Source organism: Jeotgalicoccus sp. S0W5 (assembly GCF_011634875.1).
GTDB classification, from domain to species: Bacteria; Bacillota; Bacilli; order Staphylococcales; family Salinicoccaceae; genus Jeotgalicoccus; species Jeotgalicoccus marinus.
Genome location: NZ_SIRQ01000002.1, coordinates 192,689 through 250,359, shown reverse-complemented (window position 1 = coordinate 250,359; position 57,671 = coordinate 192,689). Strand labels below are relative to the sequence as shown.

General features: G+C 37.5%; 59 protein-coding genes, 2 tRNA genes and 1 other annotated feature (2 of these 62 running past the window's edge). Of the genes, 27 read left to right on the top strand and 34 right to left on the bottom strand.

From position 1 onward, the window contains the following. Positions 1-527, top strand: the final stretch of a protein-coding gene (locus tag EYB29_RS02060; RefSeq protein ID WP_166626413.1) for an ABC transporter permease. It extends 676 nt beyond the left edge of the window; the window shows 527 of its 1,203 coding nt (coding positions 677-1,203); its start codon lies off the left edge, out of view; its stop codon occupies positions 525-527. Between the two features lie 30 nt (positions 528-557). On the opposite strand, the gene EYB29_RS02055 is transcribed toward EYB29_RS02060, so the two are convergent. After that, positions 558-1,475 (bottom strand): DMT family transporter, encoded by a 918-nt coding sequence (locus tag EYB29_RS02055; protein WP_166626412.1) that lies wholly within the window; start codon positions 1,473-1,475, stop codon positions 558-560. 152 nt (positions 1,476-1,627) lie between these two features. Here EYB29_RS02055 and EYB29_RS02050 point away from each other — a divergent pair, with 152 nt between their 5' ends. Then, positions 1,628-2,140: a CHAP domain-containing protein gene (locus tag EYB29_RS02050; RefSeq protein WP_240921815.1), complete on the top strand. Its 513-nt coding sequence runs from the start codon at positions 1,628-1,630 to the stop codon at positions 2,138-2,140. Positions 2,141-2,260: 120 nt separating this feature from the next. Next, positions 2,261-2,935, top strand: a complete 675-nt coding sequence (locus EYB29_RS02045) for a hypothetical protein (protein ID WP_051220521.1) — start codon at positions 2,261-2,263, stop codon at positions 2,933-2,935. A gap of 57 nt (positions 2,936-2,992) precedes the next feature. On the opposite strand, the gene EYB29_RS02040 is transcribed toward EYB29_RS02045, so the two are convergent. From EYB29_RS02040 to EYB29_RS11560, 6 genes are all read right to left on the bottom strand, one after another. Next, on the bottom strand, positions 2,993-4,165 hold the full coding sequence (locus EYB29_RS02040; protein WP_026866995.1) for a hypothetical protein: 1,173 nt from the start codon (positions 4,163-4,165) through the stop codon (positions 2,993-2,995). 16 nt (positions 4,166-4,181) lie between these two features. Next, positions 4,182-4,535: a DoxX family protein gene (locus EYB29_RS02035; RefSeq protein ID WP_026866994.1), complete on the bottom strand. Its 354-nt coding sequence runs from the start codon at positions 4,533-4,535 to the stop codon at positions 4,182-4,184. 117 nt (positions 4,536-4,652) lie between these two features. After that, complete coding sequence (locus tag EYB29_RS02030) at positions 4,653-5,723, bottom strand: ABC transporter ATP-binding protein (RefSeq protein ID WP_026866993.1); 1,071 nt, start codon at positions 5,721-5,723, stop codon at positions 4,653-4,655. Next, positions 5,698-7,449 carry an ABC transporter permease gene (locus tag EYB29_RS02025; protein ID WP_035856381.1) on the bottom strand — a complete coding sequence of 584 codons (1,752 nt, stop codon included), beginning with the start codon at positions 7,447-7,449 and terminating at the stop codon, positions 5,698-5,700. The genes EYB29_RS02030 and EYB29_RS02025 overlap by 26 nt, the downstream gene beginning before the upstream one ends. 12 nt (positions 7,450-7,461) lie before the next feature. Then, positions 7,462-8,271: an extracellular solute-binding protein gene (locus EYB29_RS02020; protein WP_240921819.1), complete on the bottom strand. Its 810-nt coding sequence runs from the start codon at positions 8,269-8,271 to the stop codon at positions 7,462-7,464. A gap of 38 nt (positions 8,272-8,309) precedes the next feature. Further along, positions 8,310-8,537, bottom strand: a complete 228-nt coding sequence (locus EYB29_RS11560) for a hypothetical protein (protein ID WP_240921814.1) — start codon at positions 8,535-8,537, stop codon at positions 8,310-8,312. A gap of 160 nt (positions 8,538-8,697) precedes the next feature. Here EYB29_RS11560 and EYB29_RS02015 point away from each other — a divergent pair, with 160 nt between their 5' ends. Together EYB29_RS02015 and EYB29_RS02010 are read left to right on the top strand one after the other, a co-directional pair. Beyond that, positions 8,698-9,585, top strand: a complete 888-nt coding sequence (locus EYB29_RS02015; protein ID WP_026866991.1) for a LysR family transcriptional regulator — start codon at positions 8,698-8,700, stop codon at positions 9,583-9,585. 43 nt (positions 9,586-9,628) lie between these two features. Then, positions 9,629-10,516: an acetamidase/formamidase family protein gene (locus EYB29_RS02010; RefSeq protein ID WP_026866990.1), complete on the top strand. Its 888-nt coding sequence runs from the start codon at positions 9,629-9,631 to the stop codon at positions 10,514-10,516. Positions 10,517-10,581: 65 nt separating this feature from the next. On the opposite strand, the gene EYB29_RS02005 is transcribed toward EYB29_RS02010, so the two are convergent. Further along, the gene (locus EYB29_RS02005) at positions 10,582-11,034 is read right to left on the bottom strand and encodes a CNNM domain-containing protein (RefSeq protein ID WP_026866989.1); all 453 of its coding nucleotides are present in this window, start codon (positions 11,032-11,034) and stop codon (positions 10,582-10,584) included. Between the two features lie 207 nt (positions 11,035-11,241). After that, positions 11,242-11,496 (bottom strand): hypothetical protein, encoded by a 255-nt coding sequence (locus EYB29_RS02000; protein ID WP_166626411.1) that lies wholly within the window; start codon positions 11,494-11,496, stop codon positions 11,242-11,244. Between the two features lie 34 nt (positions 11,497-11,530). Here EYB29_RS02000 and EYB29_RS01995 point away from each other — a divergent pair, with 34 nt between their 5' ends. Further along, on the top strand, positions 11,531-12,205 hold the full coding sequence (locus EYB29_RS01995) for an IS6-like element IS257 family transposase (RefSeq protein ID WP_012896694.1): 675 nt from the start codon (positions 11,531-11,533) through the stop codon (positions 12,203-12,205). A gap of 178 nt (positions 12,206-12,383) precedes the next feature. On the opposite strand, the gene guaA is transcribed toward EYB29_RS01995, so the two are convergent. Beyond that, on the bottom strand, positions 12,384-13,928 hold the full coding sequence (guaA, locus tag EYB29_RS01990) for a glutamine-hydrolyzing GMP synthase (protein WP_166626410.1): 1,545 nt from the start codon (positions 13,926-13,928) through the stop codon (positions 12,384-12,386). Between the two features lie 18 nt (positions 13,929-13,946). Beyond that, positions 13,947-15,416: an IMP dehydrogenase gene (gene guaB / locus EYB29_RS01985; protein ID WP_026867114.1), complete on the bottom strand. Its 1,470-nt coding sequence runs from the start codon at positions 15,414-15,416 to the stop codon at positions 13,947-13,949. A gap of 256 nt (positions 15,417-15,672) precedes the next feature. Here guaB and EYB29_RS01980 point away from each other — a divergent pair, with 256 nt between their 5' ends. After that, the gene (locus EYB29_RS01980) at positions 15,673-16,053 is read left to right on the top strand and encodes a general stress protein (protein ID WP_166626409.1); all 381 of its coding nucleotides are present in this window, start codon (positions 15,673-15,675) and stop codon (positions 16,051-16,053) included. 62 nt (positions 16,054-16,115) lie between these two features. On the opposite strand, the gene EYB29_RS01975 is transcribed toward EYB29_RS01980, so the two are convergent. Both EYB29_RS01975 and EYB29_RS01970 read right to left on the bottom strand, forming a co-directional pair. Beyond that, positions 16,116-16,787 (bottom strand): YfbU family protein, encoded by a 672-nt coding sequence (locus EYB29_RS01975; protein ID WP_166626408.1) that lies wholly within the window; start codon positions 16,785-16,787, stop codon positions 16,116-16,118. 97 nt (positions 16,788-16,884) lie between these two features. Beyond that, positions 16,885-17,631: a helix-turn-helix domain-containing protein gene (locus tag EYB29_RS01970; RefSeq protein WP_035856580.1), complete on the bottom strand. Its 747-nt coding sequence runs from the start codon at positions 17,629-17,631 to the stop codon at positions 16,885-16,887. Positions 17,632-17,754: 123 nt separating this feature from the next. On the opposite strand from EYB29_RS01970, the gene EYB29_RS01965 reads away from it, so the two are divergent. Continuing rightward, on the top strand, positions 17,755-18,426 hold the full coding sequence (locus EYB29_RS01965) for a general stress protein (protein WP_166626407.1): 672 nt from the start codon (positions 17,755-17,757) through the stop codon (positions 18,424-18,426). A 77-nt stretch (positions 18,427-18,503) separates the two neighbouring features. Here EYB29_RS01965 and EYB29_RS01960 read toward each other — a convergent pair whose 3' ends face one another. Next, on the bottom strand, positions 18,504-19,403 hold the full coding sequence (locus tag EYB29_RS01960; RefSeq protein WP_026867110.1) for a VOC family protein: 900 nt from the start codon (positions 19,401-19,403) through the stop codon (positions 18,504-18,506). A gap of 162 nt (positions 19,404-19,565) precedes the next feature. On the opposite strand from EYB29_RS01960, the gene EYB29_RS01955 reads away from it, so the two are divergent. Next, positions 19,566-19,991, top strand: a complete 426-nt coding sequence (locus EYB29_RS01955) for a DUF2188 domain-containing protein (RefSeq protein ID WP_026867109.1) — start codon at positions 19,566-19,568, stop codon at positions 19,989-19,991. A 53-nt stretch (positions 19,992-20,044) separates the two neighbouring features. On the opposite strand, the gene rpsR is transcribed toward EYB29_RS01955, so the two are convergent. The 19 genes from rpsR to rpmH all read right to left on the bottom strand — a co-directional run bounded on the left by rpsR (position 20,045) and on the right by rpmH (position 34,824). Continuing rightward, positions 20,045-20,284: a 30S ribosomal protein S18 gene (gene rpsR, locus EYB29_RS01950; RefSeq protein WP_017547433.1), complete on the bottom strand. Its 240-nt coding sequence runs from the start codon at positions 20,282-20,284 to the stop codon at positions 20,045-20,047. A gap of 139 nt (positions 20,285-20,423) precedes the next feature. Next, complete coding sequence (locus tag EYB29_RS01945; protein WP_026867108.1) at positions 20,424-21,197, bottom strand: hypothetical protein; 774 nt, start codon at positions 21,195-21,197, stop codon at positions 20,424-20,426. Between the two features lies 1 nt (position 21,198). Beyond that, on the bottom strand, positions 21,199-21,525 hold the full coding sequence (locus tag EYB29_RS01940; RefSeq protein WP_026867107.1) for a PadR family transcriptional regulator: 327 nt from the start codon (positions 21,523-21,525) through the stop codon (positions 21,199-21,201). A 169-nt stretch (positions 21,526-21,694) separates the two neighbouring features. Next, entirely contained in the window at positions 21,695-22,384 is a 690-nt protein-coding gene (gene modB / locus EYB29_RS01935) for a molybdate ABC transporter permease subunit (RefSeq protein ID WP_026867106.1), read from the bottom strand. Continuing rightward, entirely contained in the window at positions 22,365-23,159 is a 795-nt protein-coding gene (gene modA, locus EYB29_RS01930) for a molybdate ABC transporter substrate-binding protein (protein ID WP_051220541.1), read from the bottom strand. Before modA (EYB29_RS01930) ends, modB begins: the two co-directional genes overlap by 20 nt. A 95-nt stretch (positions 23,160-23,254) precedes the next feature. After that, complete coding sequence (gene modA / locus EYB29_RS01925) at positions 23,255-24,184, bottom strand: molybdate ABC transporter substrate-binding protein (RefSeq protein WP_026867104.1); 930 nt, start codon at positions 24,182-24,184, stop codon at positions 23,255-23,257. A gap of 220 nt (positions 24,185-24,404) precedes the next feature. Beyond that, positions 24,405-24,905: a single-stranded DNA-binding protein gene (gene ssb / locus EYB29_RS01920; RefSeq protein ID WP_026867103.1), complete on the bottom strand. Its 501-nt coding sequence runs from the start codon at positions 24,903-24,905 to the stop codon at positions 24,405-24,407. Positions 24,906-24,931: 26 nt separating this feature from the next. Next, positions 24,932-25,234: a 30S ribosomal protein S6 gene (rpsF, locus tag EYB29_RS01915; protein WP_026867102.1), complete on the bottom strand. Its 303-nt coding sequence runs from the start codon at positions 25,232-25,234 to the stop codon at positions 24,932-24,934. Between the two features lie 168 nt (positions 25,235-25,402). Continuing rightward, positions 25,403-26,503 carry a redox-regulated ATPase YchF gene (ychF, locus tag EYB29_RS01910; RefSeq protein WP_026867101.1) on the bottom strand — a complete coding sequence of 367 codons (1,101 nt, stop codon included), beginning with the start codon at positions 26,501-26,503 and terminating at the stop codon, positions 25,403-25,405. A gap of 18 nt (positions 26,504-26,521) precedes the next feature. Then, positions 26,522-26,701 carry a DUF951 domain-containing protein gene (locus tag EYB29_RS01905; protein ID WP_026867100.1) on the bottom strand — a complete coding sequence of 60 codons (180 nt, stop codon included), beginning with the start codon at positions 26,699-26,701 and terminating at the stop codon, positions 26,522-26,524. A 3-nt stretch (positions 26,702-26,704) separates the two neighbouring features. Beyond that, positions 26,705-27,637, bottom strand: coding sequence for a mechanosensitive ion channel family protein (locus tag EYB29_RS01900; RefSeq protein ID WP_235678847.1), 933 nt, complete (start codon positions 27,635-27,637; stop codon positions 26,705-26,707). 21 nt (positions 27,638-27,658) lie between these two features. Beyond that, complete coding sequence (locus tag EYB29_RS01895) at positions 27,659-28,432, bottom strand: ParB/RepB/Spo0J family partition protein (RefSeq protein ID WP_051220540.1); 774 nt, start codon at positions 28,430-28,432, stop codon at positions 27,659-27,661. 100 nt (positions 28,433-28,532) lie between these two features. Continuing rightward, positions 28,533-29,345 (bottom strand): ParB/RepB/Spo0J family partition protein, encoded by an 813-nt coding sequence (locus EYB29_RS01890; protein WP_026867098.1) that lies wholly within the window; start codon positions 29,343-29,345, stop codon positions 28,533-28,535. Between the two features lie 15 nt (positions 29,346-29,360). Continuing rightward, entirely contained in the window at positions 29,361-30,074 is a 714-nt protein-coding gene (gene rsmG, locus EYB29_RS01885) for a 16S rRNA (guanine(527)-N(7))-methyltransferase RsmG (protein ID WP_026867097.1), read from the bottom strand. Continuing rightward, the gene (mnmG, locus tag EYB29_RS01880) at positions 30,071-31,954 is read right to left on the bottom strand and encodes a tRNA uridine-5-carboxymethylaminomethyl(34) synthesis enzyme MnmG (RefSeq protein WP_166626406.1); all 1,884 of its coding nucleotides are present in this window, start codon (positions 31,952-31,954) and stop codon (positions 30,071-30,073) included. Before mnmG ends, rsmG begins: the two co-directional genes overlap by 4 nt. 21 nt (positions 31,955-31,975) lie before the next feature. After that, positions 31,976-33,352, bottom strand: coding sequence for a tRNA uridine-5-carboxymethylaminomethyl(34) synthesis GTPase MnmE (gene mnmE / locus EYB29_RS01875; protein ID WP_026867095.1), 1,377 nt, complete (start codon positions 33,350-33,352; stop codon positions 31,976-31,978). Between the two features lie 13 nt (positions 33,353-33,365). After that, positions 33,366-34,220: an RNA-binding cell elongation regulator Jag/EloR gene (gene jag / locus EYB29_RS01870; protein WP_166626405.1), complete on the bottom strand. Its 855-nt coding sequence runs from the start codon at positions 34,218-34,220 to the stop codon at positions 33,366-33,368. Between the two features lie 15 nt (positions 34,221-34,235). Next, positions 34,236-34,571, bottom strand: coding sequence for a ribonuclease P protein component (rnpA, locus tag EYB29_RS01865; protein WP_026867093.1), 336 nt, complete (start codon positions 34,569-34,571; stop codon positions 34,236-34,238). A 115-nt stretch (positions 34,572-34,686) separates the two neighbouring features. Beyond that, entirely contained in the window at positions 34,687-34,824 is a 138-nt protein-coding gene (gene rpmH, locus EYB29_RS01860; protein ID WP_026867092.1) for a 50S ribosomal protein L34, read from the bottom strand. Between the two features lie 435 nt (positions 34,825-35,259). Here rpmH and dnaA point away from each other — a divergent pair, with 435 nt between their 5' ends. From dnaA to gyrA, 6 genes are all read left to right on the top strand, one after another. Further along, complete coding sequence (dnaA, locus tag EYB29_RS01855; protein ID WP_166626404.1) at positions 35,260-36,600, top strand: chromosomal replication initiator protein DnaA; 1,341 nt, start codon at positions 35,260-35,262, stop codon at positions 36,598-36,600. Between the two features lie 167 nt (positions 36,601-36,767). After that, positions 36,768-37,901, top strand: a complete 1,134-nt coding sequence (dnaN, locus tag EYB29_RS01850; protein ID WP_166626403.1) for a DNA polymerase III subunit beta — start codon at positions 36,768-36,770, stop codon at positions 37,899-37,901. Between the two features lie 193 nt (positions 37,902-38,094). Then, positions 38,095-38,313 (top strand): S4 domain-containing protein YaaA, encoded by a 219-nt coding sequence (gene yaaA / locus EYB29_RS01845; RefSeq protein ID WP_370545354.1) that lies wholly within the window; start codon positions 38,095-38,097, stop codon positions 38,311-38,313. Further along, positions 38,310-39,413 carry a DNA replication/repair protein RecF gene (gene recF / locus EYB29_RS01840; protein ID WP_166626402.1) on the top strand — a complete coding sequence of 368 codons (1,104 nt, stop codon included), beginning with the start codon at positions 38,310-38,312 and terminating at the stop codon, positions 39,411-39,413. Before yaaA ends, recF begins: the two co-directional genes overlap by 4 nt. Positions 39,414-39,427: 14 nt before the next feature. Continuing rightward, positions 39,428-41,347: a DNA topoisomerase (ATP-hydrolyzing) subunit B gene (gyrB, locus tag EYB29_RS01835; RefSeq protein ID WP_026867087.1), complete on the top strand. Its 1,920-nt coding sequence runs from the start codon at positions 39,428-39,430 to the stop codon at positions 41,345-41,347. 16 nt (positions 41,348-41,363) lie between these two features. Then, complete coding sequence (gene gyrA / locus EYB29_RS01830) at positions 41,364-43,907, top strand: DNA gyrase subunit A (RefSeq protein WP_166626401.1); 2,544 nt, start codon at positions 41,364-41,366, stop codon at positions 43,905-43,907. Between the two features lie 107 nt (positions 43,908-44,014). Here gyrA and EYB29_RS01825 read toward each other — a convergent pair whose 3' ends face one another. Further along, positions 44,015-44,470, bottom strand: a complete 456-nt coding sequence (locus tag EYB29_RS01825) for a DUF2975 domain-containing protein (RefSeq protein ID WP_026867085.1) — start codon at positions 44,468-44,470, stop codon at positions 44,015-44,017. Between the two features lie 135 nt (positions 44,471-44,605). On the opposite strand from EYB29_RS01825, the gene hutP reads away from it, so the two are divergent. From hutP to EYB29_RS01765, 12 genes are all read left to right on the top strand, one after another. Then, complete coding sequence (gene hutP, locus EYB29_RS01820; RefSeq protein ID WP_026867084.1) at positions 44,606-45,049, top strand: histidine utilization transcription antiterminator HutP; 444 nt, start codon at positions 44,606-44,608, stop codon at positions 45,047-45,049. 93 nt (positions 45,050-45,142) lie between these two features. Then, entirely contained in the window at positions 45,143-46,633 is a 1,491-nt protein-coding gene (gene hutH / locus EYB29_RS01815) for a histidine ammonia-lyase (protein ID WP_166626400.1), read from the top strand. Positions 46,634-46,654: 21 nt separating this feature from the next. Beyond that, a complete protein-coding gene (hutU, locus tag EYB29_RS01810; protein WP_166626399.1) occupies positions 46,655-48,313 on the top strand; it encodes a urocanate hydratase in 1,659 nt (552 codons plus the stop codon). Continuing rightward, complete coding sequence (hutI, locus tag EYB29_RS01805) at positions 48,313-49,545, top strand: imidazolonepropionase (protein ID WP_166626398.1); 1,233 nt, start codon at positions 48,313-48,315, stop codon at positions 49,543-49,545. Before hutU ends, hutI begins: the two co-directional genes overlap by 1 nt. 46 nt (positions 49,546-49,591) lie before the next feature. Next, positions 49,592-49,783: a binding site (T-box leader), on the top strand. A gap of 66 nt (positions 49,784-49,849) precedes the next feature. Beyond that, the gene (gene serS / locus EYB29_RS01800) at positions 49,850-51,127 is read left to right on the top strand and encodes a serine--tRNA ligase (protein ID WP_166626397.1); all 1,278 of its coding nucleotides are present in this window, start codon (positions 49,850-49,852) and stop codon (positions 51,125-51,127) included. A gap of 66 nt (positions 51,128-51,193) precedes the next feature. Further along, positions 51,194-52,114 carry a DUF2232 domain-containing protein gene (locus EYB29_RS01795; RefSeq protein ID WP_026867079.1) on the top strand — a complete coding sequence of 307 codons (921 nt, stop codon included), beginning with the start codon at positions 51,194-51,196 and terminating at the stop codon, positions 52,112-52,114. 2 nt (positions 52,115-52,116) lie between these two features. Next, positions 52,117-54,093 carry a DHH family phosphoesterase gene (locus EYB29_RS01790; protein WP_166626396.1) on the top strand — a complete coding sequence of 659 codons (1,977 nt, stop codon included), beginning with the start codon at positions 52,117-52,119 and terminating at the stop codon, positions 54,091-54,093. Further along, complete coding sequence (rplI, locus tag EYB29_RS01785; RefSeq protein WP_166626395.1) at positions 54,090-54,536, top strand: 50S ribosomal protein L9; 447 nt, start codon at positions 54,090-54,092, stop codon at positions 54,534-54,536. Before EYB29_RS01790 ends, rplI begins: the two co-directional genes overlap by 4 nt. 23 nt (positions 54,537-54,559) lie before the next feature. Continuing rightward, positions 54,560-55,948, top strand: a complete 1,389-nt coding sequence (gene dnaB, locus EYB29_RS01780; protein ID WP_240921813.1) for a replicative DNA helicase — start codon at positions 54,560-54,562, stop codon at positions 55,946-55,948. A 114-nt stretch (positions 55,949-56,062) separates the two neighbouring features. Further along, positions 56,063-57,349 (top strand): adenylosuccinate synthase, encoded by a 1,287-nt coding sequence (locus EYB29_RS01775; RefSeq protein ID WP_026867075.1) that lies wholly within the window; start codon positions 56,063-56,065, stop codon positions 57,347-57,349. Between the two features lie 217 nt (positions 57,350-57,566). Further along, positions 57,567-57,638, top strand: a tRNA-Glu gene (locus EYB29_RS01770). A gap of 27 nt (positions 57,639-57,665) precedes the next feature. Further along, a tRNA-OTHER gene (locus tag EYB29_RS01765) sits at positions 57,666-57,671 on the top strand; it runs 67 nt beyond the window's last position.

Genomic DNA, 57,671 nt, shown 5'->3' with positions numbered 1-57,671 from the left:
TTATTTCTATTGTTGGTGCAGTCATGCTGTACTTCTCAGATAATGGCAAAAGGTTTAATAGTCTTGGACAAAAGTACAGCTTTAACTTAGTTCAATCTATAGCACCATTTGTTTATGCACTAACAGCAGGATACTTCGCAACTTGGTTTTCAACATTAATTATGGATATTCAGTATCAGTCATTTAATACAATGGCCTTGTACTTATCACTAGTAATTGCAGCCTTTATGTTGATGATTTTTGCAGTGCTCAAATGGCTGAAACTTCCGAGTATAGTACTATTTGTTCTCTTGATGTTCTTTAGTATGGCGGCAATTCAATTACCACCGGAAATGTTACCTGATTTCTATAGGGATTATATCTATCCTTGGGTACCTTTAAGAATATATGCAGATGGATTAAAAGAAATTCTTTTCTTCAGTAAAGAATTAAATAATGGTTACAGCATGACATTCGTGTGGATCATTATCATTTCCCTTATAGTCATCTGGCTGAAGAACTTCATCGAGAAAAAGAAAACAGCATAAAGTAAGAGGCTAGAGAATCTGAATGATTCTCTAGCCTCTTTTCAATTTACGCTTCATCCATAGTCGTTCTAAATAACCTGTACCAAAGAGTACACCGGCGACAATAAACACAAAGCCAATCAATTGGGTGGCAGCTATTTTTTCTTTTAAGAAAATAACAGAGAATACGACACCAAAGAATGGGACAAAGTTATTAAATATTGCAGTTTTAGAAGCACCAATTTTTTGAATAGCTGAGTTAAAGACCATATGACCAAAACCTGTCGCTACAACACCGGATAAGAGTAATATTCCGCATACACCAATTGTCGAATCAGTCATCTCAGACAATCCAGATGGTTCAGTAATCAAACTAATACCCAATAGTCCAAATGATCCAGCAAGATTCATAATCGCTGTAACCTGTTTAGAATCCAAAGTTGCCGTCGCCTTTTTAATAAAGACAAAACTAATGGCTTGTGCAAACATTGATATAAACAAGACAAATTCGCCTTGTGATAATTGTAACCCTGAAAATGAACCGCCTTGTATAAAGAAGACACCGATTAAAGCTAAAACAAATCCAACCGATCGCATCTTAGTTAGTCTTTCATTTAAAAATATCATGCCTAGTATTGCTGTGGCTAATGGCACTAAAGATAATATGAGTGAACCTGTTGATGCTGGCGTCGTCATCAAACCTATCGCTAAAAACAGGTGGTGCATCATGACCCCAAAAATCATACCAAAAGCAGTAAACACCCACTCTTTTATAGTTAAAGCTCTCAATGACCTTCCAAAAATAACGATAAGCATAGCAGTTACACCAGCAATCATTATCCTAAATGCTGTCATGGTATGTGGAGGAAGGTTCTCTACTAATACCTTTAGAAATACAACGTTAAGTCCCCAAATTGCAGTAATTAGAAAAACAAGACCATAAGTAAATATAAGACTTTGCTGCTTCAAGACCACACCACCCTGTTGTTTTCTATTGCTTCATTTTCTCATAAGCACTTTAAATATACGATATTAAATGCTTGGGTCATCCTTTTATTTGACCTAGGACGTGTATTCTTTAAAATTATAACCAGAAAATATAATCATAATGAGTTGATAAATTGAAGCACATAATTAATACAAAGAATATTGTACTTGTTACTTTAATAATATTGTTAGGCCTATTCGGTTTCTATCTATATAATGCCTATCATGCAGAAGATCCTCCAACTTGGATGGCAAATATTAAAGAAGATATAAGACAAATGAGAGATCCAATGCATCACAACACTTATGACAAAGGTGAATGTACCTATTATGTATTCGATAAAGTCAAAGCTGATGGCAACATGATTGAAAAATCATGGCGTGATGCTGAACACTGGGCGAATAAGGCTGAAGAAGATGGCTATATAGTAAATAACACACCAAAAGAAGGTGCGCTTTTACAGACTGACACAGGCCCAATTGGTCATGTGGCTTATATTGAGCATATAAATGATGATGGTTCAGTCCATATATCTGAAATGAACTTACATGAAGCTTATGAGATTACAGAGCGAACAATCGATTCAGAGCAGTTGGAAGCTTATCAAGTCATACATCCTAAAGAAAATCCACATGCACCAAAATAGAGCGATAATAAAGTTGAAAGTGTAATTCATGTAATATTTTTGTAATATAATTGCAATATTTATTTTACCGTGTTATTTTGTCCGTATAGATAAAGTTAGATATTCAGGAAGGGGATTTCTATGAAGAAAGTAACTTTATTGAGTTCATTATTGGTCGCGGGTGCGTTAGCATTCACTGGCATCGGTAACAATGCAGAAGCGGATGAAATTGAATTTGACGCTGCGAAAACCGTTTGGGGTACCTTACAACCAGCAGAATCTGATATAGATGGTGATGGTTGGTCAGATGGTGGATATGATTTCGACTGGCTACCCAAAGCACAACAAGACAAAGTTGAACAACTTGCAGATCAACAAGAGGCAGGAGAAATTACTCAAGTAGAATACAATGAGGCAGTTTCTGATATATTTGACGAAGAACACGCCTTACTCAATGGTCCCTATGGTGGGTTTTTCACATCAGAAAATGAGAACCTTGCAAGCTACGCGTTTTATGCACCTAAAACATTAGATGCTGCGCCACTAAAAGATGGTGCTTATCACTATAACTTTATCTATGATGGTTATGAGTTTGACTTTAAGTCTAACGGTGAAGAATGGACTTGGTCATATGACGAAGCTCAAAATGAATATACGGATGAGGAACTAATTGATTTAGTGCATAACAACCCGGAAGTATTAGATGAAAAGCCAGTTAAATCTGGTGCATATGACTTTAAGATTGAAGATGACAAATACGTTTACCACTTTGCTTCTGATGGGGAACAGTGGACTTGGTCGTATGAGTCAAAATAATATAAGTTAACAGACGAACGCCCCAGAGCAAAGCTCTGGGGCGTTCGTTTTTGTATATCAATCATTCTCTGCTTCTTGTTCAATTTCTTTAGTTGTTTGTTGTCTTTGTTGCTGCCTATATCCATAGGTACTATTTAAAAGTACATCCTCATTATTAACGGAAGACCCTAGTGCACCAATAATTGTAGACAGACTCGTTGCAATCCATGTTGTATATGCATAGGAACTAATATTTACAGCACTCACTGTCATATTTTCTTCAGCCTGACTTGGTGGAATTAATAATGAGGTGAGAACCATAAACATTACAAATAACAGTACATAGTACATCACTACTGTTAACAATAATGTGAAAAACGTTGTTGCATTGTATAGTTTACCTAGAAAAGCATGTTCATCCTTTACTTTACTCTCCCATAAATTATTAGAGGTAATAATCCAAGCAACTAAGGATAATATCGCAACAAACATCAGTACGATTGCTCTAATTGTACTGAAATGTGTGCTTAAGCCCCAAATAGTGGGAAAGACTAAGGCATAAGCACCAGTTGTGAAAGCAATGATAACTATATTTAAAAAGGCTTTAAATAACTTCATTGGTCTGTTGGCATTAATCATACCTGAAATGATCCTAAGTAAGCCTTTTTTCTCTGATTGAACAGTAAATCTTGCATGTGTACTATTTTTTGTATTTGAAGTTTCACGTTCTAATGGAGAGAGTTTTTCAAAAAATCTCTGCCCAATTAAACTTTTTGAACTTTGATATTGAATATCATCATTCGATTTTTCGTTACATTCCTGAGTTTGCTCTGATTCTTTTCTCTCTCTTTCAGAACTACCATAATAGATTTCATTCATCATTTGAAGAATAGACTCCCTGACACGCTTTTTCATTGGGGCAAAGCCAAAACCAGGTAAGCTAATAAATGCGACATGCTCATCACTATGAACTTCAGCAATGATCGGTTTTTTACCATCAAATAAAGGAAGGTCTGTTAAAGTAATCGCGTAATCCCATCCCTTGTTCGACATCTCCGCTTTCGTCCATTCTATTGCCCTATCCGCCCGGTTCGTACCACCCGTCCAACTATCAACATGACACTCGATTTCCCATGTCACATCATTATTAACGTAATGTTTTAGGTGTCTAGGAAGGTCATCTATTAAATCATCGATAATCTCTTCAGCATAATCCGGCGCTGTAATTAAGCCCAGGGTTCTTTTCTGCATGGAATCCACCCTTTCTCTATATTCTCTTAACCATACCCATTAATACAAACTGTAGTGGTAATCTTAAGTAAAGGAGCCGCTTAGGTAGTTCGATCGTACCAAGTGGGAGTTTCTTTCTAGCCATATAAATATTTGCTGGAAAGACAGCAAGTAGGAAAGCATTGATTAAATTTTTAAGAGTCTTGCCCGGTCGTTTGAAGAAAAGTAACAATCCAAATACGATTTCAACCACTCCAGACGCATGAACAATGAAGCGTTTAAAAGGTAAATAATCTGGGACAACTTTTTCAAAACCCTCTTCTCTTTTGAAATGTAGAAAACCTGCAACACTAAATACTATTGCGAGTGAAAATCTATATATGTGGCGCATAAATCAGTCTCCTTTTTTAATTTACTTGGTTCAGTTTAACATAGTTGTTTATAAATATTGTTCGATAAATTAAGAAACATACCTACTACGTTAGTATTAGGTATATTTCTTAACAATTTATACTTTATAAAATTTTGTTCTCTCTTCATTGAACTTTATCTTTACGTAGGATTCTTCATCTAGTTGACTATTGTGAAGCAGCTCTACATTTATACCATTTTTTGTTTGTAATCTAATTCTCCAATGATGACCCTCATAAATACAGTGAGTTACTTTTACTTCCATGACATTGTTCTCTATTTCTGAACCATTATATAGCGATACTTCTTCTATTTGAGACATAATGATTATCTCATCATCCATCAATAAATCAGCTCTGCTATCACTGATAAATTGATATCCTTCGACTTCCACAATACACTTGTCGTGATCAATATAAGTTATTTTTCCTCTCATGGTATTTTGGAAACCTAATAATTCTGCGACAGCCTTTGTAGCCGGGTTATCGAATATTTGTTGAGGTGTATCAAATTGAGCAATTTTTCCATCATCTAAGACAATGATACGATCTGCTAGTGAAAATGCTTCTAAAATATCATGTGTGACATAGATTGTTGTGACTGATAATTCCTTTAATATCTTAGAAAGCTCTGCTCTCATTTCAGTTCTTAATTTAACATCCAAATTAGAAAGTGGTTCATCCATTAATAACACTTTAGGATTTGTTGCTAAAGCCCTTGCTATCCCTACTCTTTGTTGCTGTCCACCGGAAAGTTCAGATGGGGTTTGAGAAAGTAAACCGTTAAGCTGAAGCATTTTAATGTATTTCTCTATACGTTTTTCTCTGTCTAAAGCCTTCATTTTTTGTCTTTTCAATCCATACTCGATATTTTCTTTAGCTGTCATATGTGGCCAAAGTGCATAGTTTTGGAATACCATATTTAAATTTCTTTTCTCTGGTGACACGCTTTTTTTATCGTTAAAGATAGTTTCATTTTCTATAGTGAGTACTCCAGAATCTGATGAGAGGAGTCCTGAAATTATTTGTAATAGGGTAGATTTTCCACTACCTGAATGGCCCAATAGGCATACGCACTCTCCTTCATTTACGGAGAAAGAAATATTCTTAAGGACTTCTTTAGAATCAAAAGCCTTAGTGACATTATCCACGGTTAATATTTGATTCATAAAGCATTATCTTCCTTTTTTTATTATTTTCCATCAATCTACTCAAGATACTATTAATTATCTGAACCGCTATAATAATCAAAACAACTACAGCTGCTCCCAGTACTGAAGCTGCCGTCGCATAGCCATAATCGCCTACTTCAAATGCACGATCAATCACTATAGGCAGTAAGGTATAGTTAGGAGGCTGAAGCATTGATGCGATAGCTAAGTCAAATACACTAGAACCAAATGATGCTAATGTAGCAATGAGCAAGGTATTTCTCACAATCGGTAGCAATATTGTACTCATTCTCATTAGCACACTTGCACCTTGTACTGAAGCAGCCTGTAATAGTACTGGAGACACATTAGAAACCGCACCTAATTGTATCCTTACAGCATATGGAATCGCTCCTGCCACTGCAGCGATAACCAGTAGTGTCGGTGTTCCATATAAATTCAGTCCAAGCGGTTCTAACCATCTTTGATTCCAAATGAAGATATATCCTATACCTAATACAACTCCAGGTACTGCCAAAGAAATCACTGTAAATACTTGTAAAGGTCCTTTCATTTTTGATTCTGTAAAAACCAAAACAAAGGTTACAGTAAACGCTAATATCATACTAATTAATGCTGCAATTATTGCTAAAGAAATTGAATTCTTCAGTCCCTCAAATACAGAAGAAATCGCTGCATAACGATTATCTCCTCCTGCAAAAAGCGTTCGATAATTATCAAATGTCAGATTATCAAAAACCAATCCTCTAGAAAGACTATCCATGAATGATACAGAGACACTTGTAAATACAGGTATTCCTAAACAGATTAAGAGCAATACTAGAGTTATTAAATTAACAAGCCAAGCATTCTTAGGTTCTACTCTCACAGTTCTTGATGCAGTACTCCCTAAAAAGTCGACTTTAGATTTTTTTGTGGCAATAAACAAAATCAACATTGCAAATACTAATATCAATACTAAATAGAAAGATAAAACCCCTGCCATATCAAAACGTACCGGTGATTGGTTGATTGCAGTGTATATCGAGTAAGGCAAGGTTGGAAATCTATACAGTGTTGACAGTGCTGCCGGTAAACCAAAATCCCCAATTATATCAATGAAAACTAAAGTCCACCCTGCGACCACTGATGGCATTGCTAAAGGTAATTGTATAGTACGAAGCACTGTGAAAGGTTTAGCACCGTTCAGTTTAGCTGCATTGTCCAACTGAGAAACGTTCCATTCCATTGCCGCAACAATAGTGAGATAGGCAAGTGGAAATTTGGTCATACCCATAATAAAGATGAGTCCTACTGGTTGAAAAATAAAATCCGTTACCCATTCCCAACCAAAAACAGAACTTGCCATACCCGTTCTATTTGCAAATAATAACCATCCTTGTGCAATCATAAATGAAGGAATTATGAGAAGAATCCATGCAGATAGATCTAACCATTTTCCTAACAAAAATGACCATCTTGCTCTAAAATAAGCAAGTATAAATCCTACTAAAACACCAAGAAATGCACCACCAATTCCAAGAATTAAGGAATTTTTTAAAGATACGAGCCAAAGCTGTCTTTCAAAAACTTCAAATAATATCGTAAAACTATTAAAATCTAATTCACCGAAGAATAGTCCGGGTAATATCGCATTGAGTATTACTGCAAGTAGTGGCAGGAATACCATTACAAACAGTACTCCTGTCACTAAGTAAGCATAAAATTTCCCACTGAATTTCACTGATAAAACCCCTTACTGAACGTTCTGGTCTGCAAACCAAGTTTTAATTTCTTCTTCATATTCTGCAGCCCATTCAGCTTCTGGTAGCATCATTTCTGGATTTTCAGGTCGACCTTCTCTTACTTCCACACCCTCAGCCATAGGAGTGAAGAAACTTGCTGCATCTGAATCAATTGAAGTTAAGAATTCTTGTGTTTCAGCGTCCATTAAAAATTCTACAAATTGTTCTGCTTCTTCAATGTTGTCAGATTCCTTGTTAATTGCTACAACTCTTAAACTACCAGGTGCGCCTTCTTCCGGCCAAATAAGATCTACAGGTTCATCATCTAAAATAGCCTCATATGCATTATGCTCCTGAAGTGCTGCCAAGTGTATTTCTCCATTGATCAATCCAGTTGTTAACGGTCCATTTTTTGGATATATATTAATACCCTTTTCGAATCGCTCAGTATAAATCTCTTTACCTTCTTCAATACCCCATTCATTAAATATTCCAGAAACTAATGGGTAGGCTGGAGCAGCAACTGCAGGGTCCGCATGTCCTATTGGTCCGTCATATTCATAAAATTCTTCCCATGTTTTAGGAACTTCTTCTTCAGTTAGAATGTCCGTGTTGTATGCTATGACTCCTGCTGCATGCATACCGATTGGGAAATATGCATTGTCTTCAGGTATTAATTCTTCGTATTCATCTTTAACATTTGAAATATTTTCAGGTTCAAAATCTGTATGTAAAAATCCTCTGTCTGCTAGATTACGTATTGAACCGTGACCATCCATAAAAATGATATCCCAATTAGGATTTCCTTGTTCCGCTTCTATTTGCGCTAAAGCTTCACCACCACCAAAATGGACACCTTCTACAGAGATACCCGCTCTTCTTCAAACTTTGGTCCAATAACTTCAATAAAATCATTACCGTACAATACTAGCTCGCTGTCTTCTGTTGCTTCTTCAGTTTCTTCAGATGCACTCGCACTATCTACGTTTTCGTCCGCTGATTCTTCTCCAGTTTCATCAGACATACCGCAAGCAGAAAGTAATAAAATGGATGTCAAAAATAAGTAAACTAAGTATTTTTTATTCATAATTCTCCCTCTCTCATTTAATTTCTACTCTAAATATAAGGACTGAATATTAAAGTCATATATGTATAATGTAAATTGAAAGTAAAATATTATCTATGTTATTTATTTTTTAATAGATATTATCTATTATAGAGTTATTGGAAATTGCTGGAGGCTGATTATGAATATTCAACAACTTAAAGTTTTTGTTTACACTGTCAAATACGAAAAACTATACCTAGTTGCCAAAAAATTAAATATTAAGCAACCTACTGTTACTTTTCATCTGAACAAACTCCAAGACAGTCTTGGAGTTGATCTCTTAAAAACAAGATCTTTCCACTCCATAAAATTAACAAAGGCTGGTGAAGAATTTTATAAAACAGCACAGATTATTATCAACCAATATGATGAGCTAGACCTCTTGATGAGTGACTATAAAAATTTAAATAAAGGTTCACTCTCAATATGTAGCAATCACACACCTGCTACATATATGATTCTTCCATATATAAATGACATCACTAAAACACATGATAATTTATCTATTTCTGTACATGTATATGGAACCTCAAGCATAGTTAATAAGGTTAAGAACTTCGAATGTGATATAGGTATTATTAATTCCAATGATTTTAATGATGATGAGTTAATTGCCCATCACTTCAGTGATGATCCTTTAATTGTTGTCTTTACCCCCGATCATCCGCTAAATGAGTTAGACCAGATTACTGCATATGATTTAGAGAGACACTCTTTCATCAATCATGAAGAAGGGTCTACAACTCGTTCCTCTATAGATAATTGGACACGTGAAAACAATATAGATTTAAATGTTAAAATGGTTTCCTCAGGGTCTGAATCTGTTAAAGAGGCTGTAAAATTAGGTATGGGCTTTGCCATACTTTCTTCAACGCTTGTGTCAGCAGAAATTAAAAATGGTACTTTAAGTTTCCATCAAATCCCAAAATGGACCTTAAACAGGAAAGTGTATCTTATATACAGAAAAGGTCGCATTATTACACCTACGATGAAATTATTTATAGAAAGTTTAAAACACCAAGTTTAACCGAATGTTATAATGACAGTAATTTTAAGGGGTGAGTGAACTTATGAAAAAATTAGAATGTGATCAAACAATAAATTATTTCACACCTGATCTGGTGTCTGTGATGACTGTGGATTTAAATGAGCAGTTCAAGGTAGAGACTCATGACTGCTATGGGGGGCAAGTACAAGATGAACATACTTCTAGATGGGACATTGATCGTTCAATTATAAACCTAGCTACAGGTCCGATTTATATAAATGGTTTGAAAGCTGGTGATGTGGTTAAGCTTGATATTGATAATATTGAGCTCGGTTCTTCTGGTATTATGATGACAGCTAAGGGGCTCGGCGTCCTGGGTGATACCATACAAAATGAGTCGACGAAGATTTTATCGGTTGAAGATGGATTCGTGAAGTTTAGCGAACGTCTATGCCTCCCTGTTAAACCGATGATTGGTGTCATCGGACTGGCAACAAAAGAAGATAAAATCCATACTGCTTCACCAGGTTGTCATGGTGGCAATATGGATACGACTGACATTACTACAGGTAATTCTCTTTACCTTCCTGTTTTTCAAGATGGTGGCTTACTTGCTATGGGAGATCTTCATGCAACAATGGGTGATGGAGAACTCGATGGTACCGGGGTAGAAATTGATGGTGAAGTCACTTTAACAGCTTCTAAAGTAGAAGGCTTATCAATTTTAAACCCGATCGTCGAAAGTCCAGATGCTTTTTTCTTTATCGCATCAGCTAAAACATTAGATGAAGCCATTAAAATTGCATCACAAAATACGGTCGATCATCTAACGCTTGTACTTAAGGAAGACTATGAGATGGCCTATCGATTGTTGTCTGCCTGCTGTGACATTCGCATCAGTCAGGTCGTTAATCCTTTAGTCACCGTTAGAGTGAGAGTGCCTAAAACACTGCTCCCTAACTTAATATAAATTTAGTGATAATTTATTTTATTCCACATAAAAAGGTGCATCTGATTCTTTGTCAGATGCACCTTTTAACCATTAATCGTAATTAACCAGCCAAAAATAGCTAAATATATGTTTGTAGAACGTGCCATACCAAGTGCTAAAGGTTCAGGGTTAGCAATCGCTAAGTTTTTAGGGTATAACTCACCAAAAATCATTTGGACAACTGTAGATAAGGCTAAAGCCAATACTGTCCCTAAGATTACAGCTAAACTATTACCTACTAAAGGTTCCGCAACAAAACCAATCAATAGTCCAGTTATAGTAATCCCTAATTGAGCACCTGAGAGCATGAACGAAGTTTTTCTCGTTACAGATAGTGCATTTTTAGCCGCACCATTCCCCTCTTCTGCAAGTGTACTTAAACGAGAACGATCGACAGACATATATGCAAATTCCTGAGCAACAAAATAACCATTCGCAGCAATAATCGCGAGAATGATTATGATACCTAAGAGTAATGTTAAAACGGCGCCTAACATTGTGCATCACCTACCCTCTTGAACTTTATGGGTCGACTCGCATCATCCGCTTCATCAGTACTCGTAGTTTCGTTCTTCGAGTATGAATCCAAAATCTCCTACTTCATTGTCATTGTATATTATCTCCTCCAAAAATATAGTTTATAAAAATATTACAGATACTTGCGATCTAAAACAAAAAATACGATTGCAAAAACCCTTCATGATTTAATTTGAAGATGTCGTTGCTGTGACAATAGTTTCAGTTGACTCCACTACTTCCTCCACCGTATCTAAAGCGACGATATTAATGTCCTTACTAAGTACTGCGCTTAAGTCGTCAGTAAATTTCTCTCCTTTACTTGGTGTTCTGTTATATAAATAAATATTTTCGATATCTGCCGCTTCAACTGCTGCAATTAACTGGTAAAATCCTTGTAAGGGTTCTGTTGCAAAGTTGAATTTATAGTATAATTTTAACAAAAAGGAGTCTTCTGTATGAAAAGGAGTCTTCTGTATGAACTATTTCAGATATAAACAATTTAACAAGGATGTTATCACTGTAGCCGTTGGCTACTATCTAAGATATGCATTGAGTTATCGTGATATATCTGAAATATTAAGGGAACGTGGTGTAAACGTTCATCATTCAACGGTCTACCGTTGGGTTCAAGAATATGCCCCAATTTTATATCAAATTTGGAAGAAAAAGCATAAAAAAGCTTATTACAAATGGCGTATTGATGAGACGTACATCAAAATAAAAGGAAAATGGAGCTATTTATATCGTGCCATTGATGCAGAGGGACATACATTAGATATTTGGTTGCGTAAGCAACGAGATAATCATTCAGCATATGCGTTTATCAAACGTCTCATTAAACAATTTGGTAAACCTCAAAAGGTAATTACAGATCAGGCACCTTCAACGAAGGTAGCAATGGCTAAAGTAATTAAAGGTTTTAAACTTAAACCTGACTGTCATTGTACATCGAAATATCTGAATAACCTCATTGAGCAAGATCACCGTCATATTAAAGTAAGAAAGACAAGGTATCAAAGTATCAATACAGCAAAGAATACTTTAAAAGGTATTGAATGTATTTACGCTCTATATAAAAAGAACCGCAGGTCTCTTCAGATCTACGGATTTTCGCCATGCCACGAAATTAGCATCATGCTAGCAAGTTAAGCGAACACTGACATGATAAATTAGTGGTTAGCTATATTTTTTCAATAATACTAATTTTTTCTTCAAAACTACGATGTCGAGCCATAATAAAACCTCCTAAGTTTACAGATTTTTTAATTCATCTGTAAACTTAGGAGGTAGCAGGTCAGCAGTTAAAGGGTTTTAGTGTTTTATATAGTTATTCCCACTCAATCGTCGCTGGTGGCTTACTTGTAATATCATAAACGACACGGTTGATGTGTCTGACTTCATTGACTAAACGTTTTGATAATCTTTCTAAAACATCCCAATCAATTTTTGCAAATTCACTTGTCATACCATCGATGCTCGTTACTGCTCTGACACCGATTGTGTAATCATAAGTTCTATAATCGCCAGTGACACCAACTGATCTGATATTCGGTAATACTGTGAAGTACTGCCAAATATCTCTTTCGAGTCCGGCCTTAGCGATCTCATCTCTTAAGATCCAATCACTTTCTCTAACGATTTCAAGTTTTTCTTCAGTAATTTCACCTAAGACTCTAATACCTAATCCTGGTCCTGGGAATGGTTGTCGCCATACTAAGTGTTCTGGAATTCCAAGTTCAATCCCTAACTCACGGACTTCGTCTTTAAAGAGCGTATTTAGTGGTTCAATTAATTCAAACTGCATATCTTCAGGTAGTCCACCTACATTGTGGTGGGATTTGATTGTCTTCGCAGTTTCTGTACCTGATTCAATAATATCTGTATATAGTGTACCTTGTGCTAGGAAGTCGATACCTTTAAGTTTAGATGCTTCATCATCAAAGACATAAATGAATTCATTACCAATAATCTTACGTTTTTCTTCAGGGTCTGACACCCCTTCAAGTTTGGATAGGAAACGGTCTTTCGCATCGACTTTGATGATGTTCATGTTGAAGCCTTCACCAAATTGTTCCATTACCATATCCGCTTCACCTTTACGTAAGAGACCATGGTCTACAAAGATACATGTCAGTTGGTCACAGATCGCTCTATGAATCAGCACTGCTGTAACGGATGAGTCTACACCACCACTCATGGCACACAGAACTTGTTTGTCGCCAACTTGTTCGCGGATTTTCTCCACTTCAATGTCAATAAAGTTATCCATCGTCCACTGTCCATGGCAACCACAAATATTACGGATAAAGTTTTCAATAAACTTATTCCCATTTTCAGTATGTCTGGATTCCGGATGGAACTGCACACCATAAAACGGTTTTTCATTGTGTTTAACTGCTGCTGTTGGGCATAGTACTGTCTCAGCAATTGCTGTAAAACCATCACCTAGACGTGTCACTTTGTCTCCGTGACTCATCAGTACTTGTTCGATTGTGTTCCAACCTTCAAAAATATCAATTTCATTATTTAAGCGCATCTCAGTTTGACCAGATTCTTTTTCATTTGAATCTACCACTTCTCCGCCGTTCATCTGCATCATCAGTTGCATACCATAGCAAATACCAAGTACTGGCACACCTAATTCAAATACACCTGGATCTACAGTAAAGGCGTCATCCGCATACACTGAACGTGGTCCACCGGAAAGAATAATCCCTTTTGGATCGAGTTCTTTAATTTCTTCAATCGTGATGCTTGGATTATGCAATTCACTATACACACCAAGGTCACGAATGCGGCGGGTAATCAGTTGGTTATACTGACTACCGTAATCAATTACTAATATAAGTTCTTGTTCTTTTCCCATTTCCATAAGCGAATTACTCCTTAGTTATCTACTGTAGTTTGGTGCTTCTTTAGTCACTTGTACATTGTGTGGATGACTTTCAATTAAGCCAGCTGCTGTAATCTTCACAAATTGACTTTGTTCTCTAAGTGCCTCTAAGTTCTTACTACCAGTATAACCCATACCTGAACGGAGACCACCCATTAATTGGTACACTGTATCCGCTACTGGGCCTTTATACTCTGTGCGGCCTTCAATGCCTTCTGGCACAAATTTCTTCGCTTCAGAATCTTCTTGGAAGTAACGATCTTTAGAACCTTGTTCCATAGCACCCATAGAACCCATGCCACGGTATGTCTTGTAACGACGCCCTTGGAACATTTCAGTCTCACCAGGTGCTTCTTCAGTACCTGCTAATAAGCTACCAAGCATAACTACATGACCACCGGCTGCAAGGGCTTTAACGATGTCACCAGATAGTTTAATACCACCATCAGCAATAATCGCTTTACCATGTTTACGTGCCTCTGTAGCTGCATCATAAACTGCAGAAACCTGTGGTACACCTACTCCTGTTACGACACGTGTTGTACAGATTGAACCTGGTCCAATACCAACTTTAACTACGTCAACACCCGCTTCAATTAAAGCACGTGTCCCTTCTGCTGTCGCAACATTACCGGCAATTAATGTCACTTCAGGGAATTGGTTACGAATATCTTTAATCGCATCTAGAACACCTTGTGAGTGGCCGTGTGCCGTATCAATAACTAAAGCATCAGCGCCAGCTTCAACAAGCTCAGTTGCACGTTTTTCAGTTTCTTTAGCAATACCAATCGCTGCTGCAACGAGTAGACGTCCTTGGTCATCCTTTGCAGCATCTGGGAATTCAATAACTTTTTCAATATCTTTGATTGTAATTAATCCTTTTAAGACATTATTGTCGTCAACTAAAGGTAATTTTTCTATACGGTGCTCTTGTAAAATACGGCCCGCATCTTCTAATGTTGTACCAACCGGGGCTGTGATAAGGTTATCTTTTGTCATAACCTCTTCGATTGTAATCGAATAGTTTTCGATAAAACGCATATCTCTATTAGTAATAATACCTATTAATTTTTTCTCTTCAGGATTATTAACAATCGGCACACCTGATATACGATATTTGCCCATTAAGTGTTCAGCTGCAAACACTTGCTCTTCTTTTGTTAAGAAGAACGGATCTTTAATTACACCATTTTCTGAACGTTTCACTTTCTCAACTTCATCACGTTGACGTTCGATAGACATGTTTTTGTGAATGACACCTAAACCACCTTGACGTGCTAATGCTATCGCCATTTGTGATTCAGTAACAGTATCCATTCCTGCACTGATTAAAGGAATGCTTAACTTCAAATTCGGTGCGAGCTCTACTGATAAATCAACTTCTTTAGGAAGGACCTCAGAGTGTGCTGGTAAAAGTAACACATCATCAAAAGTTAATCCTTCTTTTTTAAACTTATCTTCCCACATAAAAACTGCCTCCTAGTATGTAATTATTAATAAATAAAAAGATGCTGAAAATATTAATTTCAATATTATAGCAAAAATCCGAACTGTTTAGCAATATTTTCTTCAAGATAAATATAACTCATTATAAAACACTATACAATTTAAAAAAGGTAGGACTTAATGTTCGGAATTTTATGATATTATAAGTAAAACTTTGGTTTACATTCGTTTTTCAAGGGAATAGATAGATATCAAGATTTTTGTAGAGGTGAGCATTGTGCAATATATTGAGAAATATGACACAGATAGTGAAATTCTAGAACGTATTGATCAACTTAAAAATGAGCAAGATTATTACGAATCAGATTTTAATGTACTAGGTTTAGATGAAAAAGAACCTGATTGGACAGAATATATGGGGTTCACATACAACCCACACTCTGAGAGCACTTCATTTAAAGATATTTTTACAAATAATGAAAAGGCCGAGAGTTTTTTACTGACTTCAGGCTTAGAGGAAGACCTAGTTTCATCATATCTCAACTTTGTTGAGGAAGGAAAGTTTTTACTCATCTATGACGACAAATCACTTAATCGTGACGAGCGACGAGATAGCGTGGAAGCTACAATTCAAAAAGGACCAGAAGAAGAAAAATAAATCGTAAAAACCAAGCAGAGTTAAATGACATCAGGTCATCATAACTTTTGCTTGGTTTTCTTTTATAAAGTAAATTTAATTTGTTGATTGCGACCAATACATATGTAAATCAGCATCTCTTCAGTTAGAAAGGTACACAATTTATGCCTTTCGTATCTCGCCAACATGTTCCTGTAATGTTTTAGTGTCAAAGGCAACTTCTCATTAAAAATAGCCTGGCTGTGCTGCTTGTGTTTAAATAAAAAGATATAATGCGACAAGTGCTGTTCATCTGCATTTTCAAATCCGCTAAACCTTGTGTAATAATTCCTACCTATTAAATCTGCAGTTTTCAGTGGTAGCTTGGATAGAGACAAGGAAATATGAGCAAACATCTCTAAAATATGCTCCACTTCAACTGAAACATTTGCTGACACTGGATTGTTGTTTAAACCTAAAAAATCTCTGATTTCATCATAATAAAAAAGAAGTCCATCTCTTACCGCATCCAAATAGAAGTCACATTTATTTCTGTACTCCATATCGGAACAATTGTCTTTCTTTCGCTCAAGTAAATTAATCACTTCGATTTTCTCAGCTGCACTAATAAAATCTAGCCTTCTTGGCCACAGGATATTTTCCATACTTAAATACGATCCAATGCAGTCACACGATTTCGTGTATACCTTTTTTTGGACAAACAATGCTACGATAATACAAAATGCCATACAAGTTTTATATAATCTTTCTTGCATGTTGATCATTCCTTTTCAGTTTTTCTCTGATGTCTCAGAGTTAAACCTATTATATTTCATTTTCTTACTATTTCCTATCTCTATTTCGTAAAGTTCCTTATACGGGATATTGTTTGATTTTCTCACACAATTTTTTAATCCGATTCATCATATAAGTGGATTCATTTTCCTTTAATAAGTGCATTGCACGTTTACCATAGCGTTCTACAAGATCATAGTTCTCCACCTTAATATTACTATCCATCATATACGACAACAGTCTCACACGAGTCCGATAATCCAACTTTCCATCATCTTTACGCTTCATGTAAATTGCTGACTTATAATACGGGTTTCCATCTTCACCTAGCATATGTAAAACATAACCCTTACTTGTATATACACTAGCCTTCAAATATTCCAGTGAAGGCAAGTCATCTAAACGATCTAGCGTCTTATCTATAAAAGTCAGAGCATCTTTATATTTCTTCTTATGTAGATATTTCAAACCCATATGCCAATCGTAATATACAGAGTGCAGCGTCGTAGATCGCCATTGCTGCAAGGTCAACTGGTTCAGTGTGTCTTCAATAAGGTAAAGCTCACGTGTTTCTCGAATTTCATCCAGTACTTTTAATACTTTAGTGTCGATTGATTTTGTGACTGTAATAATCAGCTCATCCAAATTCAAATCAAGCACATTCATAATTTTAATCGCGTCAATGAATCGAATATTACCGTTATTACTGTCATTTTCCATACGGCTAATTGATGATTTTGAAACACCTGTCTTTTTACTGAGTTGTAACTGCGTCAAACTATATTCCGCACGTCGTGACTTAATAACTGAACCATTAATTTGCATAAATGACCTCCCTTATTTATAAATATAAATAATATGCAATATTTGTCAATAAAAGAGTAAACTGCGTTTCTTTATAAGGATATCAGGGTATAATCATAAAAAGACTGTGATGGAGGATTGAACATGACTACTATTGAGAAATTCTCAAATATCGATGATTTAAGTGATAAGATTTATGAACTACGTGCTGATGGTGTTAAAGACAAAGATATGATAACGGTCGCAAAAGACCGCTTTAAAGCAACGGTCCTACGCTATACAAATGTCGGCTTTAAAAAAGCTGATGGAAACATGTGGGATAAGGTTGCAGCTAAATTTTTAGATGAGAACTCAACAGATCGTGTCTTTGATCAACTAGACTTGAGCTCAGATGAGCTGAATACGTTCAAAGCCGCTGTAGATAACGGTCAGATTCTCTTATTAGTGAGAGAATCTGCAGTGAAAGAAACTAAAAAAGAAAAAGCAGCTACTTCAAGACAAAATGAAGACCATTTAAGAAAAGCTGAAGAGAAAAAAGAAGCAGGAGAGCAGAATCAATCTGCTAGAGAAACTGAAAAAAATCAAAAAGAGAGCAGTGACCAACGTTCAGGTACGATTGATGTGAGTGCTTATCAAAGCAAACTTGATTCAATGACTTCTGAAAAAGATATAAAGAGAAATAACCAAAAAGCTGAAGCAAAAGAAAAACACGATAACTTCATGGATGCAGCAGAAATTATCCAGGAAGACGGTAGCCGTCGTACAGTATCAATCAGTGATACCGAGCATACCGTTATTGATTTAAATCAAAAATAATACAGGCGAAAAAAAACACTTAAAATTAAAAACTTCCCTTACACTGGTTGAATTACCAAGTTAAGGGAAGTCATTTTTTATTTACCTTTATATGCCGCTTCAAGTTTTGCGATATCAAATTTCTTCATTTTAAGGAATGCCTCAGTAACGCGTTGAAGTTGTTCCTCTGTACCCTCAGTCATCATTTCATCCATCACTTTATGTACAATCTGCCAAGATACACCAAACTTATCCTTCAACCATCCACACTGTTCAGCATCAGGATCTGCTGATAGTGCACTCCAGTACTTATCAATTTCTTTTTGGTCATCACATTTCACCATTAAGGAGATACCTTCTGAGAATTGGAAGTCGTGTTCATAACCACTATCTTGGAATGAAAATCGTTTTTTGCCTAATTTCGCTTCTGCATGCATGACCAAATCTTCAGTATTTGGTTCCATGCCTGTCGGATAATTTCTCGATGCTAAATGTTCACTTTTCTTAAACGTATCAACATACAAATTCATGGCATCTGTAGCCTTGCCCTTATTTTCATTTACAAACATTAGAGAAGGGACGATATGATTCTTGCCATTGCGATGATCGCGTAACCAAAACTGCCAAGAAGTACCGTACTTATCCTCAATCCATCCATACTTATCATTGAAAGGATACTTATCTAGTGGCATCAACTCTGTACCACCATCCTCCATAAGCTTTTCATACATTTCATCAATCAAATGTTCATTCTGCTTATTAATTTGAACAATAAAAGAAATAGAAGGATTTTTCTTAGCAAAAGGTCCAGCACTAATTGCCATAAACTCATAACCCATTAACTTAAATCCAAGCTGTTCAGAATCACCTGATGGTGTGTCTTTTATAACTTTACGGAAGGTAATCTCTGACTCTGGAAAAATTTCGGTATACCACTCTACAGCTTCTCCGGCTTCTGTATCAAACCATAAATGTGGAACAATCTTTTGATACTTCACATCTACATCTCCTTAGGCTCATTTTTTCAAGTCCATTGTAACAAATGAATGTTAAGAAACTATAACGATAACTTGACTTCGATTAAACATTTAAATCATAGGGTTTTGACTGTATGGAAACGGGAACTATATGAGTAAATTCATAAGGTAAGGATGATAGCTATGTCTTGGAATATGCAAGATTACCCTGATTCATTAAAAAACTTTGAGACACTTGAACGTAAAAAAATTATCGAGATTGCGAACGCACTTTTAGACAGCGGATACGATGAAAGTCGTGCGATTGCTATCGCTACATCAGAAGGTAAAGATTGGTATAAAAATGCATCAAAAGAAGAATTAGATTCATTTGATAAGGAAGGTAATCCTTCAAAAAATGATCAGCATGACATAGATAGTGCGAATCCAGATTTACTAGATGAGAATGTTCAAGTAAAATATGATGCCGAAAACGAGGAATGGGTTGTTAAAACTGTTAAAGCCGAACGTGCAGCTGGTACATTTAAATATAAGAAAGATGCGGTGAAGCGTGCAGAAGAAATTGCTGAAAATAAAAACTCTAAAGTAATAACGTATACAAAAGAATGACTGTATAAGAAAAACCGCTCTAGATCAATGATCTAGAGCGGTTTAACTATAACTTACTGTTCTTCTTTAACGTATGGTAACAATGCCATGTGACGTGCGCGTTTAATCGCACCTGTTAACTGGCGTTGGTACTTAGCTGAAGTACCAGTTACACGTCTTGGAAGAATTTTTCCACGTTCAGAGATGAACTTTTTAAGAAGATCTACTTCTTTATAGTCGATGTGTGTAATTCCGTTAGCTGTGAAATAGCAAACTTTTTTACGACGACGACCGCCTCTTCTTGGACCTGCCATAGGTAAGCCCTCCTTTTATAGATTATTATATTCGACTGTGTGGATCGAATGTCTAATCCATAATCTTGTTAGCTGAACGCGTGTTTTAAATGTGTGTATGTGCACGATATATATTACAACTTTAAGGTTAAAAAGTCAATTACTTTTTAGCTCGATTCATTACTCTAATACCTATAAACAAGATTATGACTGCAGCTAATAAGCCCACTGATGAAATTATAATATAACTTTCTGAGTTCGGACCACCACTTGCAAATACTTGTGCAATCATCTCAGGTGCTGCCAGTACTAAAGCTAGAATGGCATAGAACCATTGTTTCATCAAAAGTGACCCGATAACTAGAATCGCTAACAGTATAAATCCAATAGTAATATTGATATCTCTACCTGGTTCAAAGAACGTCACGATTGGATAACTTCTCACTAAGAATATCGATCCGACTAAAAGTCCCATATACAAGAAACTAAATACAAAAATTAATACTGTACCTTTCACTTCAATCTTCTCTGATTTAAAGCTTGCATAATTGACTAATATATATTTAAAGCCATAGTAAATCAGTACTGGGCCTAAGACAATAATTCCAAGATAATATAAGAGATTACTCAAGGTCCAATCAAAATCACCACTAATTAGATTCGGGACTGTAAGAATTCCAGCTAAGTAGACTATAAATAAGGCGATATACTTTTGAATATTGTTAATACGCGGCATTTCCCCGGAAATATTCTTAATATATTCCTTCGCTGATCTGCCTGTCACATCTTCTAAACTTTTACCGTCTTTTTCTGCTTGAATTAAATGATCTTCTAACTCCGCTTCCATATCATCGATCGCTTCATCTTTTTTTCCATGTGCCATCATCTCTAATCGAAATTCTGTTAAAAATTTCTCTGCTTCTTTACTCAACATTTTACTCACCTCTTACCAAATTATTCATTCCAGAATTTAATTTTTCCCATTTTTCTTTAAAAATTTTTAGTTCTTCTTTTCCACTTTCACTAATTGAATAATATTTACGTTTCGGACCACCACTATCGGATTTCACCATGCGGGTATTTACATATCCCTTTTTACTTAACCTTAGTAATACTGGGTAAATACTACCTTCGCTGATACCTGGGAACTTATGTGCTTCTAATTTTTTAGTAATTTCATACCCATAAGTTTCGCCCTGTGAAATCAATCCTAATATTGCACCGTCGAGTAAACCCTTCATTATTTGATCACTGACAGACATGGTTTCCCTCCTGACTATCTGTTATTAAAAGGTAGTGACCTATTAAAAAAGACAGCGCCATAAACAACTATCTTACATAGAAAGATACTATACATGATTTTAAATGTCAACTATCTTTTATAAAAAGGTAGTTAATTTAAAAAGTAGCGCTTTACTTAAAAGCAATGCGCTACTCTTTCACTTTTGTTCTTACAAACAATAACATAACAAATGAAATCGCAACAATTGTGATCACCCATAACCATGCAAGACTCATATTTCCTGATTGTAAGGCAACATATATAGCTGTTGGTAAGGTCTGTGTGCGACCTGGAATATTCCCTGCAATCATTAAAGTTGCACCGAATTCACCAAGTGCCCTAGCAAAACTTAACACAGCACCTGTCACAAGTGATACTGAAGCGAGTGGCATGGTGATTTTCATAAAGATACGAAAATTACTCGCCCCATCAACTTTTGCCGCATCTTTGATATCTTTATCTACACTTAAAAAGCCTGTTTTTGCAGATTGATACATCAGTGGAAAGGCAACCACTGTACTGGCTAATACAGCTGCATACCAAGTAAAGATAATGGATTGATTAAAGATCCACTCAATCAAGTTTCCAATAATGCTATTGTTACCAAAAATAACAATCAGTATAAATCCTACTACTGTCGGGGGTAAAACAATCGGTAGCATTATAATCGTTTCTAAAACAACCTTGCCTTTAAAGTTCACAGATGTCATAAATTTTGCTATTAAAGTTCCAAAGATAAATGAAAAAATCAGTGCAATGGTCGCAACTTGCAAGGAGAGCAGTATAGGGGGAAGAAACTGCGACGATGTCACACCAAAATTACTCAGTAACGAATCCATATTCACCAAATACTTCTAAAGCTTCATCAGTCTGAATAAAATCATAGAACGACCTTGCAGCTTCAGTATTCTCTGAATCCTCAATTAAACCAACTGGATACTCTATTGGATCATGTGCATCAGCTGGTGCGGCGTCGATGATATCCACTGAATCACTTGTCATCGCATCGGTACGGTACACTAACCCAGCACTTACCTCACCACGTTCAACATAAGTGAGCACTGCTCTCACGTCCTCTGCATATACTAACCTTTCTTCTAAATCTTCAGTAATACCCATAGATTCAAAAGTCTCCATAGCATATTCCCCAGCAGGTACTGATTCCGGTGTGCCAACAGCAATTTGTTTAGCCTCTGTAATATCATCGAATGATGTCACTGTTGTATCCCCTTCTGGTACAACCAGTACTAATTCATTTTTTAATAGTTGAGTTGAATCACTTTCATCGATAAAGTCACCTTCTACTAAGGTATCAAAATCGCTTTGTGATGCAGAGAAAAACATATCTGCTGGTGCACCTTGAGAAATCTGTTGTTGCAGTGCACCTGAACCCCCAAAGTTAAAATCCACTTGTACATCTTGGTTTTCTTCATTATAAAGTTCTGCAACTTCTTGAAGTGCGTCTGTCAAACTCGCTGCTGCTGAAACTGTTATTGTACCCGATGCTTCGCTTGTTTCTGACTCTTCATTGTCCGTACTAGAACTGCATGCTGCCAAAACGAGTGTGAACATTAAAGAAACAAATACTAAGCCCAGTTGCTTTATCTTACACATCTTTTTGCCTTCTTCCCGAGGATATTATCTTTATCATACAACAATTTAAAAATTAAAAAAGCAGAACTACGTGTTTCATAGTTCTGCAGTATATATTAAACGATATAACCATACTCTGAAAAGATATCCAGTGCTTCTTCGGATTGTAGGAAATTATAAAAATCTCTCGCTGCACTATTGTCTTCCACACTTTGTGAAAGTCCTAGTCCATAAACAAATGGTTCAGCAAGTGATCGTGGTGCTCTCGCTACGATACGAAGACCTTCTTCATCAGAAATATCTGTTCTTAAGAGAAGGGCAGCATCTGTTTCACCTTCAGAAAGTGATTCTAGAGCAGCATCTACATCTTCGCTCTCTTCAACATTATTCACTTTATTATTGCTCTCATTTTCTGCATCAAGTAACGTCTTAGCATGACTGCCAGATAGTGATTCTTCTGGGTTTACTATAGATAGGGTAACATCCTCATTATTGAAAATAGTGTCGTATGAAGTAATATCCTCATTATCTTCATGAGTCACAAGTACTATTTCATTAATGAGTAAATATTTCGTTGCAAGTTGGTCTAATATCCCAGCTTCAACTAAAGAATCATAACCCTCATCAGAACTAGAAAAATATATATCCATATCTTGATCTTCACCGTTAATTAAGTCTTCTGTTAACGTTTCTGTATGACCATATTGAACATCAATTTTCTGTCCTTCGTTTTCTTCTTCATATGCAGAAATCAATTCGTTCATCACATCTTCAAGGCTTTGCTCGGCAGTAATATGAACGACTTCACTTTCTTGACTTCCATCTTCTTCTGTAGCAGTTTCCTCTGAAGATGAATCCTCTTCAGTCTCTTCTGCAGTTTCAGATTCGGTCGACTCTGTTCCTTCTTCTGTTGTCTCCTCAGTATTCTGAGTATCACCAGATTCTTCTTCACCAGAGGAATCGTCACTGTCATTATTACTACAAGCTGCCAAAAACACACACAGCGATAGTAAAAGTGCCCATTGCAGGACATTTTTTCTAATCATTGCGGTTCGCTCCCACCTAAAAAATTGTCTACATGTTTCATTATAAACACTGTAAAGTCAAAACTACACTATAAACTAATAATAAAAACAATAAAATTAACTTATGTATCTTCAAAAGTAAAATAAAAACCCGAGATAGTATATCCCGGGTCTTTCACACATTTTACACACACAATTTTAAAACACACGATAACAAAATTTGGATTGTAATTTTTTTATTTTAGAATGGTAAATCATCATCGCTGATGTCTACCGGACCTTTAGAGTTCGCAAATGGATTATCCTCTTTTGGCTGTTGACGTCCCTGGCTTTGACCAGTCGACTGATTGCCAGATCCATATGCATCTGCATATGCGTCCGTTGAGTTATTTCCATAATTGCTTTGAGATTGATTACCGCTATTCTTAGGCTCTAAGAACTGAACACTTTCACACACAACTTCAGTTACATATACTCTTTGTCCGTCTTTGTTCTCGTAATTACGAGTTTGTATTCTTCCGTCGATACCAACAAGACTGCCTTTCTTAACATACTGGTTAACGTTCTCAGCTTGTTTTCTGAAAACAACACAGTTGATAAAGTCCGCACCTCTTTCACCATTTTGGTTAGTAAAAGGACGATTGACAGCTAAGTTGAAATTAGCGACAGCGATATTATTTTGACTGACTCTTAGTTCTGGGTCTTTTGTTAAACGACCAACTAAAACCACACGGTTTAGCATGTAATCAACTCCACTAAATATTTAACTTATTTTTTTGCTTCTGCTTGTTCGTCGCGAACAACGATATGACGAATAATGTCATTGTTGATCTTAGCTAAGCGGTCAAACTCATCAGTAGCTTCGCTTGTCGCGTTAACTTTGATGATGTGGTAAATTCCATCTTTGAAATCTTCAATTTCGTAGGCAAGACGACGTTTACCCCACTCTTTAGACTCGACGATTTCCGCACCATTGTTTGTAAGAACCTCATCAAAACGCTTAACTAACGTCGATTTAGCTTCTTCTTCAATGTTTGGGCGGATTACATATAAAATTTCATATGCTCTCATCTTTTGCACCTCCTTATGGTCTTTGCGGCTGAAAACCATTCGTTTTCAGCAAGGAATAATTTTCATTACTCACAATCAGTTATTATATCAGTAATCCTAACAATTTACAATAAAACTAAAGAAAAAAACGATAAGACCCCATCACAGGATTTCATCGTTTGGAGAGATCTAAACGTTGAATCTAAAGTGAACAACATCTCCATCTTTCATAATGTACTCTTTTCCTTCTAAACGAACCTTACCAGCTTCTTTAGCTTTAGCCTCATTACCCGCTTCAACTAAATCATCGTAACTTACAGTCTCAGCACGGATGAATCCTTTTTGGAAGTCTGTGTGAATAATACCCGCACATTCTGGTGCAGTCATACCTTTTTTAAAGGTCCACGCTCTGACTTCTTGTACACCGGCAGTAAAATAAGTGGCTAAGCCAAGTAAGTCATATGAAGCTTTTATTAATTTATCTAGACCTGACTCTTCTAAACCGAGTTCATCTAAGAACATTTCACGCTCGTCATCTTCTAAGACTGCGATTTCTTCTTCAACCTTAGCCGAAATGACAATAACCTGAGAATTTTCATTAGCTGCATACTCATTAATTGCATCAAGGTATGCATTACCTTCTAAGGAACCTAAATCGTCTTCACTCACATTGGCAACATAAAGCATTGGCTTTTGTGTTAACAGGTGGAAGTGCTTAACAGATTTTGCTTCTTCTTCCGTAAAATCAAGAGCACGTACTGGACGACCTTCCTCTAAACATTCTTTAATCTTCGTTAGAATTTTAACTTCAGCCATGGCGTCCTTATCTTTTTGTTTCGCCATTTTTTCTGCCTTAGGTAAGCGTTTATCGACACTTTCTAAGTCTGCTAAAATCAATTCCATGTTGATGACTTCAATATCTTCTACAGGGTCAACCTTACCAGATACGTGCGTCACATTCTCATCATCAAAGGCACGAACAACCTGACAGATTGCATCGACTTCTCTAATGTTCGCAAGGAACTTATTACCGAGTCCTTCACCTTTAGAAGCACCTTTAACAATACCAGCAATATCAGTAAATTCGAATGCTGTCGGTACAGTTTTCTTTGGTACAACAATTTCCGTTAAAACATCTAAGCGATGATCCGGTACTTCAACAATACCAACGTTGGGGTCAATTGTGGCGAATGGATAGTTAGCAGCAAGCGCACCTGCTTTAGTAATTGCATTAAATAATGTTGATTTTCCGACGTTTGGTAAACCAACGATTCCAGCTGTTAAAGACATAATAGGGTCTCCTTTAATTTATAATACTTTTTTTAGACGTTTGTTAAAGTCTCGACGCGGCATCATAATTGTGCGGTCGCAATTTGTGCATTTAATTTTAATATCTGCACCCATGCGGACAATTTCAAATTTATTGTTCCCACAAGGGTGATCTTTCTTCATTTCAACAAGACTATGAAGATCGTACTTAGCATCCATGACTTACGCCTCCATATCGTTACCATCGAAATCGGTAATATCCATCATTGGTACAGAAATATAAATACCCTGTGTTTCTAAATACTGCTTGATGCGTTTTCTCATGCGTCGAGTTGAACCGAAGTGTTCCATCGGTCTAGACGTAAGCATGACACGAATAGTTGCTTCACCATTTTGAATGCTCTGTACACCTTGTACAATTGGAGCTTCAACAAGGACATCTTCTTGTCTCCAGTTTTCATTCAGATAAGTTTCAAGCGTAGTTTCAATCTTATCTAAATCTTCTTGTATGGAGAAATTCATATCTAAGAATGATACTGAATTATAACGAGAGAAGTTTATTACTTCGTTAATTGTACCATTAGGAATCATGTACAACTCACCTTCATAACCTTGAATACGAGAAGAGCGTAAGCCTAATGACATTACTTCACCTTCTGCAACAGTTGTACCCGATGTATTCACTCTAACGAAATCACCTTTATCGAATTGGTTTTCTAAAATAATAAAGAAACCAGTTATCATATCTTTTACTAGACTTTGTGCACCAAAACCAATTGCTAAACCAACAACACCGGCACCAGCGAGTAGCGTTGAAACTGGAATGTTAAATGCCTCTAGTATCGCTACAACAACAAAGAACCAAATAAAGATTGCTGCTGTATTTTGGAGCATATTAATCAATGTATTGTTTCTCTTGTCTGATCCTTTTAAGCGTGACTTTGATTTATATTTAAAGAAATTTTCTATTAAACGATTCGCAACCTTAGTAAGAATATAACCAGCAATAAGTAGAATGATTGCGAATATGATTGGTTTAGATATATCTATCCAAAATTGTGGATCTCTAACTCGTTCTAAAAGTGTTTCAATAATCGACAGTTGTTCATCCAGCCCTTCAGTATTCGACGCATTAAATAGCGTTAAAAATTTCATAGTCATACCCTTTCTATTTGATTATTTTTGCTGCAACATGGAAAGAATTCTTTTAAATTCTTCCTTTGATGTAAACTCCAATTGAATTAAACCTCTTTGTTTTACCTTTTTAATTTCAACATTTGTTCCAAAGTGATCTTTCAATTGATTTTCGTAACTCTCAAGAAACCTTAATTTTTTTGTAGACTTCTTAATTCTCTTTTTACTCTTAAAGGTCTTTACATGAGCTTCTAACTTTCTAACACTCATGCTGTCTTTAACTGCTTGTTCTGCTACTTCTTCCATTAAGAGTGGATCTTTTAAGGCTAATAAAGTTCGACCGTGAGCACCTGTTAACTTGCCATTATTAATCAATTTTTTAACCTTAGCAGGTAAGGTTAAAAGTCTAAGCATATTAGCAATATAAGACCTCGACTTGCCAAGTCGTTTCGATAAGTCATCTTGTGTGAGCTTAGCAGAGTGCATCAATTGCTTATAACTTTCCGCTTCTTCTAAAGGACCTAAGTCTTCCCTTTGAAGATTCTCAATGATGGCAAGTTCCATCATCTCACGGTCGGTCATGTCAGTAATAATAGCAGGTATAGTCTTTAATTCCGCAAGCTCAGTCGCTCTTAAACGACGCTCACCCGCAACAAGGGTATACCCTTTTACCGCTTTTCTCACTGTAACAGGTTGCATAACACCATGAACTTTAATGCTCGCAGCTAAGTCTTTTAGTTTTTCTTCATCAAAGGTTTGTCTCGGTTGATATGGATTTTTTCGAATTTCAGAAACTGCTAGCTCAATAATTTCCATAACACGTCACCGACTTCCCAAAGATAAAATACATTACTCATTATAACAGTACAAGCCATGTTTGTAAGTGAAAAAGAGTACCTACATCAATGCAGGCACCCTACTTATAAATTTTAATTGTAAGCTCGTGTAGCTCATCTGTTTCGGTCGATTCAATTTTGACATCGACACCTTTTTCACGAAGCTTCTTAATATCTCTTTCAACATCATTTAATACGAAAGCAACATCGTCATTGAAATTGATTTGTTCAACGCGCACCTTTTGACGGTTCTTAACAGCGAGTTCTGTTTCCTTAACTGTCAGATGATCATTCACGATATTTTTCAATACATCATACTGCATATCGTTATCCAATATAAGTAATGCTCTCGCGTGTCTTTCCGTGATTTCATCATTTTCTAATGCCGTTATAACGTCGTTAGATAACTTTAACAATCTCAATTTATTTGCAATGAATGACTGACTTTTACCAATGCTTTCAGCTAAGTCTTTTTGAGTGATATCATCCATTGCTAGCAGTTGCTTATAGGCTCTCGCTTCTTCAATACTAGATAAATTTTCACGTTGAATATTTTCTATTAGCGCGATAGCAGCAGACTCTTGATCAGTGAGATACTTAACTATCGCCTTGGTATCCTTAAAATCTAGTCGCTTTAAGGCTCTAAACCGTCTCTCTCCAGCAATGATTTCATACATACCTTCTTCAATAGGTCTGAGCGTAATCGGCTGTAAGAGTCCATGTTTCTTAATGGAATGTGCGAGTTCATTAATACGTTGCTCATCAAATACTGTTCTTGGCTGATATTGGTTCGGAACAATGTTCTCTAGAGGTACTTCGACTAATGAATCATCATCTTCAGCAGTTTCACTTTTATCTATTAAGTTGAATAGCTTTGAAAAAGGTTTCTTCACACATTCCACCACCCTTTATTTTAATGGGGATTTATTTGGAGTTCCCGGTTTTCTCGGATATTTCTTAGGTGTCTTTCTGATCTTATCAATGACCAGAATATAACGCTGACTCTCTTCTTCTGGCAAGGTAAGTTGATGAGTTTCTTTTAATGAACCACCTAAGAGGTCAAGTGCAAACTCTGCATCAAGGAGTTCTTCTTTGGCCTTCTTACCTTTCATCACTATAAACTGCCCACCTGTTCTCACTAGTGGTAAACATAACTCTGCTAAAACATTGAGCTCTGCAACCGCACGGGCAGTTACAACATCAAACATGTGTCTTGGTCCGTGTTGGCCAAAAGTCTCTGCTCGGTCGTGAACTAAATGCATTTTATCGAGACCAAGTACGGCAGTCAATTCATTTAAAAACGTAATTCTTTTATTTAACGAATCAACGATTGTCACTTTTAGGTCTGGACGAATAATCTTCATCGGAATGCTTGGAAATCCTGCACCTGCTCCGACGTCACAAATACTCGCACCTTCTTCTATATCCGCATAAAACAGCGGTGTAATTGAATCATAGAAATGTTTTAAATACACTTCTTTTAGCTCAGTGACAGCTGTTAAATTAATTTTTTTGTTCCACTCTACGAGCAATTCAAAGTACGTTTTAAACTGTCCAATTTGTACGGTTGAAAGTTCAATACCTTGATCTTTTAATTTATTAATGAATTCTGTTTCATTCATGAGCCAGTCCTCTTCACATTTCCTTGTTCAATGTAGACAAGTAAGATTGAAATATCAGCTGGATTTACACCTGAAATTCTAGATGCTTGGGCAATGTTTAAAGGCTTAACTTCTTTGAGTTTCATTCGTGCTTCTGTTGCCAATGAGTTCACTGCATCGTAATCAATATTTTCAGGAATTTTCTTATCTTCCATACGTTTCATCTTATCGACTTGTTGCAAGGATTTCTTAATATAACCATCATATTTTATTTGGACCTCAACTTGTTCATACTCTTCTTGTTTAAGAGTGATGTCTTCAGAGAGTATCTCCATGATTGACTCATAGTCCATCTCTGGACGACGTAGTAAATCAGCAGCTAGAATACCATCTTTAAGTGCTGTACCGCCGCGTTGTTCAATAATACTTTGAGTATGCGCATTTGGTTTGATACGCACTTTTTTCAGACGGTCTAATTCAGCTTCAATATTTGCTTTTTTCTGATTGAATCTAGCAAATCTTTCTTCTGAAATTAACTTATGGTCATAACCAATTTCAGTTAGACGCATATCAGCATTATCATGACGCAGTAGTAAACGGTGCTCGGCACGAGACGTTAACAAACGATATGGCTCATTCGTACCTTTAGTGACTAAGTCATCAATTAAGACACCAATATAAGCATCAGTACGGCTTAAGATTAATTCTTCTTGACCAAGTAATTTGTTCGCAGCATTGATTCCTGCAATAAGTCCTTGGCCAGCAGCTTCCTCATAACCACTTGTTCCATTAATTTGACCAGCAGTATATAGGTTTTTAATTTTCTTTGTTTCTAAAGTTGGCCATAATTGCGTTGGTACAAGTGCATCGTACTCAATGGCATAACCTGCACGCATCATACGTGCATTTTCTAAACCTGGGATACTTTTCACCATATCACGTTGAACATTTTCAGGCATACTCGTTGATAAGCCTTGAACGTAAACCTCTTTAGTATTACGACCTTCTGGTTCTAAAAAGATTTGGTGACGTGGTTTATCGTTGAATCTAACGACCTTGTCTTCGATTGATGGGCAATATCTTGGACCTGTACCTTGAATGACACCTGAGTACATTGCTGATAAGTGAAGATTTGCTGTAATAATTTCATGTGTTGTTGCTGACGTATATGTTAACCAGCATGGGAGTTGATCTAAAATAAATTCAGTCGTATCAAAGCTGAACGCTCTCGGAACATCATCACCTGGCTGAATCTCAGTTTTACTGTAGTCAATAGAGTCTGCATTGACTCTCGGTGGTGTTCCTGTTTTAAAGCGAATAATTTCGAAACCTAAATCCTTGAGTTGGTCTGCTAAAGCCAAGGAAGGAATTTGGTGATTTGGACCACTTGAATATTTAAGATCACCTAGAATAATTTCTCCACGTAAAAATGTACCTGTTGTGATGATGACAGCATCACCTTCATAAACAGTACCAATATTCGTTTTCAAGCCACGAATCTCATTGTCTTCAATAATCAATTCGTCAACTAGCCCTTGAAGAATATCTAAGTTTGGTTCATCTTCTAGAACTGATTTCATTTCTTGCTGATAAAGTACCTTATCTGCCTGTGCACGAAGTGCTCTGACTGCTGGTCCTTTACCAGTGTTTAACATACGCATTTGGATGTGTGTTTTATCGATTACTTTAGCCATTTGCCCCCCGAGAGCATCAACTTCACGTACGACGATACCTTTAGCGGGTCCACCGACTGATGGGTTACATGGCATGAATGCGATGTTATCGAGATTGATGGTCAACATTAATGTTTTAAGACCTTTACGGCTTGCTGCGAGTCCCGCTTCGACACCTGCATGGCCAGCTCCGATAACAATCACATCATATTTCATATTTCCGGTCATTATTTTACCTCCTGTTTAATTTTATTTTCCTAGACAGAACTGACTAAATAGCTTATCTATCAGTTGTTCTGAAACATCTTCTCCGATGACCTCTCCAAGGAGTTCCCAAGTTTTAATCAGGTCAATCTGAATAATATCCACGGGCACGTCAATTTCTGCAGAAGAAATTGCGTCACCAATTGAAGTTTTCGCTTGTTCTAATAAGTTAATGTGACGATTGTTAGATACATATGTTGAATCTGCAGATGAAATACTACCATCAAAGAACATTCTTTGAATTTCATTCTCAAGATCATCCACACCTTGGCCATTTATAATAGACGTTTTGATGAGTGGAATATCGAAATGACTTTCTAAGTAGTCAGTATCTAGATTTTGTTCTAAGTCTAGTTTATTGATGATACCGATAACTTTTTTATCATCCACTGTTTCTAGGAGCTCTATATCTTCTGGTGTAAGCTCATCATTATTATTCATGACATACAAGATTAACTCTGCATCTTTTAACGCTTCACGAGATCGTTCCACACCTATTTTTTCAACAATGTCATCCGTTTCACGAATCCCTGCAGTATCGACGAGTTTTAATGGAATACCGTTAACGTTTACGTACTCTTCTAAAATATCACGCGTCGTTCCCGCAACATCCGTCACAATTGCCTTGTTATCTTGAATGAGATAGTTAAGTAAAGAGCTTTTACCGACGTTAGGTTTACCAATGATGACCGTGCTCAAACCTTCTCTTAAGATACGGCCTTCCGCACTAGATTTTAACAACTTACCAATCTCTGACTCTACCTTTTTGGCTTCAGATAGGAGGAAGGACGTTGTCGCTTCTTCTACATCATCGTATTCAGGATAATCTATGTTCACTTCGACTTGAGCCAATATATTTAATATACTTTGACGTAACGATTCAATATATGTTTTCAAACGTCCTTGAACTTGTTGGTTGGCTACTTTTGATGCTTGGTCAGTTTTAGATCGAATGAAATCCATGACCGCTTCAGCTTGAGACAAATCAACTCGTCCATTTAAAAAGGCGCGCTTTGTGAATTCACCTGGTTCAGCCATTCTTGCACCGTGGTTTAAAGTCAGTTGAAGCACACGATTAACCGTGTGAATCCCACCATGACAGTTAATCTCAACGATGTCCTCACGCGTATAAGTTTTCGGTGCACGCATGACTGCACACATGACCTCTTCAACTGTTTCATTGGTAGTAGGATCAACAATATGACCATAATTTATAGTGTGTGAATCGACTTCACTTAGTTTTTTTACGCCGCTGTACAGACGATCTGCAATTTCAATCGCATCTACACCTGACAAACGAACGATAGCAATCGCCCCTTCACCGACTGGGGTGGAGATGCTTGAGATCGTTTCAAATTGCACTTTAAAAACTCCTTTATTTCTTAATAATCACGATGGCGCGTCTTGGCTCTTTTCCTTCTGAATAGGTATCTATTCCCTTTTCACGACTTAAGGCATGGTGCATAATTTTTCTTTCATTCGCTGGCATCGGTTCAAGTCTTACTTTTTCATGAGTACGCCTTACCTTATCCGCCATGTTCAAGGCCAATGCTTCTAAAGTTTCCTTACGTTTACTTCGGTAATCACCGACATCCAGCTCTACTCTGTTATAGCTTGGATAGACTATATTTAAATAATTTTGTGCAAGTTCTTGAAGTGCATTTAAAGTCTGCCCACGCTTACCAATAATCTTTGCAGGGATATCCGCATCAAAATTTAAGTGAATCGTCGACTTCTTCACCTTCATTTGAACCGTGTTCTCGACGCCCATACCTGAAACTATTTCCGAAATATAAAGCGATGTTTTCTCACCAGCTTCAGTGAGTGCTTGGTGCTCTTTATTTTTCGGTTTTGATTCTTCAATAATTGGCTCAATTTTAGGTCGTTCATGCTGCTCATCATCTGCTAATTCTTGAACTGCTTCAGTCTCTTCAGGCTGATTTTCTTCATGTGGCTCGACTACGTCATCTGTTGTCCGCTCTAAAGCGCTATCTGCTTCAACATGTTCGTTTTCGCGTGCTGAAATCATTGCTTCAATAGATTCATAGGATTTTAGTTCCGGGTTGATAATCGTTAGTTTCACTTCAGCCTCACGCTTACCAAAACCTAAAAAGCCAGCCGAACCACTATCCAACACTTCTATTTTAATGTCGTCTTCGCTAACACCGAGTTCCTCTAATCCTTTTGTTACAGCATCATTGACCGTCTTTTCAGTATAAATTCTGTACATATACTAACCCCCGTATTATTTCATACACCTGGCTATTTTTAGGACATGTAAGAGTGATTTTTCCATTTCATGATAGTTCATATCCTTAACAGGATTACGAGCGATCACTACATACTCTAATGGCATAAGTTCATGTTTATGAGTCTGATAAAATGCACGAATGCGACGCTTAATCTGATTTCTTTTTACAGCATTGCCAAGTCTTTTTGACACGCTGATGCCGAGCCTTAAATGTGGCACTTCCTGATTGTCTTTTAAGTACACTACAAACTGCCTGTTCGCAAAGGATTTACCTCGTTTGAAAATCAGCTTAAAGTCCTTCTCTTTCTTAATTCTGAATCGCTTTTTCATCATTAACTACGCTCTTTCATATCTATGATTAATTATTATACTAAAAAGCTTCTATTATATAAAACTTTCGACATTGCGCAAAAAAAAAGATCATCCTAGTCAGATGATCTAATGGTTATGCAGAAAGAACTTTTCTTCCTTTTCTTCTACGACGCGCAAGAACTTTGCGTCCGTTTTTAGAACTCATTCTCTCACGGAAACCGTGTACTTTAGCACGTTTACGTTTATTAGGTTGATACGTACGTTTTACCATATATGACACCTCCGTCATTTATTTTTTCTCTGTTTTTATATTCTCTTAGAATTGCAACTACTAAAGAATACCAAAAACACGGTGCTTTTTCAACTTTTTATTTGATATTTATTTAGAAGTAATTAATCTTTTCAAGAGATTCTGTGGATAACTTTTAAGTATTATATCACTTATACACAGTTTTTTTAATGAGTTTCCCACTTTTGCACAGGCTGTGTCAGAAATTTTGTGGGAAGCTGTGAAAATTGTGAATAACTCTGAAAAATATTGATAACACAAATTAAATAAGCTATAATTTTACCCGTATCCTTGTGGAAAAGAAGATGGTTTTCTATAGTTATCCACAGATTGTGAATAACCTGTGTAAAGTTTTCTACACCTGTGTAAATGTATTATCCACAGCATGTGATTTGTGAATAAGAGAGGAATTTTTTTATGAGTAGTTTAAATAGTATTTGGGAAAAAGTACTCGAAGAAATTAAAAGCAACCATAATATTCAAAATGTGACATTTCAAACTTGGTTTAAAAATACTGAACTTGTCGATTTGAATACAAGCTATGCTGTCATTAAAGCAGATAGTGATTTTCAGAGAGAATGGTTGAATACGCAGTACAAAAGCATTATCGAAGATAGCATTTATAGCTCTATAGGAGAAAAGGTCACCGTTCAAATTGTCATCAAAGGTGACGAAACTACGCCAATGGTTTCAGAAGAGAAAAATACACAGCAGGAGAGTATTAAGACTGCACCAATACACCATGCTCTAAATGAGCAGCATACCTTCGATACTTTTGTCATCGGTAATGGTAACCGCTTCTCACATGCAGCATCTCTCGCAGTTGCTGAAGCACCAGCTAAAGCATATAACCCATTGTTTATATATGGTGGAGTTGGACTTGGTAAAACACACCTCATGCATGCGATCGGTAATTTCGTTTTAGAAAATCGTCCAAATGCCAAGGTGGTCTATCTATCAAGTGAAAAATTCACTAATGAATTCATCAACTCAATACGTGATAACAAAACAGAAGAATTCCGTAATAAATACCGTAATGTAGATGTCCTTTTAATCGACGATATTCAATTTTTAGCAGGAAAAGAATCTACCCAAGAGGAATTCTTCCATACTTTTAATTCCCTGCATGAAAATAATAAGCAAATTGTCATATCAAGTGACCGTACCCCTAAAGAAATTCCTACTTTGGAGGATCGTTTACGTTCACGCTTTGAATGGGGATTAATGACCGATGTCACCCCACCTGACCTCGAGACAAGAATTGCGATTTTACGAAAGAAATGTGAAGAAGAAAATGTTGAGATTCCAAACGAGGCCATGATATATATTGCAAACCATATTCACACAAATATACGTGAGCTAGAAGGTGCCTTAACTCGCGTTGCTGCCTATGCTAAGATTTCCAATCAACCGATGACGCCAGAAGTTGTTTCCGAAGCTTTAAAAGATCTCGTGACAACGACTCAAACCAAGCGCATTACTGTTCAAGATATTCAGCTTGCTGTCAGTGAATATTACGGCATTCATATTGATGAACTATCATCTAAAAAACGGACGAAGTCCATCGCCTTTCCTAGACATGTCGCCATGTATTTATCGAGAGAACTTACCGATAATTCATTACCAAAAATCGGCGAAGTCTTTGGAGGTCGAGATCACACAACCGTTATACATGCACATGAAAAAATTTCAAAGCTCGTTGCTGAAGATGAACTTTTCAACAGTGAACTAAAAGAAATAGAAAGTAAGCTCAATTAAAATAATGTGAATACTGTGGATAAATGTTACACTTGAACCAACACTTTATGCACATGTGGATAAGTTAATACTTAAAGCTTTAACTTAGTTTTCCACAAATTCACAGGGCCTACTATTATTACTGTTATTTTATTACTATATATTTAATAAATAAGGAGTACATACTTATGAAAATTAGTATCAATAGACAATACTTCATCGAACAACTTAATCATTGCTTAAAAGCTATTTCACCTAGAACAACTTTACCTATTTTAAGTGGAATAAAAATCGATGTCTCAGATGATCAAATGGTACTCACAGGTAGTGATTCCGAAATCTCTATAGAAATTACAATACCAACAGAAATAGATAACGAAGAAATTCTAGAAATAGAATCACCAGGTTCTGTCGTTTTAACAGGTCGTTTCTTTGTTGATATTATTAAAAAACTTTCCGGTGATTTTGTTGAACTAGAAACCAATGAACAGTTCTCTACTAAAATTACCGCAGGTAAATCAGAGTTTAATTTAAGTGGTCAAGATGCAAACCAATATCCTCTCTTACCAGAAGTTAACGAAGCGGATAGCCTAGTAATGTCTTCAACTGTCTTAAAAACGATTATTAACCAGACAAACTTTGCAGTATCCCTATCTGAAACAAGACCTGTCTTAACTGGTGTGAACTGGTTATTTAAAGATGATCATATTTCATTTACAGCAACAGACTCTCACCGTCTTGCACTTAGAAAATTATTGGATAAAACATTCAACACTGATACATCAAATGCAATTATTCCAGGTAAGTCTCTATCTGAATTAAGTAAAATTTTGTCAGACTCTGATGAAGATGTCGAAATAAACCTATCACAAAACCAAGTACTCTTTACTTACGGCAATATGAGATTCATTTCTCGATTACTCGAAGGAAATTACCCAGATACAACACGTCTTTTCCCAGAGAATTACGAAACTAAAGTCAATGTAAATAATGCTGAGTTCTATCACGCTATAGACCGAGTTTCATTACTTGCAAGAGAAGGTGGCAACAATGTTATTCGCATGTCAGTAGAAAATGGAAATGTGGAATTGACATCTAATTCACCTGAAGTTGGGACAGTAAACGAAGAAGTTACTGCATCTAGCATTGAAGGTGAGGACATTAAGATTTCATTTAACTCGAAATATATGATGGATGCCCTACGTGCAATTCAATCTGAAGAAGTAACCGTAGAATTTTTCGGTACGATGAGACCATTTACGATTACGCCAAGTGATTCGACTGAAGTTGTGCAATTAATCTTACCTATAAGAACTTACTAGAAAAATAGTTAATTAATTTTGTGACCATGCCTTTTATTTTAAATAAAAGGCCTCTGGTCACTTTTTATTTTTACTAGGTAGGTAAATACCTTTTTGACTTTAAAACGCTCTGTGGGCATTATTTGGCCTGTAAAAGTGAAAAAGTATCAAAAATGTAGTATAATGAATGAGTATGTTCTAGGAGGTTATGTCTATGGAAACAATTCATTTAAACGGTTTGATTACGTTAGGCCAATTTTTGAAACACCAAAACATCATTGGTACGGGTGGCCAAGCTAAATGGTTTTTAAGTGAAAATATAGTGTTTTTAAACGGGGAAGAAGAAAATCGTCGTGGCAAGAAGCTTCATGACGGAGATGAACTCGTCATCGAAGGTATTGGCGAATACAAAATTAAGTATACAGATCAATGATATTAAACAGTATTTCCATAACTCACTTTCGTAATTATGATTCCTTATCTTTAGATTTTCATCCTAAGTTAAATATTTTTATTGGGCCAAATGCCCAAGGGAAGACGAATCTTTTAGAAGCGATATACTTTTTATCACTTGCGAAGAGTCATCGGACATCAAAAGATAAGGAATTAATTCAATTCAATCAAGAAGAAGCTTACGTTAATGGGCAAGTGACAACAGAATCATCCAGCATTCCCCTATCGATCAGTATCGGTAAGGGCGGCAAACGAGCTAAGGTGAATCACCTCGAGTCTGCTAAGTTGTCTATGTATATTGGCCATTTAAATACTGTGCTCTTCGCCCCGGAAGACCTCAATATCGTTAAAGGTTCGCCTCAGGTTAGACGTAAGTTTCTTAACATGGAGTGCGGACAAATTTCAAAAGTGTATCTCAGTCATCTATCCAGTTACAACAAGGTCTTAGCTCAAAAGAACCAGTATTTAAAATCTCGTAAGGTCGATGAGCTCATGATTGAAGTACTGAATGAACAGATGGCGGAGCATGCGACGAGAATTATTATAAAGCGCAAGCAGTTTATCGATACGATTGAAAAACACGCATCAAAAATCCATAGAGATATTTCAAATAATAAAGAAGACTTAAAAGTCATTTATAAACCGAATATTAAATATGACAATGAGGATGCAGACGATTTACAACAAGAGATTACAAAGCTTCTCAGTGAAAACTTAGATAAGGAAATTGAACGTGGCACATCGCTCGTCGGACCACATAGAGATGATATCGGTTTTACGATCAATGAGTTCGATGTTCAAACTTATGGTTCCCAAGGACAACAACGTTCAACAGCTTTGTCTGTGAAACTTGCTGAACTTGAGTTGATTAACGAGGAAGTCGGAGAATATCCGGTCTTGTTACTCGACGATGTACTAAGTGAACTGGATGAAGTACGTCAGGCACATCTGTTAACGTCGATTCGAAACAGAGTTCAAACCTTTGTTACGACGACATCAATAAGCGATATCAACCATGCGATTATGGATGATATGCAGCTGTACGAAATAGAAAACGGTCAAATTAAGATCGATGAATAGCGGAAGGTGAGAACATGGCAGAGGAAAATATAGATCAATATGGTGCAAGTCAGATTCAGGTTCTTGAGGGACTTGAAGCGGTTAGAAAAAGACCTGGTATGTATATTGGTTCAACGTCATCCAGAGGATTACATCACTTAGTATGGGAAATTGTCGATAACAGTATCGATGAGGCCCTTGCGGGTTATGCATCTGAAATCAATGTCACAATTGAAAAAGATAACTGGGTTAAAGTGACGGATAACGGTCGTGGAATTCCAGTCGATATTCAAGAGAAGATGGGACGTCCGGCGGTTGAGGTTATCTTAACTGTCCTACATGCTGGTGGTAAATTTGATGGCTCCAGTTATAAAGTGTCCGGTGGACTGCATGGTGTCGGTTCATCGGTTGTTAATGCACTGAGTTCAAAACTTGAAGTGTACGTTCACCTTGATGGGAAAATTCATCATCAATCATATTCACTTGGTATTCCTGATTTTGATTTAAAAGTGATTGGTGAAACTGATAAGACAGGTACAGTCATCCGCTTTAAAGCAGATGATGAAATCTTTACAGAAACGACAGAATACGATTTAGAAATTCTGCAAAAACGTATTAAAGAACTCGCCTTCTTAAACAAGGGTCTGAAAATCAACTTAACAGATGAGCGCGATGAGGAAGCTGTACATTTTGAATACTTGTACGAGGGTGGAATTAAATCATTTGTTGAGGAATTAAATAAGACAAAAGATGCCTTACATGAAGAAATTATCTACATGGACGATGAGAAAGATGAAATCGAAGTTGAAATTGCCATGCAATATAATCATGGGTATACGACAACCCTCCTCACTTATGCGAACAACATTTATACGCATGAAGGCGGAACGCATGAAGATGGCTTTAAACGTGCTTTAACTAAGGTCATTAATAACTATGCAACCAAACAAAATCTAATTAAGTCTACTGATGAAAGACTGTCTGGTGAAGATGTTAGAGAAGGACTAACTGCAGTGGTTTCAATCAAGCACACTGACCCTCAGTTTGAAGGTCAGACGAAGACCAAACTTGGTAACAGTGAAGCGAGATTAATCACAGATCAATTGTTTACTGCTGGCTTTGAGCGTTTCTTATTAGAAAATCCTCAAACTGCTAAAATAATTGTCGATAAAGGAATTAATGCTCAGCATGCTAGAGTTGCAGCTAAAAAAGCACGTGAAATGACACGTCGTAAATCTGCGCTTGAGGTTTCAAGTCTTCCTGGTAAGCTTGCAGACTGCTCAAGTAAAGACCCTGCGAAAAGTGAGTTATTCATCGTAGAGGGTGACTCTGCTGGTGGTTCAGCGAAATCTGGTCGCGACTCTAAGCATCAAGCTATTTTACCGTTAAGAGGTAAGATTTTAAACGTTGAAAAATCACGTCTAGACCGTATTTTAGGCAACAATGAAATCCGTTCTATGGTAACAGCACTAGGTAGTGGTATTGGAGATGAATTTGATATTTCTAAAGTACGTTACCACAAAGTTGTCATTATGACAGATGCTGACGTCGACGGCGCACACATTAGAACCTTATTGTTAACCTTCTTCTTTAGATTTATGAGACCGTTGATTGAACACGGTTATATCTATGTTGCTCAGCCACCACTTTACAAAGTTGAGCAAGGGAAGAAAAAACACTATGTGTATGATGATGAGGCACTCGATGTCCTCCGCAGCACTTTACCGGAAACACCTAAGATCTCAATATCAAGATACAAAGGTCTCGGTGAGATGAATGCCGATCAGCTTTGGGAAACGACAATGGATCCGGAAAATAGAACGTTACTTCAAGTAGAACTGGATGATGCGATTGCAGCTGATCAGACATTTGAAATGTTGATGGGTGATATCGTTGAGCATCGCAGAAACTTTATTGAAGAAAATGCGAGATACGTAGAAAATCTCGACGTTTAAAAAGGAGACTTGAATTATGGCAGACCAAGAAGAAAAATTTCAACAGATTAATATAACGAAAACGATGCGAAGCTCGTTTTTAAGCTATGCCATGAGTGTCATCGTCTCACGTGCTTTACCAGACGTTCGAGATGGAATGAAACCCGTACATCGTAGAATTCTTTACGGCATGCATGACAATGGCATGACTTCTGACAAACCATTTAAAAAATCTGCTCGTATCGTCGGAGACGTTATGGGTAAATATCACCCACACGGCGACTCTTCCATCTATGATGCTATGGTACGTATGGCTCAAGTTTTTTCTTACCGTTACCCACTCGTTCACGGTCAAGGGAACTTCGGTTCTATGGATGGTGACGGGGCAGCAGCAATGCGTTACACTGAAGCAAAAATGAGTAAGATTTCCATGGAACTCATGCGTGATATCAACAAGGATACCGTGGACTTCCAATTGAACTATGATGAGAATGAACGCGAACCGTCTGTTTTACCAGCTCGTTTCCCTAACCTACTCGTCAACGGTTCAAGTGGTATTGCAGTTGGGATGGCAACGAACATTCCACCGCATAACCTACGTGAAGTGACAAATGCAGTCTTAGCACTTGCTGATAACCCAAATGTAACGGCTTCAGAATTGATGGAATTTGTCTCAGGACCAGACTTTCCGACAGCAGGTTTGATTATTGGTAAGAGTGGCATTAAGCGTGCCTATGAAACAGGACGCGGTTCTATTATGATGCGTGCACGTTGTGAAATTGAAGAGATGAAGAATGGTAAAGAACGTATCGTTGTCTCTGAAATTCCATATCAGGTAAACAAGGCACGTCTAGTAGAAAAAATTGCTGAGCTCGTAAGAGATAAGAAAATCGAAGGTATTACAGATTTACGTGATGAAACCAGCCTTAAAGAAGGCGTAAGAATCATTATTGAAATCCGTAAAGATAAGAATGCGAATGTTATATTGAATAATTTATATAAACAGACGCCCCTTCAGACATCATTTGGTATTAATATGCTTGCCCTTGTGAATGGTGAACCGAAAGTACTCAGTCTTAAAGAAGTATTATATTACTACTTAGAGCACCAGAAAGATGTTGTGACACGTCGTACGAAGTATGAATTAAAACGTGCGCAAGATCGTGCGCACATTCTAGAAGGTCTATTAAAGGCGCTTGATTACATCGACGAAATCATCAAGACGATTCGTGCCTCAGCGACTGATGAAGAAGCGAAGACGAGTTTGATGAGTCAATTCGAATTCTCTGAGCGTCAAGCACAAGCGATTCTCGATATGAGATTACGTCGTTTAACAGGTTTAGAAAGGGATAAAATCCAGTCTGAATACGACGAATTGCTAAAAACGATTGAATATCTAAAAGCAATTTTAGATGATGACAATAAGTTACTTGAAGTTATCAAAGAGGAATTAACAGAGATTCGTGACAAATTCGGTGACGATCGTCGTACAGAAATTACAATCGGTAACATCTCTGATATTGAAGATGAAGATCTTATTCCAAGAGAAAATATCGTTGTCACACTTAGTCATAACAGCTACATTAAACGTCTTCCAGTGTCGACATATCGCGCACAGCATAGAGGTGGTCGTGGTATTCAAGGTATGAATACAGTAGATGACGACTTTGTGAGCCAGATTGTGACGATGAGTACGCATGATTACATCATGTTCTTTACAAATAAAGGTAGAGTATATCGACTGAAAGGATACGAAATTCCTGAGTTATCACGTCAGTCTAAGGGTATTCCGATTGTAAATATGATTGAAATCGAAAAAGATGAATTTATTTCGACGATGATCAGTGTGAAAGACAAAGAAGAGACAGAAGGGTATAACCTACTCTTTGCAACCAAACATGGTCAAGTTAAACGTACAGCACTCGATGAGTTCAAGAGCATAAATAAAAACGGTAAGATTGCGATTCGCTTCAAAGAAGATGATGAATTGCTTGGTGTCCGTTTAACTGACGGTTCTAAAGAAGTTATTCTTGGAACAAGAGACGGTTCCCTTGTCCGTTTTGAAGAAACACAAGTGAGAGAAATGGGACGTACTGCGGCAGGCGTTAAAGGTATTAAGCTCCGTGGAGATGACCAAGTCATTGGTGTAGACGTCCTAGAATCCGGTCAACATGTCTTAGTCGTTACTGACAAAGGTTACGGTAAACTCACTCATGAAGATCAGTACCGTTCCATCAATCGAGGCGGTTACGGTGTTAAAACAGCTCAGCTCAATGATAAAAACGGTAAACTTGTCTTTATCGCATCAGTTGATCGAGATGAAGACATGATGATTGTCACAGAAAAAGGTGTGATCATCCGTTTAACTATCGACACTATTTCAGTGATGAGTCGTAGCACTCAAGGTGTTCGCCTCATTCGTCTTGATGACAATCAAGATGTTGGAACTGTTGCAGTAGTGAAAAGCGAAATCGGTGAAGAAGAATTAGAAGAAGAAACTGACGGAACTGAGGATTCCTTGGAACCTGAAGGCAAGTCAGAAGAAGAATCTGATTCAGCTACTGATTCCGAGGAAAAATAAGATATAGATTGATTAATCCCCCTGTTTTTTTGAAAACAGGGGGATTTTTTGTGTTTAGGATGTTTGCTGAGCTACGAAAATAAAATGAGTTCGCGTAGAAAGGATACCTACGGAATTTTCTGCAGATCAATCGCCTTAATCAGTATATCTTTCAATACCAATACTAAGAAATAAATAGCGAACGGTATGAATAGTATACCGACGCCAAATAGGACAAAGCCTGGTGCGTCATCAAGGTGAGCGACTGTGACAAAGAATGGCATGAGGCCTAAAGAAATAACGGCAATAGCAAGAATAAGCTTCTGAATACGAGTCATGACCAAGAGTGCACGTGATGTAAATATCACATCTTTGTCTATAAGTGATAGCATTTGGAACAAGCAAAATATAATCAAGAGACCTAAAATCATATCGATCCACAGAACAGCTGCGAGTAAATATTGAACGAAGAGAATATCAACTTCTGCTGTGAAGAATTGTATACCGATTAAAAATCCGAAAAATAATAGAATGACGACTAAAAAACTTAAGGAGAGTCTTAAGATATTCGTCTTTTTAAACATAGTCATACCCTCTTTCAATAATATAAATAAATTTAGCATTATCGCCCAATCTAAAAAATACAACATTCTTGTATTCTAAAAATGAAAGCGCTATAATGGATGCAGTTATTAGACATTAGGTAGGTATAAATAGATATGAATCAAAATACGCATCGTGATTTTGGAAAGTTCACTACACTTGTTGCATTGACAGATGAAAAAACAGCCCTAGACATCTTACCTCAGTTTAAATCATTTAAAATCATGACGGGTAAGGTAGGCTCTATGGATTTAAAAAAGGTCATCTCATCGGTAGAAACTGCTGCAAAACGTGGTGATATTATTGATGGTGATATTTACCGAGAAACACACTCACTCTACCATGCGATTCTAGAAGCTTTACAAGGTGTAACTCGTGGAGATCTCAGTGTTGGAGACATCATGCGTACAGTTGGATTAAGTTTTTCAATTGTCAGAGGGAATCCGTACGATAGTGATGATGAGGGTGAATGGCTCGCTGTTTGCTTTTACGGTACCATTGGTGCACCAATTAAAGGTAAGGAACACGAAGCGTTAGGCTTAGGCATTAATCACATTTAAATATTCAGTGTCATAGACATTAGCTAATAGGGACATGAGAATCCAAAGGGATTTTTATGTCTTTTTTTAATAGGTAAATTTAGGAGGGATTACATGACAGTTTTACAGCTCGATGGTGAAAATTTAAATATTGAGTCGCTCAAAGATTTCCTGGGAAATACAGAGAGTACCGTAGAAATTACCGAGGAAGCTTATCAGAAAGTTGATGATTCAAGAAAAGTAGTCGATAAAATTATCGACCAAGAAAAAACAATATACGGCATCACAACAGGGTTTGGTCTCTTTTGTGATGTGTTGATTTCAAAAGAGAAGGTGAAAGACTTACAAGTGAACCTAATCCGCTCGCACGCTTGTGGTGTGGGTAAACCCTTTGATGAACCCGTCGCTCTACTCATGATGGTACTGAGACTAAACACGATGCTTAAAGGACATTCAGGTGTGACAAGAGATCTTGTTGATCAGCTACAACTCTTCATCAACAAACGGATTATTCCAGTTGTGCCTGAGCAAGGCTCACTCGGTGCCTCAGGTGACCTTGCACCACTGTCTCATATGGCACTCACTTTAATTGGTGAAGGAGAGGTCTTCTATCTAGGTGAACGTCAACCGACACATAATGTTCTAGAATCCCTAGGTATCGAGCCTATTACCCTTCAGGCCAAAGAAGGTCTGGCACTCATTAATGGTACTCAACCTATGACGGCTCAGGGGGTCATTAATTACATTGAGGCCGAAAAAATGATGCAGGACAGCTTTTGGATTGCTTCACTGACTCATCAGGGACTAAACGGGATTACAGATGCTTATAATCATCAGATTCATGAGTCGCGTGGTTATCCAGAACAAATCTATGCTGCACAACAAATGCTTGACTATCTTGAAGGGTCTGAGTTAACAACGAGACAAGGTGACTTAAGAGTTCAAGATGGCTATTCACTCAGATGCATTCCACAAGTCCACGGGGCATCGTTACAGACTCTAAAATACGTTAAAGAAAAATTAGAAATTGAGATGAATGCGGCAAATGATAACCCACTTATCTTTAGTGAGGATGAAGTATTTTCTGGAGGTAACTTTCACGGGCAACCGATCGCTATCGCAATGGATCTCTTAAAAATTGGAGTCGCTGAAATTGCTAATATTTCAGAGAGACGTATTGAACGCCTAGTCAACCCGGCCTTAAATGGTGATCTACCTGCCTTTTTAAGTCCAGAAGAAGGACTTCAATCCGGTGCGATGATCTTACAATATGCTGCAGCAAGTCTAGTATCTGAAAATAAAACACTCGCCCACCCTGCGAGTGTGGATTCTATTCCATCATCAGCTAACCAAGAAGACCACGTTTCTATGGGTACTATTGGTTCAAGGCATGCCAGAGACATTATTAATAACACAAGAAATGTCTTAGCGACTGAGCTTTTTATAGCTTTAACGGCAGTAGAAATTAAAGGGATTGATAAATTATCACCAAAAACTTTTGAGAAATTCAAAGAATATCGTCTGATTGCAGATTTCATAGACCAGGACCGTAATTTTTCATATGAAATTAACGACCTATCAACAGCTTTAAGAGAAATGTTATAAAAATCAAAGGGGATGACCAATATGGTTAGAGAAATCAAAGCTAAAAAAGGCTTAGAAATCGAGTGTAAAGGTTGGGAGCAAGAAGCGGCATTACGTATGCTCTATAACAATTTAGATCCAGAAGTAGCAGAACGTCCGGAAGATTTAGTGGTTTACGGTGGCATCGGTAAAGCAGCTAGAAACTGGGAATCTTTTGAAGCAATCGAAAACACTTTAAGAAATCTAGAAGCAAATGAAACCATGCTGATCCAATCTGGTAAACCTGTGGCAGTATTTAAAACACATGAAGAAGCGCCGAGAGTGCTCTTATCGAACTCTGTGCTGGTACCGAAATGGGCGACCTGGGAACACTTTAATGAGCTAGATAAGAAAGGGCTCATGATGTACGGACAAATGACAGCAGGTTCATGGATTTACATCGGCTCACAAGGCATTGTCCAAGGTACTTATGAAACCTTTGCAGAACTTGCCAATCAAAACTACGGTGGTAGTTTACGTGGAACGGTAACCTTAACTGCTGGTTTAGGCGGTATGGGCGGGGCACAACCACTTGCAGTCACTATGAATGAAGGGGTCGCGCTTTGTGTGGATGTTGACGAAACTAGAATCGATAAACGCATCGAAACACGTTATCTAGATGTGAAAACAGCATCACTGGATGAGGCATTAGACTTAGCGGACAAGGCAAGAAATGAAGGACGTCCCCTATCCATTGGTCTCATAGGTAATGCAGCTGAAGTCCACCATGAAATTCTAAGTCGTGCTTTTAAAATTGATGTCGTAACTGACCAAACATCTGCTCATGATCCTTTAAACGGTTATGTGCCTGAAGTATATTCTTTAGAAGAAGCAAAACTCTTAAGAGAAGCTGACCCAGTTAAATATGTGAAATTATCAAGTGAATCAATGGCCAAACACGTCAAAGCGATGTTAGCCTTTCAAAAAAATGGCTCAGTCGTCTTTGATTATGGTAACAATATTCGCCAAGTCGCTTTTGATACAGGCGTAGACAATGCCTTTGATTTCCCTGGCTTTGTACCAGCTTATATTCGACCTTTATTCTGTGAAGGTAAAGGACCATTTAGGTTTGCAGCCTTAAGTGGTGATCCGAAAGACATAGAAGCAGCTGATAAAAAGATGCGTGAACTGTTCCCAGATAATGGAAAACTATTACGCTGGTTAGACATGGCAGAAGAGAAAATTGCTTTTCAGGGACTACCATCAAGAATTGCATGGTTAGGCTATGGGGAACGTGCCAAAATGGGACTAGCCTTAAATGACATGGTGAAGTCAGGTGAAATTTCAGCACCCGTTGTTATCGGACGAGATCACTTGGACTCAGGCTCCGTTGCCAGTCCGAACCGTGAAACTGAAAGCATGAAAGACGGTAGTGATGCAGTTGGAGACTGGGCAATTCTTAACGCTCTAGTTAATACTGCTGCGGGCGGATCATGGATTAGTGTTCACCACGGTGGTGGCGTCGGTATGGGTTACTCGCTGCACGCTGGTATGGTTGTTGTAGCTGATGGGACCGACCGTGCAGCCCGCCGTCTCGAACGTGTATTAACATCAGATCCGGGTATGGGTGTTGTAAGACATGCTGATGCTGGTTATGATATCGCGATTGAAACAGCCAAGGAAAAAGGCGTTAATATTCCAATGCTAAAGGAGAATCACTAATGAACGACTTAATGATTAAAAATATAAAATCTTTAATTTTACCGAAGAAAACAGAAGGACCTTTGAAAGGCAAAGAGATGGATGAACTTGAAATCATTGATGATGCGGTCGTTGTCATCAATGGTAAAAAAATCGTCTATGCAGGAAAAGATACCAGTGATTTTCAAGCTAAAGAATTCATTGATGCACAAGGAATGATTGTCTCTCCTGCCCTAGTTGAGCCTCATACACATGTGGTTCACGGTGGTTCAAGAGAACATGAGATGTCACTGAAACGCCAAGGTGTGGACTACTTAACCATACTAGAACAAGGTGGTGGTATTTTAAATACCGTTGAAAGAACGAGAGAAGCAACAGCCGACGACTTGTTTAATAAGGCTGCTAAAAATATTACTCGCATGATTCAACATGGGGTTCTGGCCGTTGAAAGTAAGAGCGGATACGGCTTAGACAAAGAAACAGAACTCAAACAACTCGAAGTATCGAAACGTTTAGAAGCAGTATTTCCGATTGAAATGCGTCATACCTTCTTAGGCCCACATGCAGTTCCTAAAGGACGAGACTCAGAAGAATTTCTGGATGAAATGATTGCCTTACTTGATGATGTAAAAGTTTTAGCAGATTTTGCAGATATCTTTACAGAAACAGGCGTCTTCTCTGTAGAGCAATCAAGAAAATATATGGAAGCTGCTAGAGAAAAAGGATTTAGAGTCAAAATCCACGCAGATGAAATCGATCCACTTGGTGGTTTAGAACTCGCGATTGAACAAGATGCGATTAGTGCGGATCACCTCGTTGCGGCAAGTGAAGCGGGTAAAAAACAACTAGCTGACTCAAATACTGTCGCTGTCTTATTACCAGGAACAACATTTTACTTAGGCAAAAATGAATTTGCTGATGCGCGTGGCATGATTGACCAAGGTGGTGCTGTTGCACTTGCTACAGATTACAACCCTGGTAGTTGTGTGACAGATAATCTACAGATGATTATGGCAATTGCAGCCTTAAAATTGAAGATGACACCGAATGAAATTTGGAATGCAGTCACAGTCAATGCAGCACAGGCGATCGATGTGGACAGAGGCACGCTTGATGAAGGTGATGATGCCAACCTAGTCATTTGGGATGCACCGAATCATGAATATATTCCATATCACTACGGCGTCAATCATGCTCATACTGTTATTGCAAATGGGCAGGTTATTTTTGAACGTCCAGGGCTCAAGTTATAAGCTTGCAATTTTTAGTTTGATAAGCTAAGATAGCATCAAATTAATATTTACTACTTCCGAAAGAAGCAGTAGCAAAACCGTCAACTTAAGAGAGGTTATGGTTGGTGAAAATAACCGGTGGAATTGTGAATTTCTATCTTTCAGTAAAGAAGTAGTCGGCTTAAGCCGTTATCAGTTAGAGATGGTATCAGTTTACTGATGCTAATTAGGGTGGCAACGCGTAGACCACGTCCCTTACCAGGGATGTGGTTTTTTTGTTTTAATCATCTGAATGAGCATAAATATAAAAATTGGAGGTCATATTATGTTAGATATTAAACTGCTTAGAAAAGATACGGATAATGTGAAGAAAAAAGTTGAGCTTAGAGGACTAGACCCTGTAGTCATTGATGATATTTTAGCCTTGGATACAGAACGCCGTGAACTTATTCAAAAAACAGAAGAATTGAAAAGTCAGCGCAATAAAGTCTCTCAAGAAATCGCAATTAAAAAGAAAAATAAAGAAGATGCTGATGATGTCATTAAAGAAATGCGTGAAGTCGGAGAAGAAATCAAAGATATTGATGAGCGCTTAAATACGATTGAAGAAGAGTTTCACGATAAAATGAGCCGTATTCCAAACCTAATTCATGATGATGTGCCTCAAGGTAAGGATGATAGTGAAAATGTAGAAATTAGACGTACGGGAGAGCCGAGGAACTTTGACTTTGAGCCAAAAGCACACTGGGATATCCTAGACGATCTAGAACTTGCAGACTTTGACCGTGCTGCTAAAGTATCAGGTGCGCGCTTTGTCTACCATACAGGTGACGGTGCGCGTCTAGAGCGCGCACTGATGAACTTAATGTTAGATGTCCATGCAAAAAACAACTACCGTGAAATGATGACGCCACAAATTGTTAGAGCTGAAGCAATGTATGCGACTGGTCAATTACCAAAATTCGGTGAAGACTTATTCAAAATTGAAGATGAAGAGATGTACACGATTCCAACTTCGGAAGTGACACTCACAAACTTCCACAAAGATGAAACATTAAAGAACGATCAACTGCCAGTGAAATTCACTGCTCAAACAGCTTGCTTTAGAAGTGAAGCGGGTTCAGCAGGTAGAGATACACGTGGTTTAATTCGCTTACACCAGTTCAACAAAGTTGAGATGGTTCGCCTAGAACGTCCAGAAGATTCATGGCAAGCACTAGAAGAGATGACGAATCATGCAGAAAACATCTTAAATCTTTTAGAAATCCCTCACCGCACGGTGCTATTATGTACGGGTGATATCGGTTTTGGTTCTTCTAAGACATACGACGTTGAAGTTTGGTTACCAAGCTACAATGATTATAAGGAAATCAGTTCAATTTCAAATATGACAGATTTCCAAGCACGTCGCGGCAATATTAAATTCAAGCGTGATAAGGATTCTAAAGCGGAACTTTTACACACTTTAAATGGTAGTGGACTTGCTGTTGGAAGAACGATGGCTGCCCTACTTGAGAACTATCAAAATGAAGATGGTACTGTCACAATTCCGGAAGTTTTACGACCATATATGGGTGGTCAGGAGAAGCTTGAAAGGTTATAATATAAATACTCGATGCTCCTATTCGCAATTAATAGGAGCATTTATTTTTAAAAGAGGAGTGTAACATTGAATAACAAAATATCTACGGGTACCTTAGCCCTTACACTGCTCGCTGTTACAGTTTATATAATGCTCACAGAGATCACCTTGGTATTTGGTGCTGTTGTGATGCCATTCGCGGTATACTTACTTATAAAAATTAAACAGCAATCGGCAACGAATTACTGGATTCTATTCTTCAGTTTCCTAGTTCCAGCCTTGCTCTTTTTATCACCGCTTGCAGCGGCATGTTTCATCATTCTATACATCATAAGTAGTCTGTTAGATTACACACTTAAGAAAAAATTGTCTCAAGAAATCACGATATTTTATACGACATTTGCACTTGGCCTAAGTGTGATGGCCATGGTTTTAATCATGCAAATGATGGGCTTCTTGAGACCTTTATCGGAAATATATTCAACATTTAGGGACTGGTATAAAGAACAATTAAATTCAGTTAGCGCACTGACACCAGAAGCACTAGATCCAGAGACAATCTTGCAGTCATTAGATTTATATTTTCAAAATCTACCAGCCTTCCTCATCATAGGGAGCTTTTTCTTGGCAGTTTACGTCATTCTTATCGTTAGGATATTGCCAAACGATACGACAAAAATGTGGCACTATAGAAGCTTTGATAAGTGGATGATGCCACGCATGTTACTTTATGTATACATGATTATCTTTTTAATTACACTCTTTAGTGGTAACTGGGAAGAAAGTACAATATCACTATATAGTAATGTCTCAATCATCGTTGAATCAGCAATTTTCATTCATGGACTTGCATTTGCTTATTATTTTATGATTAACAAGAAGGTAAATAAGGTATTATCTATTATCATTTTGATTCCGCTTGCCATCTTTAGACCACTTACAATTCTTATTGGTCTTTTCGAAATGATATTTAGAATCAGGTTGATTATGGAATTGAGGAGGAAGTAGCAATGTTTCGAGTATTAGATAAAAAATTGATGCTCATACCTTTTATCGTATTGGCATTTCATATTGGAATACTTAGCATTGCTATGGTGCTGAACTATACGGTATTTGGAATTATCGCTATCTTGGTTAGTATTGTGATATTAATCTTGGTTTATATTTATTTACACCGTTGGCTCGTCTTAAGTGAGAATCGCTTAATAGAGCTTTCTAAAGATATGGCCGGTGCAAGAAAATATGTTGTAGATAATCTACCACTTGGCGTTATCATGTTAAATGACGATGAGGAAATCGCATGGATGAACCACTATATGTGTGAGCAGATTCCTGAAGATTATCACCATGAACCAATCAACAGAGTCTTCCCGAATATCATGACAACCTTAAAAGCGAATAACATACAGTCTATTGATACATCATATGGAGATAGGAATTATCAGGTTCACTATTATGATGAACATAATTCACTTCTACTCCTTGATATTACAGATGAGAAAAATATGGAAGTTGCCTTAGAAGATAAGGATCCTGTCATCGGAATTTTATTCCTCGATAATTATGATGACATGACTCAGAACATGACAGAGGCTCTTAAGAGTGATTTAAACAATAGTCTGACTAACATCATTAATGATTGGGCAACAGAAAATCATGTCTATTTAAGACGTTTTTCTAATGACCGATTTATTATGGTGATGTCAGCTAAAAGTCTATCTAAAATTGAAGAGACTAAATTTGTTTTACTTGACCAGGTACGTGAGAGCTCAGATGCACATGGTGCTCAAATTACTTTAAGTATCGGTATTGGTGAAGGTTCAAGTGACTATATTGAAGTTGGTGAACTGGCGCAATCTTCACTAGATTTAGCACTCGGGCGCGGTGGCGACCAAGTTGCTATTAAAACCATCAATGGAAGTGCTAGATTCTATGGTGGTAAGACAGATCCAATGGAAAAACGTACACGTGTTAAAGCACGCGTAATGGCTCATGCTTTAAGAGATATCCTCTTAGAGGGTGACAATGTCATAATTATGGGGCACAAGAACCCTGACGTTGACTCAATTGGTTCTTCAATTGGAGTTGCGAAGATTGCCTCTTCCAATGGAATTAAAGCAAATATCATCTTAAATGATGAGGATATCGATGATACTTTATCCCGCTTGATGAAAGAAGTCGAAGCTAAAGAAGACTTATATAATATCTTTATAAATAGCGAAGATGCATGGGATATGATGTCACCGAAAACAACGGTTGTTATCGTTGATACACACCGTCCGTCCATGGTGCTTGATGAAGATATTCTTAATAAAGCGACGAGAAAAGTGGTTATCGACCACCACAGACGTGCAGATGATATGATATCAAGTCCCCTACTCGTCTACATGGAGCCTTATGCTTCTAGTGCGAGTGAGCTTGTTGCAGAGTTATTAGAATATCAAAATAAACAGAAGAAACTCTCTCGTATTGAGGCAACGATTATGTTGACTGGTATTATTGTTGATACGAGAAACTATACACTACGTACGGGGTCACGTACCTTTGATGCGGCAAGTTACTTGCGTAGTAACGGTGCGGATCCTGTACTTGCACAAACCTTCTTAAAAGATGATATTGATACGTTTATTGCCCGCAGTGACTTAATTAAGTCAGCCGAAATAAGCGACAAGGGTATCGCAATCGTTAAGGCAGATGATACGATGACATATCATCCAGTGACAGTAGCTCAGGCTGCAGACCAACTACTACAAATTGAAGGTGTTCAGGCATCATTTGTTATGGCGATTAGAGAAGATGAAACGATTGGTGTTTCAGCGCGTTCTCTAGGCCAAGTCAATGTCCAAATCATCATGGAAGAAATGAACGGCGGCGGACACTTAACGAATGCTGCAACCCGTATAGAAGGCAAAACTATGGATGAAGCGTATAATGAATTAAAAGAAGTCATTGATACTTTTATTAATAATAGGAGTGACACAGAATGAAGGTAATATTTTTACAAGATGTTAAGAACAAAGGGAAAAAAGGCGAAGTAAAAGAAGTAGCAACAGGTTATGCACATAACTTCTTGTTTAAAAAAGGACTTGCAGAAGAAGCAAATCAAACAAATTTAAAAAAATTAGAAGCGCATAACGAAGAGGTTCGTCAACAAGAAGCTGATGAACTTCAAGCAGCTAAAGATTTAAAAGTTGAACTTGAAGGTAAAGAAGTTGAAATCAAAACTAAAGCTGGAGAAGACGGTCGTCTATTTGGATCCGTTAGTTCTAAGCAAGTTATTGAAGCATACCAAAGTCAGCATGACATAAAATTAGATAAGCGTAAGTTAGATATGCCAGAACCGTTTAAGAGTTTGGGCTACCATAAAGTGAATATCAAACTTCATAGTGAAGTGGAAGCAGAGTTAAAAGTACACGTTGTTGAACAGTAAATTTAAGTTAGGAGGAATCGATAATGGAAATGAATCGCCGCATGCCACACGATAATGATGCAGAACAATCGGTGCTCGGGGCAATCTTTATCGATTCCTCTATCTTTTTAAATGTGACAGAAGTCCTTGAACCTGAAGATTTCTTTAGGCATGAGCATCAACATATTTTCCGGGCGATGATGATATTATCTGAAGAAAATGCTGAGCTCGATGTCGTAACGATTTCAGATAAGTTAAGGTCGATGGATGAACTCAATAACACGGTTAACCCACGTTATTTAGCGGAACTCGCAAATGTCACACCGACGAGTCGTAACTGGCAGTTCTATGCAGATATTATTGCAAGACAGTCGCTTAGACGTAAATTGATTGCAGTCGCAGATGAAATTGCGAATGATGGTTTTCAAAATGAAGTCGACATAAATGACTTACTTTCAGAAGCTGAAGCACGTATTATGGGTGTTTCTGAAGGTCGTCGTAATGACGGCTTTAAGTCTATGAAAGACGTTGTGCATGAAGTTTATGAACAAATTGAAGCGCTAGCTGGTAATGATAATGGTATTACGGGTATCCCGACAGGGTTCCGTGATTTAGACTTCATGACGTCCGGTTTTGGTCGTAACGATTTGATTATCCTTGCAGCCCGCCCCTCTATGGGTAAAACGGCTTTCGCTTTAAACATTGCGAGCCATGTTGGGACTGCACCTGCAGGCTACACTGTTGCTGTATTTTCACTCGAGATGGGTGCGGATCAATTGGTAAGTAGGATGATATCGAGTCAGGGTATGATCGACGCGACGAAACTCCGTCAAGGCTCACTCGACCATCAGGACTGGGATAACTTCACAACGGCAATCGGTACACTGGCGAACTCTAAGATCTTCATCGATGATTCAGCGGGTATACGTGTCAATGAGATTAGAGCGAAGTGCTTAAGACTCAAACAAGAACATGGCCTCGATATGGTCATCATTGACTACCTACAACTCATTCAAGGTTCGGGAAGTCGTCAAGGTGAAAACCGTCAGCAGGAAGTCTCAGAGATTTCACGTATGCTAAAAGGCTTAGCACGTGAAATGCAGTGCCCTGTCATTGCACTGAGTCAGCTCTCTCGTAGTGTTGAAGCAAGACAGGATAAAAGACCGATGATGAGTGACTTACGTGAGTCAGGCTCAATTGAGCAAGATGCAGATATCGTTGCCTTCTTATACCGTGATGATTATTATAATCGTGGTGATGGTGAGGATGACGAAGAAGGTGCTCAGAGTGTTCAAGATGAAATAGAAATTATATTAGCTAAGCACCGTAACGGTCCTACAGGGACAGTTAAACTGATATTCAACAAATCGTATAGCAGCTTTTTCGATCAAGATCGAAGAGATTATGACGATAATTATATACCGCCAGCTTAAAAGTCCGAATGTTTTTCATGACCATTGTGAAAAACGTTCGGACTTTCTTGATTTTTAGTATGAAGATTGGTAGAATAATAAACGGTAAATAATCAATCATTTGGAGGCAATCATATGTCTGGAACAGTAGTTGTTGGAACACAATGGGGAGACGAAGGTAAAGGAAAGATTACAGATTTCCTATCTGAAGATGCACACGTTATTGCACGTTTCTCAGGCGGAAATAATGCAGGTCATACGATTCAATTTGGCGGAGAAACATATAAACTTCACTTGGTACCATCAGGAATTTTCTACGAAGACAAGCTTGCAGTCGTCGGTAACGGGGTTGTTATCGATCCAATCTCTTTAATCAAAGAGCTTGATGGATTAATCGAACGTGGTGTGAGTGTAGATAACTTACGAATTTCGAACCGTGCACAAGTCATCTTACCGTATCACCTACTCCAGGATGAGTTGGAAGAAGAAGCTCGTGGAGATAATAAAATTGGTACAACTAAACGAGGAATTGGCCCTTCTTATGTCGATAAAGTTCAGCGTATCGGTATTCGCATGGCAGATTTAATAGATGCTGAAGTTTTCGAGCGTCGTTTATCGGAAAACCTTAAGATCAAAAATCATACATTAAAAGCTTTATATGATCACGATGGCTTCACATACGAAGAAATTTACGAACCATATAAAGCAGCTGCAGAACGTTTAGCACCGTATGTATGTGATACTTCTAAGCTACTAGATGATGCTTTCCAAGGTAATGAAAATGTACTATTCGAAGGTGCACAAGGTATCATGTTAGATGTAGATCATGGTACTTATCCATTCGTTACATCAAGTAACCCAGTTGCAGGTAATGTGACAGTTGGTTGTGGTGTTGGTACAGCAAACGTGAAAAATGTTGTCGGTGTGTGTAAAGCCTATACATCACGTGTTGGAGATGGTCCATTCCCAACAGAACTATTTGATAAAGACGGCGATCACATCCGTGAAATCGGACGCGAGTACGGCACAACAACAGGCCGTCCACGTCGTATTGGTTGGTTCGATTCAGTTGTTTTACGTCACTCACGCCGTGTGAGTGGTATTACGGACCTATCACTTAACTCGATCGACGTATTAAGTGGATTAGAAACGGTTAAAATTTGTACAGCCTATGAAATCGATGGTGTTGAAATTACAGAATACCCAGCAACATTAGAAGACTTAAAACGTGCAAAACCAATCTACAAAGAAATGCCAGGTTGGTCAGAAGACATTACGGGCGTGAAGTCATTAGACGAACTACCTGAGAATGCTTATAACTACTTGCGTGAAATTGAGAAGCTAAGTGGTGTATCTATCTCTATCTTCTCAGTAGGTCCAGACCGTAACCAAACAAACTTACTAAAAGACTTCTGGGCATAAGTTATATATCATGAAGCACCTCGATTTTTAATCGAGGTGTTTTTTTGATTAGTTGTTATGAAGGCGTGATCTGGTGTTAGCTCGGCTTCGAAATCAAAACTACAAGACACAATTAAGAAATTAATCAATTCCACTAGTTAAAACTACAAAAAACTATTGTATTCAAATTTCTCTTCATGGTATAATATATTTTGTGTTATTTATCTATTAAGAATATGGCCCGTTGGTCAAGCGGTTAAGACACCGCCCTTTCACGGCGGTAACACGGGTTCGAGTCCCGTACGGGTCACTTTTAATTTTTATTACAACTGCATAAGTAAGT

What these genes read in the sequence shown, in the direction of transcription:
- EYB29_RS02045 (WP_051220521.1), top strand. Translation starts at nt 2,261, where the DNA reads ATGAAGAAAGTAACTTTATTGAGTTCATTATTGGTCGCGGGTGCGTTA.
- EYB29_RS02040 (WP_026866995.1), bottom strand. Translation starts at nt 4,165, where the DNA reads ATGCAGAAAAGAACCCTGGGCTTAATTACAGCGCCGGATTATGCTGAA.
- EYB29_RS02035 (WP_026866994.1), bottom strand. Translation starts at nt 4,535, where the DNA reads ATGCGCCACATATATAGATTTTCACTCGCAATAGTATTTAGTGTTGCA.
- EYB29_RS02030 (WP_026866993.1), bottom strand. Translation starts at nt 5,723, where the DNA reads ATGAATCAAATATTAACCGTGGATAATGTCACTAAGGCTTTTGATTCT.
- EYB29_RS11560 (WP_240921814.1), bottom strand. Translation starts at nt 8,537, where the DNA reads ATGAATAAAAAATACTTAGTTTACTTATTTTTGACATCCATTTTATTA.
- EYB29_RS02015 (WP_026866991.1), top strand. Translation starts at nt 8,698, where the DNA reads ATGAATATTCAACAACTTAAAGTTTTTGTTTACACTGTCAAATACGAA.
- EYB29_RS02010 (WP_026866990.1), top strand. Translation starts at nt 9,629, where the DNA reads ATGAAAAAATTAGAATGTGATCAAACAATAAATTATTTCACACCTGAT.
- EYB29_RS02005 (WP_026866989.1), bottom strand. Translation starts at nt 11,034, where the DNA reads ATGTTAGGCGCCGTTTTAACATTACTCTTAGGTATCATAATCATTCTC.
- EYB29_RS01995 (WP_012896694.1), top strand. Translation starts at nt 11,531, where the DNA reads ATGAACTATTTCAGATATAAACAATTTAACAAGGATGTTATCACTGTA.
- guaA (WP_166626410.1), bottom strand. Translation starts at nt 13,928, where the DNA reads ATGGAAATGGGAAAAGAACAAGAACTTATATTAGTAATTGATTACGGT.
- guaB (WP_026867114.1), bottom strand. Translation starts at nt 15,416, where the DNA reads ATGTGGGAAGATAAGTTTAAAAAAGAAGGATTAACTTTTGATGATGTG.
- EYB29_RS01975 (WP_166626408.1), bottom strand. Translation starts at nt 16,787, where the DNA reads ATGCAAGAAAGATTATATAAAACTTGTATGGCATTTTGTATTATCGTA.
- EYB29_RS01970 (WP_035856580.1), bottom strand. Translation starts at nt 17,631, where the DNA reads ATGCAAATTAATGGTTCAGTTATTAAGTCACGACGTGCGGAATATAGT.
- EYB29_RS01965 (WP_166626407.1), top strand. Translation starts at nt 17,755, where the DNA reads ATGACTACTATTGAGAAATTCTCAAATATCGATGATTTAAGTGATAAG.
- EYB29_RS01955 (WP_026867109.1), top strand. Translation starts at nt 19,566, where the DNA reads ATGTCTTGGAATATGCAAGATTACCCTGATTCATTAAAAAACTTTGAG.
- rpsR (WP_017547433.1), bottom strand. Translation starts at nt 20,284, where the DNA reads ATGGCAGGTCCAAGAAGAGGCGGTCGTCGTCGTAAAAAAGTTTGCTAT.
- EYB29_RS01945 (WP_026867108.1), bottom strand. Translation starts at nt 21,197, where the DNA reads ATGTTGAGTAAAGAAGCAGAGAAATTTTTAACAGAATTTCGATTAGAG.
- EYB29_RS01940 (WP_026867107.1), bottom strand. Translation starts at nt 21,525, where the DNA reads ATGTCTGTCAGTGATCAAATAATGAAGGGTTTACTCGACGGTGCAATA.
- modB (WP_026867106.1), bottom strand. Translation starts at nt 22,384, where the DNA reads ATGGATTCGTTACTGAGTAATTTTGGTGTGACATCGTCGCAGTTTCTT.
- modA (WP_051220541.1), bottom strand. Translation starts at nt 23,159, where the DNA reads ATGTGTAAGATAAAGCAACTGGGCTTAGTATTTGTTTCTTTAATGTTC.
- modA (WP_026867104.1), bottom strand. Translation starts at nt 24,184, where the DNA reads ATGATTAGAAAAAATGTCCTGCAATGGGCACTTTTACTATCGCTGTGT.
- ssb (WP_026867103.1), bottom strand. Translation starts at nt 24,905, where the DNA reads ATGCTAAACCGTGTGGTTTTAGTTGGTCGTTTAACAAAAGACCCAGAA.
- rpsF (WP_026867102.1), bottom strand. Translation starts at nt 25,234, where the DNA reads ATGAGAGCATATGAAATTTTATATGTAATCCGCCCAAACATTGAAGAA.
- ychF (WP_026867101.1), bottom strand. Translation starts at nt 26,503, where the DNA reads ATGTCTTTAACAGCTGGAATCGTTGGTTTACCAAACGTCGGAAAATCA.
- EYB29_RS01905 (WP_026867100.1), bottom strand. Translation starts at nt 26,701, where the DNA reads ATGGATGCTAAGTACGATCTTCATAGTCTTGTTGAAATGAAGAAAGAT.
- EYB29_RS01900 (WP_235678847.1), bottom strand. Translation starts at nt 27,637, where the DNA reads ATGAAATTTTTAACGCTATTTAATGCGTCGAATACTGAAGGGCTGGAT.
- EYB29_RS01895 (WP_051220540.1), bottom strand. Translation starts at nt 28,432, where the DNA reads ATGGAAATTATTGAGCTAGCAGTTTCTGAAATTCGAAAAAATCCATAT.
- rsmG (WP_026867097.1), bottom strand. Translation starts at nt 30,074, where the DNA reads ATGAATGAAACAGAATTCATTAATAAATTAAAAGATCAAGGTATTGAA.
- mnmG (WP_166626406.1), bottom strand. Translation starts at nt 31,954, where the DNA reads ATGACCGGAAATATGAAATATGATGTGATTGTTATCGGAGCTGGCCAT.
- jag (WP_166626405.1), bottom strand. Translation starts at nt 34,220, where the DNA reads ATGTACAGAATTTATACTGAAAAGACGGTCAATGATGCTGTAACAAAA.
- rnpA (WP_026867093.1), bottom strand. Translation starts at nt 34,571, where the DNA reads ATGAAAAAGCGATTCAGAATTAAGAAAGAGAAGGACTTTAAGCTGATT.
- rpmH (WP_026867092.1), bottom strand. Translation starts at nt 34,824, where the DNA reads ATGGTAAAACGTACGTATCAACCTAATAAACGTAAACGTGCTAAAGTA.
- dnaA (WP_166626404.1), top strand. Translation starts at nt 35,260, where the DNA reads ATGAGTAGTTTAAATAGTATTTGGGAAAAAGTACTCGAAGAAATTAAA.
- dnaN (WP_166626403.1), top strand. Translation starts at nt 36,768, where the DNA reads ATGAAAATTAGTATCAATAGACAATACTTCATCGAACAACTTAATCAT.
- yaaA (WP_370545354.1), top strand. Translation starts at nt 38,095, where the DNA reads ATGGAAACAATTCATTTAAACGGTTTGATTACGTTAGGCCAATTTTTG.
- recF (WP_166626402.1), top strand. Translation starts at nt 38,310, where the DNA reads ATGATATTAAACAGTATTTCCATAACTCACTTTCGTAATTATGATTCC.
- gyrB (WP_026867087.1), top strand. Translation starts at nt 39,428, where the DNA reads ATGGCAGAGGAAAATATAGATCAATATGGTGCAAGTCAGATTCAGGTT.
- gyrA (WP_166626401.1), top strand. Translation starts at nt 41,364, where the DNA reads ATGGCAGACCAAGAAGAAAAATTTCAACAGATTAATATAACGAAAACG.
- EYB29_RS01825 (WP_026867085.1), bottom strand. Translation starts at nt 44,470, where the DNA reads ATGTTTAAAAAGACGAATATCTTAAGACTCTCCTTAAGTTTTTTAGTC.
- hutP (WP_026867084.1), top strand. Translation starts at nt 44,606, where the DNA reads ATGAATCAAAATACGCATCGTGATTTTGGAAAGTTCACTACACTTGTT.
- hutH (WP_166626400.1), top strand. Translation starts at nt 45,143, where the DNA reads ATGACAGTTTTACAGCTCGATGGTGAAAATTTAAATATTGAGTCGCTC.
- hutU (WP_166626399.1), top strand. Translation starts at nt 46,655, where the DNA reads ATGGTTAGAGAAATCAAAGCTAAAAAAGGCTTAGAAATCGAGTGTAAA.
- hutI (WP_166626398.1), top strand. Translation starts at nt 48,313, where the DNA reads ATGAACGACTTAATGATTAAAAATATAAAATCTTTAATTTTACCGAAG.
- serS (WP_166626397.1), top strand. Translation starts at nt 49,850, where the DNA reads ATGTTAGATATTAAACTGCTTAGAAAAGATACGGATAATGTGAAGAAA.
- EYB29_RS01790 (WP_166626396.1), top strand. Translation starts at nt 52,117, where the DNA reads ATGTTTCGAGTATTAGATAAAAAATTGATGCTCATACCTTTTATCGTA.
- rplI (WP_166626395.1), top strand. Translation starts at nt 54,090, where the DNA reads ATGAAGGTAATATTTTTACAAGATGTTAAGAACAAAGGGAAAAAAGGC.
- dnaB (WP_240921813.1), top strand. Translation starts at nt 54,560, where the DNA reads ATGGAAATGAATCGCCGCATGCCACACGATAATGATGCAGAACAATCG.
- EYB29_RS01775 (WP_026867075.1), top strand. Translation starts at nt 56,063, where the DNA reads ATGTCTGGAACAGTAGTTGTTGGAACACAATGGGGAGACGAAGGTAAA.